This is a genomic window from Streptomyces fradiae (genome assembly GCF_041270065.1).
Classification (GTDB): Bacteria; Actinomycetota; Actinomycetes; order Streptomycetales; family Streptomycetaceae; genus Streptomyces.
In genome coordinates this window covers 4,826,282-4,883,952 of sequence record NZ_CP065958.1, presented here as the reverse complement: position 1 = coordinate 4,883,952, position 57,671 = coordinate 4,826,282, and the positions used below count along the sequence as shown (strand labels likewise).

Genomic DNA, 57,671 nt, shown 5'->3' with positions numbered 1-57,671 from the left:
CCGGGATCTCGGTGCCGTCGAAGTCGACCTTGGTGCCCGCCTTGCGCGGGTTCACGCCGCCGACGATGTTGGTGCCGTCACCCAGCATGAGCTTGGTGTGCTTCATGCCCGTGGCACCGGTCATGCCCTGGACGATGACCTTGCTGTCCTTGTTGAGGAAGATAGCCATGGCTGTGTGTCCTCGTCCCTTACTTCGCAGCCGCGAGCTCGGCGGCCTTGTCGGCCGCGCCGTCCATGGTGTCCACGCGCTGCACGAGCGGGTGGTTGGCGTCCGACAGGATCTTGCGACCCAGCTCCGCGTTGTTGCCGTCAAGGCGCACGACCAGCGGCTTGGTGACTTCCTCGCCCTTCGAGGCGAGCAGCTCCAGGGCCTGCACGATGCCGTTGGCGACCTCGTCACAGGCGGTGATGCCGCCGAAGACGTTGACGAACACGGACTTGACGTCCGGGTCGCCGAGGATGATCTCCAGGCCGTTCGCCATGACCTCGGCGGAGGCGCCGCCGCCGATGTCGAGGAAGTTGGCCGGCTTCACGCCGCCGTGGTTCTCACCGGCGTACGCGACGACGTCCAGGGTCGACATGACCAGGCCGGCGCCGTTGCCGATGATGCCGACCTCGCCGTCGAGCTTGACGTAGTTGAGGCCCTTGGCCTTGGCAGCAGCCTCGAGCGGGTTGGCTGCGGCCTTGTCCTCGAGCGCCTCGTGCTCGGGCTGACGGAAGTCGGCGTTCTCGTCGAGGGACACCTTGCCGTCGAGGGCCAGGATGTCGCCGGAGGCGACCTTGGCCAGCGGGTTGACCTCGACGAGGAGCGCGTCCTCGGCGACGAAGGTCTTCCACAGGGTCACGAGGACCTCGGCGACCTTCTCGGCGACCTCGGCCGGGAACTGCGCCTGGGCGACGATCTCGCGGGCCTTGACGATGTCGACGCCCTTGTTGGAGTCGACCGGCACCTTCGCGAGCTTCTCGGGGGTCGTCGCGGCGACCTCCTCGATGTCCATGCCACCGGCCACGGAGGCCATGGCGAGGAAGGTGCGGTTGGTGCGGTCGAGGAGGTACGAGACGTAGTACTCCTCGACGATCTCCGGAGCGGTCTCCGCGATCATCACCTTGTGGACCGTGTGGCCCTTGATGTCCATGCCCAGGATGTCCGTCGCGCGGGCGACGGCCTCGTCCGGGGTGGCGGCGAGCTTGACGCCGCCGGCCTTGCCGCGGCCGCCGACCTTCACCTGCGCCTTGACGACCGACTTGCCGCCAAGCCGCTCGGTGGCCTCGCGCGCCGCCTCAGGCGTGTCGATGACTTCACCGGCCAGCACCGGTACACCGTGCTTGGCGAAGAGGTCCCTCGCCTGGTACTCGAACAGGTCCACGCGCGTCCCTTTTCTAGATGATCGCGGTTCGTTGTCTGCGTGGGCGTGCCGCGGAGGGCAACGTGACTGCGCTGTCACTAGGGAGGCGTACACGGTGTCCGTGGACGCGGCATGTCCGTCTCGCAGGTTATCCCCGTGGGCCGTGGGTCCCTAAATCGCAGATCACAGGAGAGCGGTGATACGGGTCACAGAACGTAGGCGCGACGGGGCGGACCGGAGCGGTGGGGCCCCGGGCCCGGTGGGCCCTTGTGGCAGGCGGGGGGCGGGGATTGACCCGCTCACGGCTCGCCGGTGCGCGGAGTGAGGGCGGGTGGGGTGCGACTGTGATATGGACCTCAGTCGCGCCGGCGGCGCCCGTCCGGGTGGCCGGCGGCGACGGATTCCGCACCCGGGCCGGTCCTCGCCGGCCGGGCCCCGTCAGTCGTCGGGCCTCACGCCTCGGGTATCGGGAGCGGGCGCTTCTCCAGGGCGGCGGCCATGATCTCGGGGAAGAGGTCGGGGGTGCAGGCGAAGGCGGGGGCGCCGAGCGCGGCGAGCGCCGCGGCATGGTCCCGGTCGTAGGCGGGCGCGCCCTCGTCGGAGAGCGCGAGCAGGGTCACGAACTGCACCCCGGAGGCCTTCATCGCCGCGACCCGCTTCAGCATCTCGTCGCGGATGCCGCCCTCGTACAGATCGCTGATGAGGACGACGACGGTGTCGGCGGGGCGGGTGATCCTGGACTGGCAGTAGGCGAGCGCCCGGTTGATGTCGGTGCCGCCGCCGAGCTGGGTGCCGAAGAGCACGTCGACCGGGTCGTCGAGCTGCTCGGTGAGGTCGACGACAGCGGTGTCGAAGACGACGAGCCGGGTGGCGAGGGAGCGCATGGAGGCGAGGACGGCACCGAAGACGGAGGCGTAGACGACGGAGGCGGCCATGGAGCCGGACTGGTCGATGCAGAGCACCACCTCCTTCTTGACCGCCTGGGACGCCCGCCCGTGTCCGACGAGCCGCTCGGGGACGACCGTGCCGTGCTCGGGCAGGTAGTTCTTGAGGTTGGCGCGGATGGTGCGGTCCCAGTCGATGTCCCGGTGCCGCGGCCGGCTGATCCGGGCCGAGCGGTCCAGCGCGCCGGTGAGGGTGGCCCGGGTGCGGGCGGCGAGCCGCTTCTCCAGGTCCTCGACGACCTTGCGGACCACGGCGCGGGCGGTCTCCTTGGTGGTCTCGGGCATCGCCTTGTTGAGCGAGAGCAGTGTCCCGACGAGGTGCACGTCCGGCTCGACGGCCGCCAGCATCTCCGGTTCCAGGAGCAGCGTGGCCAGCCCGAGCCGCTCGATGGCGTCGCGCTGCATGACCTGCACGACGGAGCTGGGGAAGTACGTGCGGATGTCCCCGAGCCAGCGCGCCACGGAGGGCGCGGACCCGCCGAGCCCGCCGCCGCGCGCCCCCTTGTCGCTCTTGCCACCCTTGCCGCCGTTGCCGCCGTTGCCGTAGAGCGCGGTCAGCGCCCCGTCCATGGCGGCGTCGGTTCCGGTGAGCGCCCGCCCGGTGCCGTCGGCCTCGCCCCCGCCGAGGACGAGGCGCCAGCGGCGCAGCCGCTCGTCGTCCGTGGGCGTAGTCGTCAGGCGCGTGGTCGTCATGCGGGGACCTCCGTACCGAGGATGAGGTGGAGCAGGGGCAGTACGGCGTCGGCCCGGCGCTCGTCGGGTTCGGGCGCGAAGCCGGGGGTGGCGGCCGCGGCCGCGGCGGGGCCGCCGGGGCCGGCCGGGCCGCGGGCGACGAGCTCGCCGAGGGTGCGCCGGACCCCCGGCTCGTACGCGGCGAAGGTGCGCCGCAGCAGCGGCAGTACGTCGGTGAACGCGTCGGCGCTCACGCCGCCGAGCCAGTCGTCGACCAGGCCGAGCAGCCGCTCGTCGTGCACGAGCAGCAGCCCGCCCCCGGAGGCCCCGCCGACGAACCCCTCGACCCAGCCCGCGGCATCGGCGGGCGGAGCCCCGGGTGACAGGGCGAGCCCCATCAGCCGGGCCGCCTCGTCCACCGCGAACCGCCCCTCGTCGAGCAGCAGCCGCACGGCTCTCCCCCGCAGCACCCCGGGCACCCGCTCCCGCCCGGCCAGCCGCCGCAGCACCCCGGCCCAGCGGTCGGCGAGATCGCCCCGGTCGGTGAGGAGCGCGATCGCCGTGTGGACGCCGTCGAGGCGTTCGCGCATCTCCGCGGCGGCGTCCGCGTCGAGGGCCGCGCAGGCGGGCGGCAGGCCGACGCAGATGCGTTCGGCGAGGCCGGCGGCGACCTCGCGGAGGGCGGTGGTGTCGGTGGCACGGACGTCGCCGTAGCGCAGGGCGCGGGCCAGGGCCGGGAGGGCCTGGGCGAGGTGGGCGACGTCGGTGTCGAGGGCGGCGCGGTCGGCGAGCGCGTGGAGGACGGCGGGCAGGGCGTCGGTGAGGCCGGCGAGCAGACAGCGCTCGGCGAGCGAGGTGATGGCGGCGAGGTCGTCGGCGGCGGCCGCCTGGGACTCGGCCCAGGCGGTGGCGGCGGCCTCGACGGTGGTGCCCCAGACGCCCGCCTCGGCGATCTGGACGTGGAGTTCGGGCTCCCAGCGCAGCCGCCAGCTCTCCCGGAAGGTGCCGGTGGAGCCGCGGCCGGCGACGGGGTCGCCCCAGGTGACGCCGAGCAGCCGGAGCCGGTGCAGCAGCCGGCTGCGGGCCGCGTCGTTGTCCTTGCGCAGGTCGAGGTCGAGTTCGCGCTCCTGGGCCTCCGGCTTGAGGCGCAGCGAGCGCTGGAGCCGTTCGAGGTCGCGCTGGAGCGGGACGGCGGGCGCGGCGGCCGGGACGGTGCCGAGGACGTCGCCGACGACGAGCCGGTCGCGGACCAGGTCGAGGGCGGCGTCGGAGCCGTCGCCCATGACGGCGCGGATCGCGTCGGTGGTCTCGCCGAGCCCGGCGAGCGGCCGGCCGCGCAGCGCGGCGAGGGTGTCGGCGAGCCGTACGGCCTCGATGACATGGGCGGAGGAGACGGGCAGGTCCTCGGCCCTGAGCAGGCCCGCGACCTTGGTCATCCAGCGCTCGACGGGCCGGTCGGGGGCGGTGAACAGATGCGCGTACCAGCCGGGGGCCTCGATGCCCGCGCCGTATCCGGAGCGGCGGGCGAGCCGGCGGTGGGTCCAGGGCACCCAGGTCAGTTCGGCCTTCACCTTGGGCAGGCCCTTGAGCAGGGCGCGGTCTGCGGTGACGGTGCCGCGGCGGCGCAGTGCGGGCACGTGCCAGGCGCCGCAGACGACGGCGACGTCGTCGCCGAACTCCTTCTGCGCGGCGCGCAGCCGGATCCGCATGTGCGCCTCGCGCACCAGGTCGCGCGGGTGGCCGCCGTGCCCGTACGCCTCGCGCAGGGCGCCCATCGCCTCGGCGAGAGCCTCGAAGGGCGCGAACGGGTCGGTGGCGCCGCGCAGTTCGACGACGTCCTCCCACCAGCGCTCCGCGTCGTCGTGCCCGGCGGTGCGGGCGAGCTCGGCGACGGGGTCGACGCGCAGCCCGGCCCCCGCGTCCTCGGACGCGTACTCCTCACTGTCGTCCCAGGTGGGATCGGAGGCGGCCAGGGTGTGCACGGCGGGCAGGTCGATGAACCGGACCTCCGCGCCGTGCGCCAGGGCCCAGCGGATCGCGGCCCACTCGGGCGAGAACTCGGCCATCGGCCAGAACGCGGCCCGCCCCGGGTCGTCGACGGCATGCGCCAGCAGCGCGACCGGAGGCCGCATCCCCTCCTCGGCGGCAAGCCCGACCAGCCCGTCGGCCTCGGGCGGCCCCTCGATGAGAACGGCCTTGGGCCGTCCGGCATCGAGCGCGGCCAGCACGGCCCGCGCGGACCCGGGCCCGTGGTGTCGAACGCCGAGCACGAGGGGGCCGGCGGCGGGCGCAGGGCCGGCGGCGGGTCCGGGGCGGCCCGCCGCTCCCGGCCCGGCGGCCGGGGCGGGCACGGCGCCGCCCGTCAGGCGGGTCATGCGCTCACCTCGCGGCAGGCGCGGTAGAAGTCCTTCCATCCGTCTCTTTCCCGGACCACCGTCTCCAGGTACTCCTGCCAGACGACCCGGTCGGCCGCCGGGTCACGGACCACCGCGCCGAGCAGCCCCGCGGCGACGTCGGCCGAGCGCAGCACGCCGTCGCCGAAGTGGGCGGCGAGGGCGAGGCCGCCGGTGACGACGGAGATCGCCTCGGCCGTGGACAGCGTCCCGGAGGGCGACTTGACCTTGGTGCGCCCGTCGGTGGTGACGCCGTCGCGCAGCTCGCGGAAGACGGTGACGACCCGGCGGATCTCGTCCACGCCGTCCGGCACGGCGGGCAGGTCGAGCGAGCGCCCGATCTGGTCGACCCGACGGGACACGATGTCCACCTCGGCGTCCGGGGTGGCCGGCAGCGGCAGCACGACGGTGTTGAAGCGGCGCCGCAGCGCGCTGGACAGCTCGTTGACACCGCGGTCGCGGTCGTTGGCGGTGGCGATGAGGTTGAACCCGCCGACCGCCTGGACCTCTTCGCCCAGTTCGGGGATCGGCAGGGTCTTCTCGGACAGGATGGTGATGAGGGTGTCCTGCACGTCGGCGGGGATGCGGGTGAGCTCCTCGACGCGGGCGGTCATGCCCCGGTCCATGGCGCGCATGACCGGGCTGGGCACGAGGGCGTCGCGGCTGGGGCCGTGGGCGAGCAGCTGCGCGTAGTTCCAGCCGTAGCGGACGGCCTCCTCGGGCGTGCCCGCGGTGCCCTGGACGAGCAGGGTGGAGTCGCCGCTGACGGCGGCGGCCAGGTGCTCGGACACCCAGGTCTTGGCGGTGCCGGGGACGCCGAGGAGGAGCAGGGCGCGGTCGGTGGCGAGCGTGGTGACGGCGACCTCGACGATGCGGCGCGGGCCGACGTACTTCGGTGTGATCACCGTGCCGTCGGGCAGCGTGCCGCCGAGGAGATAGGTGGCGACGGCCCAGGGCGAGAGCTTCCAGCGGGCGGGCCGGGTCCGGTCGTCCTGGGCGGCGAGCGCGGCGAGTTCGTGGGCGAAGGCGTCCTCGGCGTGCGGCCGCAGCACGCGGTCCTTCGCGCTGCCGATCCCGCTGTCGTTCCCGCAGTCGTTCCCGCAGTCGTTCCCGCTGTCCGCCGGAGTGGACGCGGCGGTGGTCGTGGTGGTTTCGGGCAGGGTCATGGGTCCCCCTCCAGATCGTTCGACCTGCTGTGAAATCCACGGTGCACCATGCCACTGACAATCGGCCCCGACCGGGGGAAACCGCAGGTGGGAGCCGTGCGCGAGGCGGTTGTCAGTGGTGGCCCGTACGGTCGTTCGCATGACTGAGCAGGGGGTGCGCTGGACGGCGGACCAGGTGCTGGCACTGGCTCCTGACGACGCGTCGCGCAGAGCGGGAAGCAAGCTGGGCACGCCCGGGCCGTGGTCCGGCGCGGGCTTCGACGGCCGGGCCGTCTGGGGCCTGTGCAGGGGCAGCGGAAGCACGCCGTACCGGACGGTGGTGGACACCACGGGCCCGGCGTACTCGTGCAGTTGCCCGAGCCGGAAGTTCCCGTGCAAGCACGGGCTCGGGCTGCTGTTGCTGTGGGCGGGGGACCCGGACGGGGCGGCGGTGCCGGCGGCCGGCGAGGCGCCCGACTGGGCGGAGACCTGGCTCGCGGGCCGGCGCGCGCGGGCGGAGGCGGCACGGACCGCTCCGGACGCGGGCCCCGCCGACCCGGAGGCCGCGCGCCGCCGGGCGGAGCGCCGGGCGGCCCGGATCACCGCGGGCGCCCAGGAGTTGGAGCAGCGGCTCGCCGACCTGCTGAGCGGCGGGCTCGCCTCGGCGGAGCAGGCGGGGTACGGGCTGTGGGAGGAGACGGCGGCCCGCATGGTCGACGCGCAGGCGCCCGGACTCGCGGGTCGGGTCCGGGAGTTGGGTGCAATACCGGGCTCCGTGCCGGGCTGGCCGGTGCGGCTCCTGGAGGAGTGCGCGCTGACCCATCTCCTCGACCGGGCCTGGCTGTCCGCGGACCGGCTGCCCGGCCCGCTGGCCGCGACCGTCCGCAGCCGGGTCGGCCTGTCGGCCCCGCCGGAGGGCCCGCCGCTGCGGGACCGCTGGCTGGTGCTCGCCCAGTACGACACGGCAAACAGCCGACTGACGACCCGTCGCATCTGGCTGCACGGCCGCGGCAGCGGACGTACGGCCCTGCTGCTCTCCTTCGGCGCGGCCGGCCGCGCGCCCCAACTGGCCCTGCCCGTCGGCGCCGTCCTGGACGCGGAGCTGCGCCCCCACACGTCCGGCGGCGGACTCCGCGCCGAACTGGTGGAGCAGTTCGCCCCGCCCGCCCCCGCCGGCCCACCCCCGGAGGGCACCCCCGTGGGCGCCGCCCTCGACACCTACGGACGCGCGCTGCGCGAGGACCCGTGGCTGGACGCCTGGCCGGTCACCCTCACCGACGTGGTCCCGGCCCGCGCGGAGTACGGCTGGCAGCTCGCCGACTCGGAGCCGTACGGGACCGCCCCGGGCGCAACCCCGGAGCGCGAGGCGATACCGCTGACCCGGTCAGCCCAGCAACAGCCCGGCCTCTGGCGCCTGGTCGCCCTCTCGGGCGGCACCCCGCTCCGCGTGTTCGGCGAGATAGGCCACCAGGGCTTCACCCCGCTCGCCGCCTGGTCCCCGGACGCGCCCGGGGAGACGGTGCCGCTGGTGTAGGCCGTGCCTCATGCAGCCCCGCGCCGGGGCGGACAGCGCCGCGCTCGCGGAGCCGGCCGGGAGGTTCCGTATCCCGCCCGGGTACGAAGTCGTGGCTCAGCGGGGACAGCACCGCTTCTCCTGTCCCGGCCGGAGCGGAGGCCGAATCCGCCGGGTCGCGCTCCTGCGGCGCCCTTCGGGCGCGGCCGGGAGAAGGCCGTCGGCACCGGCACCGCCAGACGGGGTCCGTCCGCTTCGGCGTCCCCGGGCGCACGGCCGAGAGGTGTCCCGAGCCGAGGGGTGTCCTGTCCGACCGGTCGCGAGCGCCACATGGTCGGCGAGACACCCCCTGGGCATCACGGCCGGCACCGCCCTTGTCCCAAGGCCGCCCGCACCGGCCGCCGTTCCCGGCTTCGCTCCGACCCGGTCCGACCCGCTCCGACCCGATCCGCCTCCCGTCCGGCCGGCCCTCGGCCCGGCCCGGGCGACCTGCTCGAAGGCCACAGCCCACCCCACCCCGCCCCCGTCAGCCACCCAACCACCTCTGGAGGAGTCCATGAACGCCTGGGAAGACCTCGTCACGTCCGCGCTCCTTGGCACCGACCGGAAGCCGCTCGCGCCGGGCGGCGGGGACGGCGGGGCGGTCGCGCTGCTCGATGCCGCGGCCGTGCACACCGTGCGTCGCAGGGCGGGGCTGCGGCCCGGGGCGGCCGCGGCGCCGTTGGAGGTGGCGCCGGAGGACGCGCGGCCCGTGCTGCCGGCGGCGGCGCGGCGGCGGTTGGGGCAGTTGCTCGCGGGCCGGGCCGCGCCCGCGCCGGCCGGGGGGCGGCGCGGGGCGGCGCCGGATCTGGCGGAGCTGTTGCCGCAGTGGCTGGCGGCCGCCAACGAGCGGGGCTGTCGCGCGCCGGCCGCCGCACTGCCCGCACTGCTCGACGCGGCGCGCGCCCGGACGGATCTGCGGCCCCAGGCGCTGGCCTTCGCCGGGCCCCGGGGCCTGTGGCTGGCCCGGCTGAACCCGGAGTGGAAGTTCGCCCTGCGCGGCACGGGCGGGGGCGGCGGCGCGGGAGCGCTGCCCGATCCGGCCGATGCGGAGGGGGTGCGCGCGCTGTGGGAGGAGGGCCTGTTCGCGGAGCGGGTCGCGTTGCTGGCCGCCGTGCGGGCCGAGGATCCGGCGCGGGGCCGGGAGTTGCTCGCCTCGACCTGGGGCGCGGAGCGGGCCGAGGACCGGCTGATGTTCCTGGACTCGCTGCGGGCGGGGCTCGGTCCGTCGGACGAGGAGTTCCTGGAGGCGGCCCTGTCCGACCGCAGCCGTAACGTACGGGCGACGGCCGCCGAACTGCTCTCGGCGCTGCCCGCGTCCGCGCTGGCCGGTCGGATGGCGGGGCGCGCCGCGTCGTGCGTGTCCCTGGACCGTACGCGGGGCGCGGAGACGATCGTGGTCGAGGCGCCGCACGAGTGCGACGCGGGGATGCGACACGACGGGGTGGTGCCGACCCCGCCGACCGGGCGGGGCGAGCGGTCCTGGTGGCTGGGCCAGCTGGTGGAGGCGGCGCCGCTGGGCTGCTGGCCGGCCCGGTTCGGCGGGCGGTCGCCGGAGGAGATCGTGGCGCTGCCGGTCGCGGACGACTGGCAGGCCGAGCTCCACGCGGCCTGGTGCCGGGCGGCGGTACGGCAGCGGGACGCGGCCTGGTCGCGGGCGCTGCTCGGTTCCCCGGCCGCCCCGCAGGCCACGGGCCCGGGCACGTCCTCGCTCGCGGAGCGGGCACAGCTGCTCGCGACGCTCGGCGCGGAGGAGCGGGCCGGCTGGGTCGCCTCGTTCATAGCGGCGCACGGCCTGTCGGAGGCGTTCCAGCTGCTCGGGGTGTGCGCGGTGCCGTGGGCGGAGCCGCTGGGCCGGGCGGTCGTGGACGCCCTGGACATCGCGCGGGACGCCGGCAGCTATCCGTGGAGCTTCAGCGGCGTGATGGGGCTTGCCGAGCGCTGTCTGGCTCCGGACGCGGCGCCGCAGCTCGCGGCGCTCACCACCGTGTCCGCCGAACCGGAGGACGCGTCGCCGGGCGCCGCGGGCTACTGGTCGGAGGCCTTCCAGCGGCTGGTGTCCACCCTGGAGCTGCGGGCGGCGATGCACGCGGAGCTGAGCGGCGCAAGCTGAGCGACCCGAGGGACCAGCGCACACCCCAGGGTCCGGGGACCCCGGGGTACGGTGTCAGGCCGTTCAGGCCGCCACGCGCACGTTCGCGTTGACCCACTCCACGATCGCGGCGGTGGTGGCGCCGGGGGTGAAGATCTCGGCGACGCCCTTCTCCTTGAGGGGAGCGATGTCGGCGTCCGGGATGATGCCGCCGCCGAAGACCTTGATGTCCTCCGCGTCGCGCTCCTTCAGCAGCTCCAGGACCTTCACGAAGAGCGTGTTGTGCGCGCCGGAGAGGATGGACAGGCCGATCGCGTCGGCGTCCTCCTGGATGGCGGTGTCGACGATCTGCTCGGGCGTCTGGTGGAGGCCCGTGTAGATGACCTCCATACCGGCGTCGCGCAGCGCCCGCGCGATCACCTTGGCCCCGCGATCGTGGCCGTCGAGACCCGGCTTGGCGACCACCACGCGGATCGGACCGGTCACACCCATCACTGCCTCCACATGCGACCCCCGCGCGTCTTTGCCGGGGAGGTGAACGAACGTTATCGCCAGCATCCCGCACGCGCCCGTTTCGCGGTGGACAGGGAGGGGGAAATCACACGTGGGACATGGATCGCTCCCCGGAGGAGCCGCATCGGGGTCGCCGTACACCCGCGCCGCCAGCCGCACGGCACGGAGGTGCGGCGCACCGCCGTTCGGGACGGAGGTCGGCGATGGAGCTCTTCCCCACCGCGCTCGCCGACCGGATGAAGGCCGCCGCCCTGGAGCTGGCGGTCCTCGCGGGACATCTGGCCCTGTATCCCTCGGGACTCGTCGGTGAACGCCGCACCACCGCCGGTTCCCCGGCCGCCTCCGGCGCCACCGCCGGTGCCCGCGGCCCGGCCGCCCGCCCGGTGGTGCTGCTGCACGGCTTCGTCGACAACCGCTCGGTCTTCGTCCTGCTGCGCCGCGCCCTGGCCCGGCACGGCCGCGACTGTGTCGAGTCGCTCAACTACTCCCCGCTCACCTGCGACCTGCGCACCGCCGCGGAGCTGCTCGACCGCCGGGTGACCGACCTCCTCGACCGCACCGGACACACAGAGGTCGATCTGGTGGGCCACAGCCTGGGCGGGCTCATCGCCCGTTATTACGTACAGCGCCTGGGCGGTGACGCCCGGGTGCGCACCCTGGCCATGCTGGGCACCCCGCACTCCGGCACGGCCTTCGCGCCGCTGGCCGTGGCGGACGCGCATCCGCTGGTGCGCCAGATGCGGCCGGGTTCGGAGGTGCTGCGGGAGCTGGCGGGCCCGGCGCCGGGCTGTCGTACCCGTTTCGTGAGTTTCTGGAGCGATCTGGACCAGGTGATGGTCCCGGTGGAGACGGCGCGCCTCGAGCACCCGGACCTCATCGTGCAGAACGTGCGGGTCAGCGGTATCGGGCATCTGGCGCTGCCGGTGCACCCGACGGTCGCGGCCGGCATCCTGCGCGCCCTCGACGAGGGCGGTCCGGCGGCCGGCGCGCGGGACGATGCGGCGGGGGCGTCCTCGGTGGCCTGACGCGTCTGACACGTCTGGCCCTTCTGGCCGACTTTGCGGACCCGACGGACCTGACGAGCCGTCAGAATGTGCCCGTTCTTCGAACGTTCTTCGAACACAGAGCCAAACCTGTCCCCGGTACCCACCGAAAGACGGCCGATTGCCCGGTTCCGGGCGGCTCGAAACACCTTGAAGATTGTCCGCCGCGCGTACCGCCGGGTACAGTCACGCCACTGCTTGACCCCCTGCTGCCGAGGCGAGAGAGAAGTTGGTGAACGACCAGCACCCCCACGCCGGGTACGTCACGGACGCCACCCAGACCACAGGCAGCTTCGCCGTAGACCCCCTGTTCGGCACCGGCGCCACCGGCACCGAGTACGCCTCCGCTTACGGATACGACACGGGTCAGAGCGCATACGGCGACTACACCGGTTACGCCGACCAGAGCGGCCAGAGTGGCCAGTGGGACACCGGCTCCTACGGCTCCTACACCGCCACCGGCCAGTGGGACGCCACCGCGTGGACCGAGGCCCAGCAGACCGGCCAGTACGAGGCCGCCGCCTTCGCCTCGTACGACACCACCGCCCAGTGGACGACCCCGGGCTACGAGACCGGCGCCTACGACGCCACCGCCTGGAACCAGGGCACGGCCGAGCCGATCGTCCCCCAGCAGTACACACCTGATCACAGCGCGGAGTTCTCCGCCACCGAATTTCCCGCCGCCGAATACTCGGCACCCGAATACGTGGCCCCCGAATATTCGGCGTCCGAGTACTCCACGCCCGAGTACTCCGCCGAGTACGGCACGACGTACGACTCCGGCTACGCCTACGCCGAGTACCCCACGTACTCCGAGCACACCGAACAGCCCGAGCAGGTCGAGCTCTCCGAGCACGCCGCGTATGCGGACTACACGGACGCGGACTACGCGGACGCGGCCCACGAGACCTACGCGGACGCGGACGCCGGGGCCGAGCGGGAGCACGGCGAGCCGGACTCCGGCCCCGACACCTTCCACGACGCCGAGACCATGGTCGCCCTGGAGCTCGACGGCGCCGCGCTCGCCGGCGCCGAGCTGCCGGCCCGCCCGGTGCGCCGCGCCGGCGGCGGCAGCCGCGGCCGGCGCCGTACGCCCGCCAAGCGCTCCGCGCTCCTCACCGTCGCCGTCCCCTCCGCCTGCGTGATGGGCGTCGCCGGCATCGCCGCCGCCTCGGTGAGCGGACTCACCGACTCCGGCGCGGACCAGAAGGACGACACGACCTCCCTCGCCGCCGCCGACCCGGCCTCGGTGCAGCAGGTCGCCGCCAACAGCAAGCTGGACACGCAGCTCGCCGCGCTCAGCGCCGACGCCCGCGACTTCGGCGACCGCGCCAGCCGCACCCAGGAGCGCATCGACCTGAAGCTCCGCCAGGAGGCGGAGAAGAAGAAGCGCGAGGAGGAGGCCGCCCGCAAGGAGGCCCTCCGCCCCAAGTTCCTGCTCCCGGTGAAGCTGCACCAGCTCAGCGCCCGCTACGGCCAGGCCGGCGTCAATTGGATGTCGCTGCACACCGGCATCGACTTCCCGGTGCAGTACGGCACGCCCGTGATGGCCGCGACCGACGGCACCGTCCGCACCCAGTGGAACAGCGCCTACGGCAACATGGCGATCGTGACCTCCCCGGACGGCACCGAGACCTGGTACTGCCACCTCAGCAGCACCAAGATCCGCTCCGGCAAGGTCAAGGCCGGCGACGTCATCGCGTACTCCGGCAACTCCGGCAACTCCACCGGCCCGCACCTCCACTTCGAGGTCCGGCCGGGCGGCGGCTCGGCGATCGACCCGCTGCCCTGGCTGCTCAAGCACGGTCTCGACCCGACCAGCTGAGCCCGCACCCGTACGCGAAGGGGCCCCGACCGATCACCGGCCGGGGCCCCTTCGCCGTAACGCCCGCAACAAGACAGCCGCTACGGCTACCGCTACAGCTTCTCCACCGGCGCGTACCGCAGCAGCAGTCGCTTCGGCTTCTCGCCGCCGAAGTCGATCGTCGCCTGCGCGTCGGCGCCCGCGCCCTGCACGGCCATGACCGTGCCGAGGCCGAACTGGTCGTGGGTGACCCGGTCGCCGATCTGCAGCGAGATCACCGGCTTGTCGCTGGTGCGGCGGGTGGCGAAACCGGACGGGCCGGAGCGGGAGCGCGAGGAGGACAGCGAGGACGTGATCCCGGAGGTCGGGCCGGCGGGCTTGGCCATCGGGCCGGTCCGCTTCCACTCCAGATACGTCGCCGGGATCTCCTCCAGGAAGCGCGAGGCCGGGTTGTACGAGGGCTGGCCCCAGGCGCTGCGCATCGCGGAGCGCGTCAGATAGAGCCGCTCGCGGGCGCGGGTGATGCCCACGTACGCCAGGCGGCGCTCCTCCTCCAGCTCCTTGGTCTGGCCGAGGGCGCGCATGTGCGGGAAGACGCCGTCCTCCATGCCGGTGAGGAAGACCACCGGGAACTCGAGGCCCTTGGCGGTGTGCAGGGTCATCAGGGTGATGACGCCGGCGCCCTCCTCGTCCTCGTCGGGGATCTGGTCGGAGTCGGCGACGAGCGCGACCTGCTCCAGGAACTCCGGGAGCGTGCCGCCCTCCTCGCCCCGCTCCTGCTCGAACTCGAGGGCCACGGCGGCGAGTTCCTGGAGGTTCTCGATCCGGGTCTCGTCCTGCGGGTCGGTGGAGGCCTGCAGCTCGGCGAGATAGCCGGTCCGTTCGAGCACGGCCTCCAGGACCACGGCGGGTCCGGCGCCCGAGGCGACGATGGTGCGCAGCTCCTCCATGAGGGTGTTGAAGCGCTTGACGGCGTTGGCGGAGCGGGCCGCCATGCCGTACGCCTCGTCGACCCGCTTGAGGGCCTGCGGGAAGGTGATCTTCTCGCGCAGGGAGAGGGCGTCGATCATCGCCTCGGCGCGCTCGCCGATGCCGCGCTTGGGCACGTTGAGGATGCGGCGCAGCGGCACGTTGTCCTCGGGGTTGGCGAGGACGCGCAGATAGGCGAGGACGTCCCGGACCTCCTTGCGCTCGTAGAAGCGCACGCCGCCGACGACCTTGTAGGGCAGGCCGACGCGGATGAAGATCTCTTCGAAGACGCGGGACTGGGCGTTGGTGCGGTAGAAGACGGCGACGTCGCCGGCCTTGGCGTCGCCGGCGTCCGTCAGCCGGTCGATCTCGTCGGCGACGAACTGCGCCTCGTCGTGCTCGGTGTCGGCGACGTAGCCGGTGATCTGCGCGCCGGCGCCCGCGTTGGTCCAGAGGTTCTTGGGGCGGCGGGACTCGTTGCGCTCGATGACGGCGTTGGCGGCGGACAGGATCGTCTGCGTGGAGCGGTAGTTCTGCTCCAGGAGGATCGTGGTCGCGTCCGGGTAGTCCTCCTCGAACTGGAGGATGTTGCGGATGGTCGCGCCGCGGAAGGCGTAGATCGACTGGTCGGCGTCGCCGACGACGCACAGCTCGGCCGGGCCGAGGTCCTCGTACCCGGTGCCGACGAGCTCCCGTACCAGCGTGTACTGGGCGTGGTTGGTGTCCTGGTACTCGTCGACGAGGACGTGCCGGAAGCGGCGGCGGTAGTGCTCGGCGACGTCCGGGAAGGCCTGGAGCAGGTGGACCGTCGTCATGATGATGTCGTCGAAGTCCAGCGCGTTGGCCTCGCGCAGCCGGGCCTGGTACATCCGGTAGGCCTCGGCGAGGGTCTTCTCGAAACCGTCGGCGGCCTGGTCGGCGAAGGTCTCCTCGTCGATCAGCTCGTTCTTCAGGTTGGAGATCTTGGCGCTGAAGGACTTCGGCGGGAACTTCTTCGGGTCGAGGTCCAGGTCGCGGCAGACCAGCGCCATCAGGCGCTTGGAGTCGGCGGCGTCGTAGATCGAGAAGGAGGACGTGAAGCCGAGCTTCTTCGACTCGCGGCGCAGGATGCGCACGCACGCGCTGTGGAAGGTGGACACCCACATGGCGTTGGCGCGCGGGCCGACGAGCTGCTCGACGCGCTCCTTCATCTCGCCGGCGGCCTTGTTGGTGAAGGTGATGGCGAGTATCTGGCCGGGGTGGACGTGCCGGGTGCCCAGGAGATACGCGATGCGGTGGGTGAGCACCCGGGTCTTGCCGGAGCCCGCGCCCGCGACGATGAGCAGCGGCGAGCCGGTGTGGACGACGGCGGCCGCCTGCTGCTCGTTGAGCCCGTCCAGGAGCGCGGCGGGGTCCGCGACGGGGCGGTGGGCACCGTCGCGGTAGTAGGCGTCGCGGCCGGCCGGGGGCGCGTCGAAGTGCTCCCCGAAGAGGTCGTGCGGGACCTCCTCCGCGGCGGGGGCGCCGTGCTCGTCGTCCTCGGGCAGGGGCGGGGGCTCCTCCGCGTGGTGCTGGAGGCTCGCCAGGAAGCTGTCGTCAAAGAGGCTGTTGCTCATCGCCTAACGAGTCTAGGGCGCCGGACTGACAGCCGGTCCCGGTCCCGCGAACGCGACCGCCTACGTGACCGCGATCTCACGGAGGGCGACGATCCGCTTCAGGTCACGAAAATGTATCGGACATAAGGCGCACCGGGCTTCCCACCCGTCCCAGGGGTCGCTAGCGTGCACGCCCAAGCAGCCCGTCCCCTACCGCACTCCACCGTCGGCGAACCACGCCGAGCGGGCGGCCCACGCCGACCCACGTCGTACCCGGCCCACCCCCACGCCACTCGGGCCGTCGCGTGCCGGCGTCCACGGAAGGAGATGCCGGCCTTGGCGACCCATCGCAAGCCGCGCACCACCCGTCCCCAGTCCTCCGCCGTCGGTGTCACGACGGCCGCGCTCGCCTCGGTGACCCTGCTGTCCGGGCAGAGCGCGCAGGCCGCCCCGGCGGCGCCCGCGCCCGCGGCCAAGCCCACGGTCGAGGAGATCAAGGAGAAGGTCGACCAGCTGTACCGGGAGGCCGGCGTGGCCACCCAGGAGTACGACCGGGCCAAGGAGGCCACCGACCGGCAGCGGCGCGAGCTTGCCAAGGTCCTCGACGACGTGGCCCGCCGCACCGACGAGATCAACACCTCGCGGCGCGCGCTCGGCGCGTACGCGGCGGCCCAGTACCGGGGCGGGGCGGTCGGCCCGACCGCCACCCTGATCTTCGCGGACAGCCCGCAGGACTACTTCGACCAGACCCACCTGATGGACCGGCTGTCGCAGCAGCAGCGCGAGGCGGTCCGGACGTACGAGTCCCAGCGCGCCGCCGCCGCGAAGCAGCGGCAGGAGGCCACCCGGAGCCTGGCCGCCCTCACCGCCTCGCAGAACAAGCTGCGGCGCACCAAGCAGACCGTGCAGGGCAAGCTCGCCGAGGCGCGCACGCTGCTCGCGAAGCTGACGGCCGAGGAGAAGGCGCGGCTCGCGGAGCTGGAGCGCAAGCGGGAGGCCGAGGCGCGCCGCAAGGCGGAGGAGAAGGCCAAGGCGGAGGCGGCCGCGAAGGCGGCGGCCGAGGAGGCGGCCCGCAAGGAGGCCACCCCCACGCCCACCACGCCCACGCCGGACCCGACGCCCACGACGCCGCCGCCGACCGGCGACTCCTCGTACGCGACGAAGGCCGCCGAGGCGCTGGCCTTCGCCCGTGCCCAGATCGGCAAGCCGTACGTGTGGGGCGCGACCGGCCCCGAGTCGTACGACTGCTCCGGCCTCACCCAGGCCGCCTGGCGCGCCGCCGGCGTCGACCTCCCCCGGACCACCTGGGACCAGGTGAAGGTCGGCACCCGGGTCGCCACCGCCGACCTGCTCCCCGGCGATCTCGTCTTCTTCTACGACGACATCAGCCACGTCGGCATCTACATCGGCGGCGGCAAGATGATCCACGCCCCGAAGCCGGGCGCCTACGTCCGCGAGGAGTCGATCTACTACATGCCGATCTACGGCAGCGTGCGCCCGGCCTGAGCGTCAGGCGGGGCGCACGGGGGCGATGCTTGCGGGGCGGCTCAGACCCAGAGGGTGGCGATGAAGATGTTCGCCAGGGTCAGGCCGCCGACCGCGCCGAAGAGGGCCTTGTCGACCTGCTCCTCGTCGCGCTTCACGTAGACCAGGCCGAGGATGACGACCAGGATCGCGAGCTTCACGCCGATCTTGATGTTGTTGACGGTGTGGCCCTCGGCCTGGTGTATGCCGACGAGCGCGACGCCGGTGACCAGCATGGTCAGGGCACCGTGCAGCATCGCCGGGGTGAAGCGGGCCGTACCGGCGCCCATCGCCTTCATCTGGGTGAGGAATCCGCCGAGCAGCGCGCCGATTCCGATGATGTGCAGGGCGACGAAGACATGAATGAGTACGTCCATGGGGCGGAGCCTAACCGGGGCCATAGCAGGGGCTTCGGGGCGGGTCCACCTTGTCCCGCGCATCGGCGCGCATCGGTCAGGGGGCTGCCCGAAGGGCCGTCCGAGCAACGCCCCGGACGAACGGGAACGGTCCCGAAACGCCATCCCGCGCCAATTGCGGTCAACGCCGGGCCGCCGGGCGGGGGCCAGGTTTAGCGTCCTCCCCCAGGTGGCCGGCTCCCCACCACCGCCGTACTCCGGCGGTTGTCGGCCGCCCCCGCCGAGAAAACCGGCGGCGGCGCGTTCCCCTGTGCGGGCCGCCGCCGGCCCCGGCGGGCAGCGTCCCCCACAGGGAAAGGATGTGACCCGCCCTCGTGGCAGCACACCGCAGGCCCAAGCAGTCCCCCCTCGGCGGCCAGGCCGTCCGCACCGCCGCCACCCTGGCCCTCGCCTCGGCGGCCACCGCGACCGTCTTCGAAGGCTCCGGGCACGCAGCGCCCAACCCCACTCCGGCGCAGGTCAAGGCCCAGGTCGACCGGCTGTACGAGGAGGCCGAGGTCGCGACCGAGAAGTACAACGGGGCGAAGGAGCAGGCCGACGCGGCACGGGCCGGCTTCGACCGGCTGCGCGACGAGGCCGCCCGGCGGACCGAGCGGCTCAACCGCTCCCGCGACGCGCTCGGCGCGGTCGCCGCCGCGCAGTACCGCTCCGGCGGGCTCGACCCGGCCATCCAGCTCGCGCTGACCTCGGACCCGGACCAGTACCTGGAGCGGGCCGCGCTCGCCGAGAAGGCCGGGGACCGGCAGGCCGCCGCCCTCACCGCGGTACGGCGTGAGCTCACCGCCGTCCGACAGCTGCGGGCCCAGTCCGAGGGCCGGCTGACGGAGCTGCGGGCGCACGAGGCCGAGCTGCGCCGGCAGAAGACCACCGTGCAGACCAAGCTGGACGCCGCGCGGACCCTGCTCGCCCGGCTCACCGCCGAGGAACGGGCCCGCTACGAGGCCGCCGTCGCCGCCGGCAGCCACGACGCGGCGGGCGCCTCCTCCGCCGGCCCGGCCGCCGCGGACCGGGCCGACCGGGCGGGCACCTTGCGCGGGCCGATCTCCGCCCCGACCAGCCGCGCCGCGGCGGCCATCTCCTTCGCCCGGGCGCAGCTCGGCAAGCCGTACGTGTGGGGCGCGACCGGGCCGTCCGCCTACGACTGCTCGGGGCTCACCCAGGCCGCCTGGCGGGCGGCCGGGGTGTCGCTGCCGCGCACCACCTACACCCAGATCAACGCCGGCCGCCGGGTCTCCCGCTCCGAACTGGCCCCCGGCGACCTGGTGTTCTTCTACTCCGGCATCAGCCACGTCGGCCTCTACATCGGCGGCGGCCAGATGATCCACGCCCCGCGCCCGGGCGCCCCGGTGCGGGTCGCCCCGATCGACGAGATGCCCTTCGCGGGCGCGACCCGGGTGGGGTGACCCGGATCCCGCCCCTGAGGCCGCCCCGGGAGGTCAGACGAGGCGGCGGGCGGCGGCCCAGCGGGTCAGCTCGTGCCGGTTGGACAGCTGGAGCTTGCGCAGCACCGCCGAGACATGGGACTCGACCGTCTTCACCGAGATGAAGAGCTGCTTGGCGATCTCCTTGTACGCGTAGCCGCGGGCGATCAGCCGCAGCACCTCGCGCTCCCGCTGGGTGAGCCGGTCGAGGTCCTCGTCCACCGGCGGGGCGTCGGTCGACGCGAAGGCGTCCAGGACGAAGCCCGCGAGGCGCGGCGAGAACACCGCGTCGCCCTCCTGGACCCGGAAGATCGAGTCGACCAGGTCGGTGCCGGTGATCGTCTTGGTGACATAGCCGCGGGCGCCGCCCCGGATCACCCCGATGACGTCCTCGGCCGCGTCGGACACGGAGAGGGCCAGGAAGCGGACCGGGTTCTCGGCCGCCGCCATCAGGCCGGCGCAGCGGCGCAGCACCTCGACGCCGCCGCCGCCCGGCAGGTGCACGTCGAGGAGGACGACCTCGGGTCGGGTGGCGGTGATCACGGTGACCGCCTGGTCGACGTCGGCGGCCTCGCCGACCACCTCGACGCCCGTCACATCGGTGCGGCCGATCTCGGCCTGCACCCCGGTGCGGAACATGCGGTGGTCGTCGACGAGCACGACCCGCACCCGGCGCCCCGCGTCCGCCGCCGCCCCGTCTTCGGTCACGGCCTCGGTCCCGTCGCTCATCCGTCCGCCCTCTCCATCTCCAGCTCCACTTCGGTGCCCCCGCCCGGCACGGATCTCAGCCGTGCCGATCCGCCGTTGCGCTGCATCCGGCCGATGATCGATTCTCTTACGCCCATCCGGTCGTCCGGCACCGCGTCCAGGTCGAAGCCGGGGCCGCGGTCCCGCACGGAGACGAAGACCATCCGGCCCTCCACCTCCGCGTACACCTGCACCGGCCCGCCCTCGCCACCGTACTTGGCGGCGTTGACCATCGCCTCGCGCGCGGCCTGCATCTGCGCGCCCAGTTTCTCGTCGAGCGGGCAGTCGCCGACGACCACGACCTCCAGCGGCACGCCGTGCTTGTCCTCGACCTCGGCCGCCGCGCGCTTGACGGCCTCGGCGAGGGTCGAGGGCTCCTCGTCCTCGTCCTTGCCGGTGCCCTCCGGCTTGTACAGCCAGTTCCGCAGCTCCCGCTCCTGGGCGCGGGCGAGCCGGCGCACCTCGCCCGGGTCCTCGGCGTTGCGCTGGATCAGGGTGAGGGTGTGCAGCACCGAGTCGTGGACGTGGGCGGCGACCTCGGCACGCTCCTGGGCGCGGATGCGCAGCGTCCGCTCCTCGCCGAGGTCCTGCGACATGCGCACCAGCCAGGGCCCGGCGAGCAGGGCTATGCCGGTGAGCACGGCGACGGCGGCGGTCAGCGCGGTGCCGAGCTGGGCGGCGGAGCCGCGGACCACCATGAAGACGGCGAGTCCGGTGCCGACCAGGCCGACGCCGACGAGGCCGCGCGCGAGCTGGAAGACCCGGCGACGCCGGCCTGGGTCGGTCCAGCTGGCCCGCCGCGCGTTGTCGGCCTGCCGCCAGACGAGGACGACGCCGACGCCGATCAGCAGCGAGGGCCAGATGTAGCGGCCGGCCTGCTTGTCCACGTTGAGGTTGCCGACGAAGGCGGAGATGCCGACGGCCAGCGCGATCAGCGCGAAGACCTGGCCGCGGTCGGGCTTGCGGAGCCGTTTGCGGCCGTCGGGGGTGGTCTCGAACATCGGGCGGGGCGCGGAGCGGCCGCCGACGCCGAGCGGGACGACGATCCAGAACACCGCGTACAGCAGCGCTCCGAGGCCGTCGGCGAGCATGAGGGCCACGAAGAACGCGCGGACCCAGATCACCGGCAGGCCGAGGTGTCCGGCGAGACCGCGCGCGACACCGCCGAGCCACCGGCCGTCGGCGCTGCGGTAGAGCTTGCGCACGGGCGGTTCGTCGAGGTCGGTGACACGAGCGGATGCGGACATGCACCGATCGTCACACGTCCGGCGGCCCTCGGGCATCAGGGTCCGCCCGGATATCGGCCCCGGAACCGTCTCGGGGTACGGGGCCCCGGGAAGATCAGGGTCAAGGCAGGGTCGGTCCCGGTGCCGCGGGGCGTCACGGGCGGTCACCATGGACGCATGACGAGTTCCATGCCTTCGCCCCACGAGGCCCCGCCGCCGGCGGACGCCCCGCCCGCCCCGCCGTTGCGGCGGTCGCGCGGGCAGAAGGTCGTGGCCGGCGTGTGCGGCGGCCTCGGCCGGCACTTCGACCTGGACCCGGTGATCTTCCGCGTCGCGCTGGGCGTGCTCGCGGTGACGGGCGGCGTCGGACTGATCTTCTACGGCTTCGCGTGGCTGGTGATACCGCTCGCGGGCGAGGAGGACAACGAGGGCCGCAGGCTGCTCACCGGCCGGGTGTCGGGCTCGTCGCTGTCCGCGGTGCTGATGGCGCTCGTGGGCTGCGGGATCTTCCTGTCGATGCTGCGGAACGGGGGGACGCTGGCGTTCGCGCTGATCCTCTCGGTCGCGGTGAGCGGGGCGGCGGTGTGGTCGCAGCGGCGGCCGTCGGTCGCCGCGACGGCCGAGGAGGGCGGCCGGATAGACGCGGCCGCGGCGCTCGCGGTCGCCGAGGCGCCGCCGGAGACCAAGGCTCCGCCGCTGGTGGAGTGGCCGTCCTGGTGGCGGGACCCGCTCGTCAAGGACGGGTCGACCGGCAAGGTCGCCATCGGTTATCTCTGGGGCCCGCACGGGATCGTCGACAAGGACGGCAGGGTCGACGGGGAGGTGCCGACGCCCGGCGGGCAGTGGGGCACCCCGCTGCCGGGGCGTCCGACGCCCTCGGCCCGGGTGGGCGGCGAGCCGCTGTCGATCGGCGGCCTGGTGTTCCTGCTGGCGCTGATGGCCGGCGGTCTGGGCACGGGTCTGTCGTGGGACGGGCATCCGCTGGGCACCAGTCTGCAGATCGGTCTCGCGGCGGCGCTCGGGGTGATCGGGGTCGGGCTGCTCGTCAGCAGCTTCCTCGGCCGCACCGGGTTCGGCACGCTGTGTCTGATGGTCCTCACGGCGGGTCTCCTCGCGGTCGCCTCGGCGCTCCCGAAGGAGATCTCGACCGTCTGGGCCCGGGAGACCTGGCGGCCGGCGGCGGTCGCCGGGGTGCAGCCGCAGTACGAGCTGGGCACCGGAGTGGGCACGCTCGACCTGTCGCGGCTCGCCGTCCCGGCGGGGACGAAGGTGTCGACGCGGGTGGAGGTCGGCGCGGGCAAGCTGGAGGTGATCGTGCCGCGGAACGCGACGGTGACGCTGCGCGCCCAGGTGGGCCTGGGCGATCTGCAGCTGCCGCCGGACCAGCCGAGCCGCCCGGTGCCGCCGGTCGCCCCGACGGCCCCGACGGATCCCGGGCGGTCGTCGGTGTCGCCGAGCGCGATACCGGCGCCGGTGCCGCCAGTGGTGCCGACCGCGCCGACGGGCCCCTCGGGTGACGACATCGACATCGCGCCGGACCTGGACGAGACCCGGACGCTCGTCCCGCCGCCGGGGGTCGCCCCGGGCGGCACGATCGACCTCTTCCTGGAGGTCGCCCTCGGACAGGTGGAGGTCACCCGTGCTGCTTCATGAGTTCCGGCCCGGGCGGCTGGTCCTGGGCCTGGCGGCGCTCGCCCTTGCGGCGCTGTTCCTGGGCGACGCGAGCGGTGCCTGGTCCGTCGCCTGGTACCTGGTGATACCGGTGCTGTGCGGGGGCCTCGGCCTCGCGGCCGTGACGTCCTGGACGGCCTATCGCATACGCCGGCGGTCGGCGAGGAGCGCGTCGAGCGAGAGCACGGGGGCGCCGGCGAGCAGCAGCGGCAGCCAGGACATGAGGTAGGCGAGGTCGTTGCCGAGGTAGTACGGGTTCACCTGCCAGCTGACGGTCAGCCACAGGCTCAGCGAGATCAGCGCCCCGCCGAGCGCGGCCACCCGGGCGAAGAGCCCGAAGAGGGTGCCGATGCCGACGGCGAGCTCGCCGAGGGCGATGGCGTAGCCGAAGCCGACGGGGCTCTTGAGGGCCAGGTCGACGAGGGCGGGCAGGGCCGAGGTGTCCCGGACGCCCCGCATGACCTCACCGATGGACTCGGGGCCGGTGTCGGCGAGGAAGGAGGAGTCGGTGAGCTTGTCGAGTCCGGCGTAGATGAAGGTGATGCCGAGGAAGATCCGCAGGGGCACGAGGGCGTAGCGGGTGGCGAGCGCCTTCCAGCCGCCGGGGACGCCCGGGCCGGTGAGGAGAGCCGAGCCGCCGGACCGGCCGCCGGAGTCCGGGCCCTCGGTCGTTCCGTCCGTCCGTCCCGCCATCTTCCGGCCACCTCTCCGAGCCCCGTACCTGCGTTCAGGGCACGATTCTCCCCGCATTCGCCGCGCGGGGACATTCCCGGGGCCGGGAAAGGAGCGGGAAATGGGGCGGGAAGGGGGCTGGAAAGGGACGGAGACCCGTCCGGGGGCCTGGCGGCGGTCAGTCGAGGACGTCGATGGTGACCCGGTTGGTCTCGACGCCCGCGGCGGTCACCACCGACACCTCGACCCGGCCCGGTTCCACGTCGGCGGGGAGCGGGACGGTGAGGACGGTGTCGGTGGGGTTGGCGAAGCCGCCGGGGACGGGGACCAGCGGGACATGGGCGTGGACCGGGCCGACCCGGACGACCAGGCGGGTCAGCGGCTCGGGGGCGGCGGCGCCGGCCGGGACGAAGCCGGTGCCGCGGATCTCGATGTCGTCGCCGGTGCGGATCGGGGCGTCGAGGTCGCCCGCCTCGCGGGAGCGGACCACCGAGAAGATCTTGGGCCGGCCGCCCTGGGCGCACTTGGCGGCGAGGTGGCAGGTCACCGAGACGGCGAGGAGGAGCACCAGGGCCCAGGGAAGTTCGGGCAGCCGGTCGGGGGCGCGGCAGAGCCGGACGGCGGTGACGGCGAGGACGGAGGTGGAGACGAGGACGTACTGAACGTCGGCGAGGTCGGCCCGGCCGTCGTCGTCGCACAGCAGGTCGGCGGGCCGGGGCCGGTCGGCGCGGACCTTCTGCAGCCGGCGGGCGGCCACCCGCAGCGACACCACGAGCCGGGAGGTCACCACGGTCCAGCCGGTGAGGGCGAGGACGGCGAGCAGTCCGGCGCCGCGCCGCAGTCCGAGGTCCACGGAGGGGGCGCCGAGGGCGAGGAGGAGGGCGAGCTGGAGCAGGGCGAGGACGGAGAGGAGGAGCCAGCAGGCGGCGACGGTGCGGGAGGTGGACAGCCGGTTGTCCTCGCCGAGCAGCGGGGCGAGGACGCCGCCCCGGTCGCGGTGCAGCCGGGCCGCGCCGGTGAGGGCGGCGGCGAGCAGTGCGGCGGCGCCGAGGGCGGCGGTGCGCGGCGTGGTCCAACCGGTGCCGAGGGCGGTAAGGGCCTGCCCGAGGAGCAGGGCCAGGACGGCGCCCCACACGGCGGCCAGGGTGCCGCGGTGGACCCGGCCGGAGCGGGCGTGGCCGGCCGCCGGGCCGTGCGCCGCCACCGTACGGGCGGACTGGGCCAGCTCGTCGGAGACCCACTGGCGGGAGGCGACCGGCGAGTGGGCAAGAGCGGCGGGCACTCCGTGGCCGGCGGCGAGCTCGTCGCGCCGGGCGAGGAAGGCGGCCACGGCCCGCCGGTGGCCGGAGCGTTCGCAGTGTGGGCAGCCGCCGCCCTCCGCGAGGCACGCCCCGTCCTGTCTCGCCTCTTGCACCGCCATGGCGCGCCCCCTTCCCGATCGGTCAACTGCCTGTTGATTCCTGGGAATTGTGCCGCACGCGATGCCCCTTCGCGGGGTCCGGCACCCCTCGCGCGGGAGTGATTGAAGAGTCATCACATTGACGGAAAGGAGTGTTCTACGACAGGAGTTCGGGCTCCGCCCGGCTGATCCGCCGCCACAGCGGCTGGTAGTTGATCCAGGCCACCAGGTCGCTGCCCAGCTGCTCGCGGGTGGCGACGGCGTCGCGGTGGTCGATCAGGACCGGTTTGCCGGCGGCCCGGGCGGTCAGCTGTACCTGGGCGCAGCGTTCCATGGCGATGAACCACCAGGCCGCCGCGTCGACCGAGGAGCCGACCGTGAGCAGTCCGTGGTTGCGCAGCACGATGGCCTTGAAGGTGCCGAGCGCGACGGCGATCCGGCGCCCTTCCTCGGGGTCGACGACGACCCCGGTGTAGGCGTCGTAGAGGGCGTGGTCCTGGTAGAAGGCGCAGGACTCCTGGGTGATCGGGTCGAGCAGTTCGCCGAGCGCGGCGAGCGCCCGGCCGTGCGGGGAGTGGGTGTGGGCGACCGCGACCACGTCGGGCCTGGCCCGGTGCACGGCCGCGTGCACGGTGAAGGCGGCCTGGTTGACGTGGTGGTCGCCGTACACGACCTGTCCGGCGCCGTTGACCAGGATGAGATCGCTCGCGGTGAGGTCGGCGAAGGGGGCGCCGAAGGGGTTCACCCAGTAGCAGTCGGGGTGCTCGGGGTCGCGGGCGGTGATGTGCCCGGAGACGCCCTCCTCGTAACCGAGCCGCCCGAAGGTCCGCAGCGCGGCGGCGAGCCGCTGCTTGCGGTGGGCGCGCTCCTCGCCGGCCGTCGCGTGGACGGGCGGCATGGCGAAGTGGAGCCGGTCGACGGGGACGGGGGCCGGGGCGGGGGCGGGCGCCGGGATCTCGGTCATGCGCCGGAAGGTAACGCCCGGCAGGTCAACTCACCAGAGTCCGTACGGACAAACGGCGAAGCCGCCGCCCCCGGTGCGAAACGGGGGCCGACGGCTTCAATCCCGCACGGCTGCGCGTACGGCAGCGCGTACGGGAGGGACTACTCCCACTCGATGGTGCCCGGCGGCTTGCTGGTCACGTCGAGGACGACGCGGTTGACGTCGGCGACCTCGTTGGTGATGCGGGTCGAGATGCGGGCGAGCACCTCGTACGGCAGGCGCGACCAGTCGGCGGTCATGGCGTCCTCGGAGGACACCGGGCGCAGCACGATCGGGTGGCCGTAGGTGCGGCCGTCACCCTGGACGCCGACGGAGCGGACGTCGGCGAGCAGCACGACCGGGCACTGCCAGATCTCGCGGTCGAGACCGGCGGCGGTCAGCTCCTCGCGGGCGATGGCGTCGGCCTCGCGCAGCAGGTCCAGGCGCTCCTTGGTGACCTCGCCGACGATGCGGATGCCGAGGCCGGGGCCGGGGAACGGCTGGCGCTGGACGATCTCGTCCGGCAGGCCGAGCTCCTGGCCGACCATGCGGACCTCGTCCTTGAAGAGCTGCCGCAGCGGCTCGACGAGCTCGAACTCGATGTCGTCGGGGAGTCCGCCCACGTTGTGGTGGGACTTGATGTTGGCGGTGCCGGTGCCGCCGCCGGACTCGACGATGTCCGGGTACAGGGTGCCCTGGACCAGGAAGGCGACCTCGGGGCCCTCCTCCTGGAGGATCTCCAGCTGCGCCTGCTCGAAGACGCGGATGAACTCGCGGCCGATGATCTTCCGCTTGGTCTCCGGGTCGGAGACGCCGGCGAGGGCGTCGAGGAAGCGCTTCTCCGCGTCGACGACCACCAGGCGGGCGCCGGTCGCGGCGACGAAGTCCTTCTCGACCTGCTGGGTCTCGCCCTTGCGCATCAGACCGTGGTCGACGTAGACGCAGGTGAGCTGGTCGCCGATGGCCTTCTGGACGAGCGCGGCGGCCACGGCGGAGTCGACGCCGCCGGACAGACCGCAGATGGCGCGCTTGTCGCCGACCTGGGCGCGGATGGCCGCGACCTGCTCCTCGATGACGTTGCCGGTCGTCCAGGTGGGCTCGATGCCGGCGCCGCGGTAGAGGAAGTGCTCCAGGATCTGCTGGCCGTGCGTGGAGTGCAGCACCTCGGGGTGGTACTGGACGCCGTACAGCTTCTTCTCGTCGTTCTCGAAGGCGGCGACCGGCACGACGTCGGTGGACGCGGTGACGGCGAAGCCCTCGGGCGCGGCGGAGCAGGCGTCGCCGTGCGACATCCACACCGACTGCTCGGCCGGGGTGCCCTCGAAGAGGGTGGAGCCGGACTTGGAGACGTGCAGCGGGGTGCGGCCGTACTCACGGGCACCGGTGTTGTCGACGGTGCCGCCGAGCGTGGTGGCCATCAGCTGGAAGCCGTAGCACATGCCGAAGACGGGGACGCCGGCCTCGAAGATCTCGCGGTCGAGGCGCGGGGCGCCCTCGGCGTAGACCGACGACGGGCCGCCGGACAGGATGATCGCCTTCGGGTTCTTGGCCAGCATCTCGGCCACCGGCATGGTGGACGGGACGATCTCGCTGTAGACCCGCGCCTCACGGACGCGTCGGGCGATGAGCTGGGCGTACTGGGCCCCGAAGTCGACAACGAGGACTACGTCCGGGTTGGTGACGTCGGGCGCGGCAGCGGGGGGCGCTGATGACACTACGGCGGCCTTCCGGCGGTAGGAGGGGTTCCCCGGGGGGTTCCCCCGAAGGGGGCTATTTGTCGATTCTACCGGCGCGCCGCGGCCGGCTTTCGTCTCACCATCCGAACCCGGGTTGCCCCCGGCTTCCGCGCGGGGTCCATACTGGGGCCATGCGCAAGCTCACGACCTTCGTCTTTACCTATGGCAACCGGCCCACCGGCTGCCATGGTCGTGCTGCTTGAGCAACTGACAAGCGACTTCCCAGGCGCCCCGGGCCGACAAGGCCCGGGGCGTTCTGCTTGTCCCGGGCCACCGGCCCCGGGGCTCCCGGACCCGACACCCCGAGGAGCCCACCATGAGCACGCAGACCACCACGGTCCCCCAGCAGACCGCCACCGCCCGGACCGTCACCGAGCAGACCGGCGCCCGGACCGCCGAGGCCGCGGCCCTGATCGGCGACGCCCGCGAGCGCATCGACGCGCTCGACGACCGGATCATCGGTCTGATCCAGGAACGGATGGCCGTCTCGGCCGTCATCCAGGAGGCCCGGATCTCCTCCGGCGGCCGGCGGGTGAACCTCGCCCGCGAGATGGAGGTGCTCGGCCACTACCGCGACGCCCTGGGCAAGCCGGGCACGGCGCTCGCGATGACGATGCTGGAGCTGTGCCGCGGCCGCGTCTGAGCCGAGGTCCGTGGACCACGAGGGTGCGCCCCCGCACCCGAGTTCGGTGCCGTTCTCACCCGTACGGCGCGTGACCGCGCCCGGCACCCCTTCGTTGGGCGTGTTGTCCGTGCCAGCCAGGGGCGGGCCCAAAAAAGACCACGCGTGGCTTCGCTGGGGCGTGTGACGTACCTCTGGTGCGTCGTGGGACCTCGCCCCAGCGCATGTGACCGGACGGCAGGGGACAGCAGCCCGGTCACCCATCAAGGGCGGTCGGTCCCGGGGACGCCCGGGGCCGGCCGCAACCGGCCGATCGATCCAGGACCCCCGATCCGAGACCCCCGTCCCGCTCCCCCACGAGCCTCACACCCCACGAACCCCCGACACCACCACGGCGCTCCACCCCCCGGCGCCGTTCCCCAGGCACCGCCGCAGCCCTGACGCCGGTGCCGCTTCCAGGGGCCCCGCGCCCGCGACCGGAATCGCGACGCGGGGCCCCTGTGTTGTACGCCCCCGCCCCACGTGACGCGCGTCACATAAAGATCTCGTGAGCGGGCTACAACCAATCCCCCAGGTCACCGGTCATCTATGCAGCACCACCCGAAAGCTGGAGGGGCGCTGCACTCGGAGGGGGGTGCAGCGCCCTTTCCATTTTCCGGAGTCCGGCCGGGGTCTCCCGTGATCCGTTCAGGCCTTCTTCGGCGGGACCGCCGGGATGCCCAGGAACGGCAGCTTCAGCGCGCCGAAGGCCTCCGCCGGGACGGCCGGGGAGGCCGGCTGGACGGCCGCGACCCGTACGTACGCCTCGCCCTGGCCCGGCCGCGGGTCCTGCTCGCCCTTGTTCGGCCAGAAGGACATCGCCCGCTCGGCCTGCGCCGTGATCGTCAGCGAGGGATTGACGCCGAGGTTGGCGGAGACGGCCGCGCCGTCGACCACCGAGATGCCCGGGTGGCCGTAGAGCCGGTGGTACGGGTCGATGACGCCGGACTCGGCGTCGGCGCCGATCGGGCAGCCGCCCAGGAAGTGGGCGGTCAGCGGGGTGCCCATCAGCTCGCCGACGTTGGAGCCGGCGAAGCCGTTGATCTCCTCGGCCATCAGGGAGGCGGCGCGGGTCGCGGCCTCGATCTGGGTCGGGTTGGGCGCGCCGTGCCCCTGGCGGGCGGTGAGCAGGCCCTTGCCGAGGCCGCCGGGCTTGCGGAAGGTGGTCAGGGAGTTGTCCAGGGACTGCATGACCAGGCCGATGATGGTGCGCTCCGACCAGCGGCGGTTGGACAGCGACCGCAGCGCGAGGGTCGGGTGCTTGACGATCTCCAGGAGCCACTTGCGGACCCGGTGCGCGCCGTAGGGCACCTGGAGGACGGTGAGGCCGCCCATGGAGTTGGAGCCCTTGCCGTAACGGACCGGCTCGATGTGGGTGTTCTCGTCAGGGTGGATGGACGAGGTGATCGCGACGCCCTTGGTGAAGTCGGCGCGCTCCTTGCCGTGCCGCTTGCGGTAGCGGCGGTCGGTGGTCTGCGAGCCGACCAGGGCCTCGGAGTTGGTGCGGGTCAGCTCGCCGAGGCGGCCGGAGATGTGGGGAAGGAGTCCGGTGTCCTTCATCCGGTGCAGCAGGGTCTGGGTGCCGTACGTACCGGCCGCGACGACCACCCGGCGGGCGGTGAAGGTGCGTCCGGCGCCCTTCTTGCGGTTGTCGGTGGGCAGCGTCTTCACGGCGTAGCCGCCGCGCGAGTCCTCGGTGAGGGCGACCACGGTGGTCATCGGGTGGACGACCGCGCCGGCCTTCTCGGCGAGGTAGAGGTAGTTCTCGTTGAGGGTGTTCTTGGCGCCGTGCCGGCAGCCGGTCATGCACTCGCCGCACTCGGTGCAGGCCTTGCGGGCCGGGCCCGCGCCGCCGAAGTACGGGTCGGCGACCTCGCCGCCCGGCCGCGCCTTCGCCGTACCGTCCGCGTCGGAGCCGTCGCCGAAGAAGACGCCGACCGGGGCCATGTGGAAGGTGTCGCCGATGCCCATGGCCTGGGCGGTGGCCTTCAGGTGCACGTCGGACGGGGTCATCGTCGGGTTGAGCCGGACGCCCAGCATCCGCTTGGCCTGGTCGTAGTACGGGGCGAGCTCGTCGCGCCAGTCGGTGATGTCCTTCCACTGCGGGTCGTCGAAGAACGGGGCGAGCGGCTCGTAGAGGGTGTTGGCGTAGTTGAGCGAGCCGCCGCCGACGCCGGCGCCCGCGAGCACCATGACGTTGCCGAGCAGATGGATGCGCTGGATGCCGTAGAGACCGAGGGTCGGGGCCCAGAGGAAGTTCTTCAGGTCCCAGGAGTTCTTCGGCAGGCTCTCGCGGGTGTAGCGGCGGCCGGCCTCCAGGACGCCGACCCGGTAGCCCTTCTCGGTGAGCCGGAGGGCCGTGACCGAGCCGCCGAAGCCGGAGCCGACGACCACGACGTCGTAGTCGTACGAACCGTCCTCGGCCTGATTCTGGGCAGGGGGTACCGCGGTCATGGCTCTCCTCGTACGAGAAAGGGGTGATCGGGGAAGGACGTCAGGGCGTCAGCGGAGGCGCAGGGCCTTCATGACCTTCAGGGAGGTGCTCATGAAGGCGGCGTACTTCTCGTCGTCCATCCCGAAGGAGGGCGCGAGCGGGAGCAGCCGCTGCTGGGCCACGGTCTGGGCCTCGGTGTACTTGAGGATGCCCTCGGAGCCGTGGCGCCGGCCGAGGCCGGAGTCCTTCATGCCGCCCATCGGGGACTGCACGCTGCCGTACGCGGGCGCGTACCCCTCGTTGATGTTGACGGTGCCGGTGCGCAGCCGGGCGGCCACCGCGTGGCCCCGGCGGGAGTCGGTGGTCCAGACGGAGGAGTTCAGGCCGTACGGGGTGGCGTTGGCGAGCGCGACGACCTCGTCCTCGTCCCGGAAGCGGTAGATCGAGACGACCGGGCCGAAGGTCTCCTCGGTGCAGACGGCCATCGGGGCGTCGACGCCGTCGAGGATGGTCGGCTCGAAGAAGTACGGGCCGATGTCGGGCCGGGCGACGCCGCCGGCGACCAGCTTGGCGCCCTTGGCGACGGCCTCCTCGACGTGCCGGGTGACGGTCTCCAGCTGGCGCTCGCCGACCAGGGAGCCCATCTCGGCGCCGTACGCGAGGGAGTTGCCGAGCCGCATGGCCTTGGTGCGGGCGGCGAACCGGGCGACGAAGTCGTCGGCGATCGACTCGTGGACGTACAGCCGCTCGATGGAGATGCACAGCTGGCCGGCGGAGGAGAAGCAGGCGCGGACGGCGCCGGCGGCGGCCTTCTCGACGTCGGCGTCCTTGAGGACCAGCATGGCGTTCTTGCCGCCGAGCTCCAGGCTGACGCCGACCAGACGGGCGGCGGCGCCCTGGGCGACCTCGCGGCCGGTGCGGGTGGAGCCGGTGAAGGAGACGTAGTCGGCGTGCTTGACGACCTCGGGGCCGACGACCGGGCCCTCGCCGAGCACGACCTGGAAGACCTCGGCGGGGAGACCGGCCTCGATCAGCAGGTCGCGGGCCCACAGGGCGGTCAGCGCGGTCTCGGTGTCCGGCTTCATGACCACGGCGTTGCCGGAGACGAAGGCGGGCAGGGCGTCGCCGACCGACAGCTCCAGGGGGTAGTTCCAGGGCGCGATCTGGCCGACGACCCCGCGCGGCTGGCGCAGCTCGGTGACCTTGGTGAGGGTCGGGACGACGCCGGTGTGGTGCTTGGGACGCAGGTACGAGGGGGCCTTGCGGCCGTAGTGGCGGGCGGCGACGGCGACGGCCTGCACCTCCTCGTGGGCGTGCAGCCGGGCCTTGCCGGTCTCCAGCTGGATGAGGTCGAGGACCTCGGACTGGCGCCGGAGGACCAGGTCGTGGAAGCGCAGCAGCACGCCGGCGCGGGTCTTGACGGGGGTCGCGGCCCAGGCGGCCTGGGCGGCGCGGGCGCGGCGGTAGGCCTCGGCGACGTCCTCGGGGGTGGCCTCGGGCAGGTCCGCCAGCTTCTCCCCGGTGAAGGGGGTGTGGTTGGCGGTACGGCCGGAGCCGGCGACCCCGCGGGTGAGCCGGGCGACCAGCTCGGGCGTGACCACGCCGGCGGCGGTGCGCGCACCGGCGGGGGCGGCGGCGACGGGGTTGGTGCCGGGGGTCGCCGGGGCCGGGGTGGCGGTGGCCGTTGCCGTGACCGTGGTGGAGGGTGCCTGCGAGTCCGTCATGAGGGCGAGGGTAGGCGGCATTCCCGGCTTTGGGTACCCGTCGGTAACGCGTTTTCACCGGGTGCGCACATCGTGCCAGTGTTCGCTGGCACATAAGCCCTGATCAGGGGCTTGTGTCCGGTCGGGCGTGCGATTCGCCTCTACTCAGGCTGCTCGCTCCGTCCGCCCCGTCCGCTCAGTCCGACTGGCCGCCCGGGGCCTGCCAGTGCTGCGTCACGACGTCGAACTGCTCCCGGGTGGTCTCCCAGCTCTCCTCCGGCGAGGCCATGTACAGGGCGTACTCGGTGCCGTCGTCCGCGTAGTAGATCTGGTCGATCGCGTGCCGGGGACCCGGGAACTCCTGCTTCTCGGTCCAGCTGAACTCCCACCGCGCGGACTTGACCTGGTCCCGGTAGGTGTTCTGGTTCAGCAGGATCCGCTGGTAGTCGAGCCGCTTCTTGAGCGTCTTCTCCAGGTCGAGGACGTGCATGTAGGGGTTCTCGAAGTCGGGCGAGGGGTCGATGCTGATCCGGATGCGGTGCTTGCCGTTGTCCGGGGTGTAGTCGATCTGGTCGCCGTCCTTCTGCCGCTTCCAGCCGTCGGGGACGACCAGGCTGAAGCCCTTCGGGTCCTGGACCCGGTGCCAGCCGGCCGGGACGTCGCCCTTGGCCGGATCGTCGGCGGGGTCCTTCGAGGAGCCCTGGGACGGGTCCTTCGTGCCGTGCTGACCGGTCGGGTCGCCCTTGTCGCCGAACTGCGTCATCGCGACGAAGACCGCGCCGCCCGCGAGCAGGCCCGCGAGGACGGCGGCGAGCAGGGCGGGGCGCCAGCGCCCGCGGCCCCCGCCGGAGGACTGGCCCCCGCCGGAGGGCCGGCCGGCGCCCGGCGGCAGACCACCGGGGACGGTCGCGCCGGGCGGCGCGCCGACCGGGGCGTGAACGGGGTGCGGAACGGGCTGACGGGGCTCGGGGGCGTGGGCGGTGCCGGGGGCCTGGGCGGGGCCGGCGAGCTGCTCCTCGTACGGTACGGGCAGCGGGGTCGTCGTCCCGGGCGCGGCGGCGGCCAGCTCCTCGGCCTCGATCCGCTGGGTCGGCACGTACGCCTGCGCGGACTGCGGCGCTCGCCCCTCCATGGCGTCGAGCAGCATCCGCTCGGCCTCGTCGGCCTGCGGGCGCTGGTCGGGGTCCTTGCGCAGCAGCGCCACGATCACGGGCGCGAGCGCGCCGGCCCGCTCCGGGTACGGCGCCTCCTCCGTCACCACGGCCTGCATGGTGCTGATCGGCGAGCTGCGGCGGAACGGCGAGTTGCCCTCCACCGCCGCGTACAGCGTGGCGCCGAGCGACCACAGGTCGGAGGCCGGGCCGGGGTCGCCGCCGCGCACCCGCTCGGGCGCCAGATAGTCGATGGAGCCGACGAGTTCGCCGGTGCGGGTGATCGAGGAGTCGCCCTCGATGGCGGCGATCCCGAAGTCGGTGATGAGCACCCGGCCGTCGCGCGCGAGCAGCACGTTGCCCGGCTTCACGTCGCGGTGCAGCACCCCGGCGGCGTGCGCGGCGCGCAGCGCGCCGAGGACGTGCAGACCGATCCTGGCCGCCTCGCGCGGCACGATCGGCCCGGCCTCCTTGGTCGCGTCCGCGAGCGAGGGCCCGTCCACGTACTGCATGACGATCCACGGGCGGTCGTCGTGCTCCAGGACGTCGTGCACGGTGACGACGCCCGGGTGGGTGATCCGGGCGGCCGCCCGGGCCTCCTTCTGGGTCCGGGCGTGCAGAACCAGTCGATCGGCCTCGGCCACGAACCGGCCCGCCGTCAACTCCTTGACGGCCACGACCCGGTGCAGCACCTCGTCGTGGGCGCGCCAGACCTTGCCCATGCCGCCGCGTCCGATGGACTCGGCCAGCCGGTAGCGCCCGGCCAGCAACAGCCCGGTCCCGGCGCTCTCAGAGTGTTCCACGTGCCCCCGCTTGGTCGCTTCGGAGACAAGATTACGGAGGGGAGGACGGCGTGCGGAACCTCGGGGCGGGCTTTGGGAACAACCTGTAACCATAGGCGGTTTCAAGCCACCCTGTGTGAGCGCCCGTCAGCGGGTTGCGGTGGGGCCGGCGGGAGGCGGCGTCGGGTGGGGTCAGCGGGTGGCGCGGTAGGCCTTCACCGCCTGGTCGTAGATTTCGGACACCTTGTCGCGCTCGTTCTCCGGGCCGATGACCTGCACGATGTGATAGCTCCCGCCCTGGATCAGGGCGAGGTTGCGCACGAACACCTCGCGCCCGGTGCTGTCCTGCCAGGTGAACTGACCGACCGCCATGGCCTGGGTGCCGATGTCGATCCGGCGCAGACCGGAGGCGCCGGACCAGGACGAGTCCCGCCAGGGCTGGAGCTCGCGCTCCTTGGTCCGCTGGTACGCCAGCGGGTCCGCGCCGTTGGCCGCCACGGTGTCCCGGCCGGGCACCACGATCAGGGTGAAGTCCCCGCCGGTGAAGCGCACTTGCCCGGCGTCGTTGATCGGACTGCGGCGCCAGCCGCGCACCACGCCGACCTGGAAGCCCTCGGGGTCCTTGCGCAGCTCGTAACCGGCGCGCAGGGAGGGCGCGGAGGGGTCGACGGCCGGCGGGGTGGCGGTGGCCGGTTTCGTCGGGGTGGGCGCGGTCGTGGTGCCGGCCGTCGGGCGGCCGCCGCCGTCGGCGGGCGGCGCCGAGGGACTGGCCGGGGCGCCGGACTTCGCCGGGGGCGCGCCGGAACCGTCCGCCCTCTCACCCGACTTGGGCAGGAACCATACGGCGTACGCGACGGCTCCCGCGAGCAGCAGCAGAATCAGAAGCAGCAGCGTCCGGCCGAGGGAGCGCGGGGAGCCCGAGGGGCGCCCGGGGCCGCGGGGGGCTCGGGAGGCGCGCTGCGGTATCTCCTCGTGCGCCGCCTCGTCGGGGTACGCGGCGTACGCCGTCGAGGCGTGCGCCGTCGAGGCGTGCGCCGTCGCCTGATGGGCGGTGTGCGCCGAGTACGGCATGTCGCGCCCGGTGCGGCCCTTGGCCTGGCGGTGGCGGTGCCGTCCGCCGCCCGCTCCCCCGCGTCTGCGGCGCACCAGTTCGCCGCGGCGGCGGACGATGGGCAGCCGGGTGGCGTCTGGCGAGGGCAGCGGGACGACACCGAGGCCGGCCTCGGGCTCGGGCGCCGAACGGACCAGGGAGCGCAGCCAGCCGCTCAGCTCCTCGACGTCGGGGCGCTCGGTGGGGTCCTGGCGCAGCAGCGACTCCACGACCGGCCGCAGCGGGCCGCACTCCTCGGCGAAGGCGGGCGGCTCGGCGCAGACCAGCTGGACCAGCTCGGCGGCGCTGTCCTCGGGGTACGGGGCGTGGCCCTGGACGGCCCGGTAGAGCAGCGCGCCGAGCGCCCACAGGTCGGTGGCGGGGCCGATGGGCGGGGCCAGCCGCCAGTGCTCGTGGACCGGGCCCGCCTGCTCCGGCGCCCACCGCTCGGTGACGGCGCCGACCACGGCCATCCTGGTCTGCCGGGCCCGCTCGGCGGCGAGCCGGGTGGCCGGGCCGCGGTACGCGTCGGCGACACGGCTGCCGGCGCCGGGCTCCGACGGCCCGGCGGGCGCGGCGGCCGGCTCGGGCATGGCCGCCCGGTACCCGGCGGGGAGCGCGGGCAGCGCGGAACCGCCGCCGGCCGGGAGGGAACGGCCGCCGTCGCGGGAGGCGTGCGGGCCGTCGGTCCAGTTCCCCTTCAGATACGCGCGGGGCGGCGGCGTGCGCCCGTACGTGCCGCCCGTCTCGTCGTCGTCCCCGTCATCGTCGTCGTCCTCGCCGACCCGGGTCCACCACTGGGGCTCGGGCGGGGCGGGCGGCCCGGCGGGCGGCCCCGCGGGTTCGTTGGACTGCTCCGGCTGCTCCGGCTGCTCGGGTCCGGCGGGCTCGGCGGGGCGCTGGGCCGGGAGGGCGCCGGTCTCGCCGATCCGGGCGGCGGCGCGGGCGCCCGCGCGGTACGCGGCGATGGCCCCCGCGCGCGCCTGGCGCAGATCACCGGCGGGCGGCACGGCGGGCGCGGGCACGACCGACGCCGCGGGCAGCTCGGGCCGAGCGGCGCGCCCGGGGCCGTACGGGGTACCGCCGTGCGGTCCGTATCCGGTGGCACCGGGCGCCTCGGGACCGTCATCGGGGTCCTCGTCGTCGCCCTCGTGAGCGTCCGGGGCGCGGCCGGGCCCGTCGAGGTAGGCCTCGTCGGGTGCCGTTCCGGCCAGATAGGCCTCGTCGGGATAGGCCTCGTCCGGGTCACCCTCCTCGGGCTCCCGGGCCGGGGGCAGCACGGTGCCGCCGCCGAACTCCGCGTACGCCTCGGTCTCGTACGGGTCGTAGGCCTCGGTCTCGTACGCCTCGGCCTCGTACGGCTCCGGGTCGGCCTCGTGGGCCTCGGCCTCGTGCTCGTACGGCTCCGGCGTCTCCGGGTACACCGGGAAGTCGTCCGGCTCGTCCTCGTCCGGCACCGGGGCGTAGCCGCAGAGGGCCTCCTCGGCGGCGCCGGCGGCGAGGCCGGTGAGGACGACCCGGCCGTCGTCGCAGACGAGGACGGTGCGGGCGGTGACGTTGCGGTGGGTCCAGCCGTGGGCGTGCAGGGCGCGCAGGGCGGTGAGCAGGTCGGCGCCCATCTCGGCGGCGCGGTAGGGGCTGAGCGGGCCCTCGGCGAGAAGTTCGGAGAGCGGGACGGCGGCGACGAACTCGCTCACTATCCACAGCGAACCGGCCTCGGCGAACACGTCGAAGACCTGGTCGAGGCGCGGGTGGTCGGGGATCCGGGCGGCGGCCTGGGCCGCCTCGACGGCGCGCCGGACGGTCGGGTCGGCGGGGCGGCGGGTGGCCCGGCCGGGCTCCGTGTAGGGCCGGTCGTCGAGGAGTTCGGCGTCGACGATCTCGGGCAGCGGCACCTGACGGATGCGCACTTCCTGGCCGCTGTAGGTGTCGAAGGCGCGGGTCTCCGCGGATTCGGCCTCGTACGCGTCCGGCGGTGGCAGGGGCAGGCGGTAGCGGTCCGCGAGCACCCTTCCGGCGTAGTCGTCCACGACGCCTCCCCACGCGCCTGCTGTCCCCCGTGCCCCGCCCTCACGGTGTCGGGCGGGGCCTCTCACGATACGTGCGCCGTTCAGTCCTTGGGGCTGAACGTGACGAACGCGGTCTCCCGCAGGGTCTTGCACTCCGCCTCGTTCCAGGCGTCGGCCTGGCAGCTGATCATGATCGAGTAGCCGTGGTCGGCGTCGACCTTGAAGCCGCGGTTGAGGACGTGGATCCGCTGCCCGGCCTGGGTGCGCTCGAACTCCCAGTCCGCGACGGTCGGATAGCCCTTGTAGGAGACCGGCCCTATGCCGATGTGCTTGTACCCGTTGCTGCTGGCGGCGACGCCGGCCATGGCGGCGCGCCAGGCGGCGGCCGCGTCGTCCTTCGGGCTGGCGTTGAAGTCGACCTGGACGCGCGGGAACGAGCCCTTGGAGGCGTTGAATATCCCGCCCGAGTTCTCGCCCGCTATGGCGGTCATCCTGAACGAGGAGGGCATCGCCATGGAGAAGTGGAAGCGGTCGTTGCTCACCATGACATAGCCGGCGGGCAGCTTGGCTCCCGTGCCGCCGCCGGTGTCGTCGCCCTGGTCGCCGTCCTGGTCGCCGCCGCCGGGCTGTCCGGAGGGCGTGGTGCCGCTCTGGCCGCCGCCGGTGTCGGCCGGCTGGCCTCCGCTGCCCTGCTGGCTCGGGTCGCCGGAGGTCTTGTCCTTGTTCTGCCCGTCGGTGCCGGCGGAGGCGGTGGTGCCGCCGTCGGTGCCGCCCTTGCCCTGGTCGGCGGCGTCCCCGCCGCCGAGGGCGACGTACAGGATCGTGCCGAGCAGTGCGGCGACGACGACCGCGGCGATGATCACCAGGGTGCGGCGCGGGACGACGTCGGTGAGCGAGGCCCGGGTGGGCGCGGGCCGGCCCGGGGTACCGGGGCCGGTGGCCGGGCGCTGCGGCTCCGGGCGGGCCGCGGAGGCGTTGCGCACCGACTTCAGGGCGCCGCGCATCCGCTCGGCGACCGCCTCGGCGGGCTTCGCCTCGGGGGCGGCCGGCGGGTTCTCGGGGAGCGGGGGCAGCGGCACGATCCGGGTCGCCTCGGGCGAGGGCTCCGGCGGTGCCTCGGGCGCGTCGAGGACGGCGCGCAGCAGGGCGCGGGCGCCGCTGTCGTCGAGCCGCTGGTCGGGGTCCTTGGCGAGCAGGCCGTAGATGACCTTCTCCAGGTGCGGCCCGGCGTTCTTCGGCGGGTCGACCGGTTCGGTCATCACCGCGGTGAGGGTGGCGATGGCGGAGCCCTTGTCGTAGGGCGGGCTGCCCTCGACGGAGGCGTAGAGAAGTCCGCCGAGCGACCACAGGTCGGCGGCGGGGCCGGGCTTGTGGCCGCGGGCGCGCTCGGGCGAGATGTACGAGGGCGCGCCGACGAGCATGCCGGTGGAGGTGATCGAGGGGTCGCCCTCGACCTGGGCGATGCCGAAGTCGGTGAGGACGACCCGGCCGTCCTCGGCGATGAGCACGTTGGACGGCTTCACGTCGCGGTGCAGGATGCCCTCGCGGTGCGCGGAGCGCAGCACGTCGAGGATGGCGAGGCCGACCTCGGCGGCGCGGCGCGGGGTGAGCGTGCCGTCCTCGCGCACGGCGTCGGCGAGGGACTTGCCCTCGATGAGCTCCATGACGATCCACGGGCGGTCGTCCTCGTCGACCACGTCGTAGACGGTCACGGCGCCGTTGTTGCGGATCCGGGCGATGGCCTTGGCCTCGCGCAGGGTGCGGGTGATGAGCCGACGCTTCTCGTCGTCGTCGATGCTGTTGGGGAAGCGGAGCTCCTTCACGGCGACGGTCCGGCCGAGGGTCTCGTCGACCGCCCGCCACACCGTGCCCATGCCGCCGCGGCCGAGGACCACCCCGAGCCGGTACCGCCCGGCGAGCAGCCGCCCCTCGGCGGACGCGGCGTCAGCGCGCCCGGTGCGCCCGCCGGTTCCGGTCGCGTCGGCCCCGAACCCGGCCACGGGAGCGACCCCGTCGGTGGACCCGCTGCGCGCGGCGCTCGTGGCCTTGCCGAGCCCGACCGGCTGCCGCGCCGCGGGCGCGGCGGCCCGGTCGGCCGCCGTAGCCGAGGCCCGCCCGGCAGCCGATCCGGCTTCGCCATCGGCGGGTCCGACCTGCGGCGCCGGTGCCCCGGACCGGGCGGCAGCCCTGGTCTCGGCCGCAGCCTCGTTCCCGGTCCCGGACTTGGGCGCGGCCTTGGTCAGCCCGACCGGCGCGGCGTCGGCGACGGCGTCCTTCGGCGCGTCCCCGCGCCCACCGTCCCCAGCCGGCTCGTCGGCCTTGGCGCCGGCAGGCCCGTCCCCGGACGTGTCCGCAGAACCGCCCGCCGCCCCGGCCGCCGGCGCGGCACCCGCGCCGGCATCCGCCGAAGCCCGCCCGGCGGGCGGTTCGGCTCCGTCGGCCGGTCCGTCCGCCCGCGCGGCACCCGCGCCTGACGCACCGCCCGCCGCGGCACCCGCGTCCACGACGGTCGCCGCCTCGTCCCGCTCCGCCTTGCGCGCGGCCGGGACCGCGCCCCGGTCGCCGTCGGTGGCGGCGCCCGCGGCGGAGTCCCGCCGGGGGTCCTGCCCCGTGTCCCGCGACTGCTCCGCCTCCGACATGCGTCCCCTCTGCGATCCCTGTTTCTCGCCCGCGTCCGGCGCTCCCGCGCGATGCGGCAACCAGCCCTGGAAGAGAGCTCATTGTCCCTCACTCCGGGACCGGTGACTCCCCCGGGTCCGCACTCCGAGAACGCCGGCCACCCCCGGGAAGTGCCCCTATCGGGTCAGATGGGCACGATGTCCGGTGCTCCGAGGCGGGCCGCGTCCGCCGTCAGGTCGTCGGGCTGGCGCTGGGATTCGCGCTCGGCCTCGACCCTTTTCTCGTAGTGCTCGACCTCCTTGTCGATCTGCCGGGCGTCCCAGCCGAGCACCGGGGCCATGAGTTCGGCGCATTCGCGGGCGCTGCGGGTGCCCCGGTCGAAGGTCTCGATGGAGATGCGGGTGCGCCGGGTGAGGACGTCGTCGAGGTGGCGGGCGCCCTCGTGCGAGGCGGCGTAGACGATCTCGGCCTTCAGATAGTCCTCGGCGGCGGGGAGCGGGGCGCCGAGGGCCGGGTCGGCGGCGATCAGGTCGAGGATCTCCTCCGTCAGGGAGCCGTAGCGGCCCAGCAGATGCTCGACCCGGGCCACGTGGAGGCCGGCCCGGGCGGCGATGCCCGCCCGCGCGTTCCACAGCGCCCGGTAGCCCTCGGCGCCGAGCAGCGGGGTGTCCTCGGTGACGCAGGCGGCGACCCGCTTGTCGAGGGCGTGGACGGCCTCGTCGACGGCGTCCTGGGCCATCACCCGGTAGGTCGTGTACTTGCCGCCGGCCACCACGACCAGGCCGGGCACCGGGTGGGCCACGGTGTGTTCGCGGGAGAGCTTGCTGGTGGCGTCGGACTCGCCGGCCAGCAGGGGCCGCAGGCCCGCGTAGACCCCTTGGACGTCGTCGCGGGTGAGCGGGGTGGCGAGCACGCTGTTGACGTGTTCCAGGAGGTAGTCGATGTCGGCGCTGGAGGCGGCCGGGTGGGCCTTGTCGAGGTCCCAGTCGGTGTCGGTGGTGCCGATGATCCAGTGCCGGCCCCAGGGGATGACGAAGAGCACGGACTTCTCGGTGCGCAGGATGAGTCCGGTGGTGGAGTGGATGCGGTCCTTGGGCACGACGAGGTGGATGCCCTTGGAGGCGCGGACGTGGAACTGGCCGCGCTCGCCGATGAGGGCCTGGGTGTCGTCGGTCCACACCCCGGTGGCGTTGACGATCTGACGGGCCCTGACCTCGTACTCCCCGCCGGCCTCGACGTCCTGGACGCGGGCGCCGACCACCCGCTCGCCCTCGCGCAGGAAGCCGACGACCCGGGCCCGGCTGGCCACCCGCGCCCCGTAGCTCGCGGCGGTGCGGACCAGGGTGGTGACGAAGCGGGCGTCGTCCATCTGTGCGTCGTAGTACTGCAGGGCGCCGACCAGGGCGTCCTTGCGCAGGCAGGGGGCGACCCGCAGGGCGCCGCGGCGGCTGAGGTGCCGGTGCACCGGGAGGCCGCGGCCGTGTCCGGAGGAGACCGACATCGCGTCGTACAGCGCGACGCCCGAGCCCGCGTACAGCCGCTCCCAGCCCTTGTGCTGCAACGGGTAGAGGAACGGGACGGGTTTCACGAGATGGGGTGCGAGCCGTTCGAGCAGCAGGCCGCGCTCCTTCAGGGCCTCGCGGACCAGCGCGAAGTCGAGCATCTCCAGATAGCGCAGGCCGCCGTGGATCAGCTTGCTCGACCGGCTGGACGTGCCGGAGGCCCAGTCGCGGGCCTCGACGAGACCGGTGGCGAGGCCTCTGGTGGCGGCGTCCAGGGCGGTGCCGGCGCCGACCACTCCGGCGCCCACGACCAGGACGTCCAGTTCGCGCTCGGCCATCGCCGCGAGCGCCTCGGTGCGCTCGGCGGGTCCCAGTGTCGCTGTCCTCACGGTGGCTGCCTCCCGTCGTCCCCCGACTTGCCGGACCTGCCGGACTTCCCGACGTCCCGGCTTCCAGCACGCGAACCGGGTCGCTGTGGCCCGGCTCACACCCTCGATTCTGTCCCGGCCCCCCGACTTCAGCCACCGCCCCCGCCCCACCCTGTGGATAACACTCGGCAACCTTCGACCGCACAATCCCGCAAATCGGTCATATTTACTCTTAGTCTGACATTGCGTTCGCCCCCTTCGGTCCACAGGGCTTGCGCACCGCGTCCCCTCCGGCTACCCGGCTTCTGGGAAGGACGGCCCATCCCCCATGCCCGCTGATCTCGCCGTCATCGGCCTCGGCCACCACGGACTCCCGCTCGCCAGGGCGGCCACCTCGGCCGGCATCGACACCGTCGGCTACGACACCGACCCACGCGCCGTCGCCGAACTCGCCGCCGGACGTTCCCCCGTGGACGGCTCCCTCACCGCCGCCGAGATCCGCCGGATGCTGTCCGCCGGCTTCCGGCCCGCCACCGACCCCGCCGAACTCGGCCGGGTCCGCACCGCCGTCATCTGCGCCCCCACCCCGCCCGGCCCGGACGGCGCCCTCGACCTCGGCGCCGTCACCGACGCCGCCCGCGCGCTCGCCGCGCGCCTTCGCCCGCACACCACCGTGCTCCTGGAGTCCCCGGTGCCGCCCGGCACCACCGAGGGCCCGCTGCGCGCACTCCTGGAGTCCGGCTCCGGGCTGCGCGCGGGCCGCGACTTCCACCTCGCGTACTCCCCCGGCCGCCTCGACCCCGGCAGCCGGGTGCACGGCGGCGCCCACGGCTTCGCCGTCACCCCCAAGGTGATCGGCGGGCTCACCCCCGCCTGCACCGAGGCCGCCGCCGCCTTCTACGGGCGCCTCACCGACAAGGTGGTGCGCGCCCGCGGGCCGCGCGAGGCGGAGACCGTCAAACTCCTGGAGACCAACTTCCGGCACGTCAACATCGCCCTCGTCAACGAGATGGCGGTGCTCTGCCACGAACTCGGCGTCGACCTCTGGGACGTCATCCGCTGCGCCGAGACCAAGCCCTACGGCTTCCAGGCCTTCCGCCCCGGCCCCGGTGTCGGCGGCCACGGAGTCCCCGTCGACACCGTCGCCGGTCACCGCCCGCTGCGGCTCGTCGAACTGGCCGGCCAGGTCAACGAGCGGATGCCGCAGTACGTCGTCCAGCGCTGCGCCACGCTCCTCAACGAGCACGGCAAGTCCGCGCGGGGCGCCCGGGTCCTGCTGCTCGGGGTCACGTACAAGCCCGATCTCGCCGACCGCCAGGCCTCGCCCGCCGACGAGATCGCCCGCCGGCTCATGGACCTCGGCGCGGCGGTCAGCTACCACGACCCGTACGTCCCCGACTGGCGCGTCCGCGACCTCCCGGTCCCGCGCGCCGACTCCCTCTACGAGGCCGCCGCCCACGCCGACCTGACGATCCTCCTGCAGCACCACCGCACCTACGACCTCCAGGGCCTCGCGGTGAAGGCCCAGCTCCTCCTCGACACCCGGGGGGCGACCCCGGCGGGCGCGGCGCACCGGCTCTGACCCGGGCAGTCCCGATCCGGGCAGTGGTGACAAGGGGCGCCGATATCCGGTGCGCCCTGTCAGCGCGGGCTGCTAGCCTCCGGGCGCTCGATCGCACAGCCGTGCGTCGCCGTATCCCAGGGGGGATTCCCAGATGAGCCAGTCCGTTCCGCCGCCCGGCAACCCGTTCGCGCAGGGCGCCGAGCCCCAGCCGTACCCGGTCGCGCCGCCGACCCCGCCGGCCCGCTCCAACATGGGGCTCGGCCTGGTCGCGGCCGTGGTCGCCGCGCTCGTCGCGGCCGGCGTGTACGGCGCGATCGCCGGCGCCATCGAGCGGGAGATCGGCTGGGCGGCCGTCGGCGTGGGCTTCCTCGTCGGCTTCGCCGCCGGCAAGGCGGGCGGCCGCAACCCGGCCCTGCCGGTGATCAGCGCGGTGCTCTCGCTCGGCGCCGTCTACCTCGGCCAGCTGATCACCCTGGCGATCATCGGCGGCAAGGAGCTGAACGTCTCGGCGTCCACGCTCTTCTTCGACCACTTCGACGTGCTCACCCAGGCCTGGAAGGAAGAGCTGGACCCGCTGACCTTCCTGTTCTTCGCCCTCGCCGCCTTCGCCGCGTTCAGCGGCTCGAAGAAGGCCTCGGACTGAGCCGTACGGGTACGGACAGCCGTACGGGTACGACGAGGGCCCCGCACCACTCGGTGCGGGGCCCTCTCGCGTACGTACGACAGCGGGTCAGCGCTTGTGCTCGGACTCCGCGACCGTGACCTCGACGCGCTGGAACTCCTTGAGCTCGCTGTAGCCCGTGGTGGCCATCGCGCGGCGCAGGGCGCCGAAGAAGTTCATCGAGCCGTCGGGGGTGTGGGACGGGCCCGCGAGGATCTCCTCGGTGGTGCCGACCATGCCGAGGTCGACCAGCTTGCCGCGCGGCACGTCCTCGTGGACGGCCTCCATGCCCCAGTGGTGGCCCTTGCCGGGCGCGTCCGTGGCGCGGGCCAGCGGGGAGCCCATCATGACCGCGTCGGCGCCGCAGGCGATCGCCTTCGGGAGGTCGCCGGACCAGCCCACGCCGCCGTCGGCGATGACGTGCACGTAACGGCCGCCGGACTCGTCCATGTAGTCGCGGCGGGCCGCGGCCACGTCCGCGACGGCGGTGGCCATCGGGACCTGGATGCCGAGCACGTTGCGCGTGGTGTGCGCGGCGCCGCCGCCGAAGCCGACCAGGACGCCCGCGGCGCCGGTGCGCATCAGGTGCAGGGCGGCGGTGTAGGTGGCGCAGCCGCCGACGATCACGGGGACGTCGAGCTCGTAGATGAACTGCTTGAGGTTGAGCGGCTCGGCGGCGCCGGAGACGTGCTCGGCGGAGACGGTGGTGCCGCGGATGACGAAGATGTCCACGCCGGCGTCGACCACGGCCTTGGAGAACTGCGCGGTGCGCTGCGGGGAGAGCGCGGCGGCGGTGACCACGCCCGAGTCGCGCACCTCCTTGATGCGCTGCCCGATCAGCTCCTCCTTGATCGGCGCCGCGTAGATCTCCTGCAGACGGCGGGTCGCGGTGGCCTCGTCGAGCTCGGCGATCTCGTCGAGCAGCGGCTGCGGGTCCTCGTAGCGGGTCCACAGGCCCTCGAGGTTCAGCACGCCGAGGCCGCCGAGCTCGCCGATGTGGATGGCGGTCTGCGGCGAGACGACCGAGTCCATGGGGGCGGCCAGGAAGGGCAGCTCGAAGCGGTAGGCGTCGATCTGCCAGGCGATCGAGACCTCCTTCGGGTCCCGGGTGCGCCGGCTCGGTACGACGGCGATGTCGTCGAACGCGTACGCCCTGCGGCCGCGCTTGCCGCGCCCGATCTCGATCTCAGTCACGTTGTGTGGCCTTTCCCTCTTGGTCTGCGCCTACCAGTATCCCCGAACCACGCCGAAGGGGCGGCTCCGGTCACATGCCGGAACCGCCCCTTCCAGACGTATGCCGTCGCTCGGTGTTACTTCCGGTGTTACTTCCGGCTGTAGTTCGGCGCCTCGACCGTCATCTGGATGTCGTGCGGGTGGCTCTCCTTGAGGCCCGCCGCGGTGATCCGGACGAACCGGCCCTTGGACTCCATCTCGGCGACGGTGGCCGCGCCCACGTAGCCCATGGTCTGGCGCAGGCCGCCGACGAGCTGGTGCAGCACGTTGGCCAGCGGGCCGCGGTAGGGCACCTGGCCCTCGATGCCCTCGGGCACGAGCTTGTCGTCGGAGGCGACGTCGGCCTGGAAGTAGCGGTCCTTGGAGTAGGACCGGCCCTGGCCGCGGGACTGCATGGCGCCGAGCGAGCCCATGCCGCGGTACGACTTGAACTGCTTGCCGTTGATGAAGAGCAGCTCGCCGGGCGACTCCTCGCAGCCCGCGAGCAGGCTGCCGAGCATCACGGTGTCGGCGCCGGCGGCCAGCGCCTTGCCGATGTCGCCGGAGTACTGCAGGCCGCCGTCGCCGATCAGCGGGATGCCCGCCGAACGGGCCGCGAGGGAGGCCTCGTAGATGGCGGTGATCTGCGGGACGCCGATGCCGGCGACCACGCGGGTGGTGCAGATGGAGCCCGGGCCGACGCCGACCTTGATGCCGTCGACACCGGCGTCGATCATCGCCTGCGCGCCGTCGCGGGTGGCGACGTTGCCGCCGATCACGTCGACGTTCACGCTGGACTTGATCTTCGCCATCCAGCTCAGCGCGTTGCTGTTGTGGCCGTGCGAGGTGTCGACGACCAGGAAGTCCACACCGGCGGCGGCGAGCGCCTGGGCGCGCTCCAGGGACTCCGGGCTGGCGCCGACGGCGGCGCCGACGAGCAGCCGGCCCTCGGCGTCCTTCGCCGCGTTCGGGTACTTCTCCGCCTTGACGAAGTCCTTGACCGTGATGAGGCCCTTGAGGACGCCCTTGTCGTCGACCAGCGGCAGCTTCTCGATCTTGTGGCGGCGCAGCAGCTCCATGGCGTCGACGCCGGAGATGCCGACCGTGCCGGTGACCAGCGGCATCGGGGTCATGACCTCGCGGACCTGGCGGCTGCGGTCGCTCTCGAAGGCCATGTCGCGGTTGGTGACGATGCCGAGCAGCTTGCCGGCCGGGTCGGTGACCGGGACGCCGCTGATGCGGAACTTGGCGCAGAGCGCGTCCGCCTCGGCGAGGGTGGCCTCCGGGTGCACGGTGATCGGGTCGGTGACCATGCCGGACTCGGAGCGCTTCACCAGGTCGACCTGGTTGACCTGGTCCTCGACGGACAGGTTGCGGTGCAGCACGCCGACGCCGCCGAGGCGGGCCATGGCGATGGCCATGCGGGACTCGGTCACCTTGTCCATCGCCGCGGAGAGCAGCGGGATGTTCACCCGGACATTGCGGGAGATGCGGGACGAGGTGTCGACCGCGTTGGGGAGCACCTCGGATGCACCCGGCAGCAACAGCACATCGTCGTAGGTCAGCCCGAGTGTCGCGAATTTCTCGGGCACTCCGTCGACGTTGGTCATGACACCTTCCCCAATGGCCTTGATCGGTGCGGATGTCCATGCTAACGGGCCCGGACCGTGTCTCATTCCACGATCAAGATCAGCGAGGATCTTTGGACATTCCTACGTGTACGTGAGGGACACCCGCGAACGGAGACCCTTACTGCCCGGCAGGCACCCGCAGCCACTGTTCGGCGAGAACCTGCGGCTACTGCTCGGCGAGCGCCCGCAGCCGGCTCAGCGCGCGGTGCTGGGCGACCCGGACCGCGCCCGGGGACATCCCGAGCATCTGCCCGGTCTCCTCGGCGGTCAGCCCCACGGCCACCCGCAGCACGAGGAGTTCGCGCTGGTTCTCCGGGAGGTTGGCGAGCAGCTTCTTGGCCCATTCGGCGTCGTCGCTGAGGAGCGCGCGCTCCTCGGGGCCGAGGGAGTCGTCGGGCCGCTCGGGCATCTCGTCGGAGGGCACGGCCGTCGATCCGGGGTGCCGCATGGCGGCCCGCTGGAGGTCGGCGACCTTGTGGCCGGCGATGGCGAAGACGAAGGCCTCGAAGGGCCTGCCGGTGTCCTTGTAGCGCGGCAGCGCCATGAGGACGGCGACGCAGACCTCCTGCGCGAGGTCCTCGACGAAGTGACGGGCATCACCGGGCAGCCGGTTCAGCCGGGTGCGGCAGTAGCGCAGGGCGAGCGGATGTACGCGCGCGAGGAGGTCGTGGGTGGCCTGCTCGTCGCCCTCGACCGCACGGTGCACCAGTGCACCGATCTCACCCTGCCCGGCAGGCACGGGTGATCCCGCGGTCTCGTCGTCGCGCATCGCTCCATGGTGCCCCGACGCCCGCTGGTTCGCGGCACCGCGTCCGTAGTTGTGCACCGAAGCGTTATGAGCAGGTGCGCCGGGACTCATCTCCTGCGCCCTCCCCTTCCGCTCGATCTCCGCCGGCTCGTTCGTCTCGTCCCCGAGGAACTCCACGTCTTCAAGGATGCGGCATTCCGCGGGGAAGTGACACAAGCCCACCCCGTCCGCCCCTCGACAGACGGGGATGCGGACGGGGACACGGCCGATGGCCGCAGGTCAGCGGACCAGGCCCCAGCGGAATCCGAGCGCGACCGCGTGCGCCCGGTCGGAGGCACCCAGCTTCTTGAAGAGGCGCCGGGCGTGGGTCTTGACCGTGTCCTCGGAGAGGAAGAGCTCGCGCCCGATCTCCGCGTTGGACCGGCCGTGGCTCATGCCCTCCAGGACCTGGATCTCGCGCGCGGTGAGGGTGGGCGCGGCGCCCATCTCGGCCGAGCGCAGCCGGCGCGGGGCGAGCCGCCAGGTCGGGTCGGCGAGGGCCTGGGTGACGGTGGCCCGCAGCTCGGCGCGCGAGGCGTCCTTGTGCAGATAGCCACGGGCACCGGCGGCGACGGCGAGCGCGACGCCGTCCAGGTCCTCGGCGACGGTCAGCATGATGATGCGGGCGCCGGGGTCCGCGGACAGCAGCCGGCGGACGGTCTCCACGCCGCCCAGGCCGGGCATGCGCACGTCCATCAGAATCAGGTCCGAGCGGTCCGCGCCCCAGCGGCGGAGGACTTCCTCGCCGTTGGCCGCGGTGGTCACGCGCTCGACGCCGGGCACGGTCGCGACCGCGCGGCGAAGCGCCTCTCGGGCAAGCGGGGAGTCGTCGCAGACGAGGACGGATGTCATGACTGACCTCCGCGGCTCTCGCAGCTGATGCGCGTCACCTTGAGCCTCCAGGGCTGGTACGTCGGGTCACCTGTGCGGTTGACGCCCTCGGACACCTGCCCGAGCGCTTGTTCCTTCAACCGCCTCCGCACTCTCAACGATGGTCACTCGAAAGAGTTACGGGTCGGACGGCCGCCTTCGGCACTCTACGTGAGGGACCGTACGCGGAGGAGAGCGTCGCAGGTCATCCGTCCTTCACCCGAAGCTATGCCCCATTTAGCGGGTTTTCTTCCCTTTTTGCGGTGTCTGTGGCTAGATTCGCAATGAGTCATATTTACATCTACTCAGTCAGTAGTTGTACGGTCGGACTCGAACCCGCGAGAGCGGGAACCCGAGACCCAGCGGGGGGCGAAGGGCCCCCGTTCGATCAGCCATCCACCCGCCCACCTATCCGTTCGAAACGGTTTCAACGGTTTCAAGGGGACAAGCGCAATGGCAGATTTCTCCCGCCTTCCCGGACCCAACGCCGATCTGTGGGACTGGCAGCTCCTCGCGGCCTGCCGCGGGGTCGACAGCTCCCTGTTCTTCCACCCCGAGGGAGAGCGCGGCGCGGCACGGAGTGCGCGCGAGAACTCGGCGAAAGAGGTCTGCATGCGGTGCCCGGTGCGCGCGGAGTGCGCGGCACACGCGCTCGCCGTACGCGAGCCCTACGGCGTCTGGGGCGGCCTCACCGAGGACGAACGCGAGGAACTCATGGGCCGGGCGCGCAATCGCCTGGTCACCACGGCGGCCGCGTCGGCGACGGCGGCGGCAGCAGCCCGGGCGTCCGCGGCCGGTCCCGCCGGCCTGACGACGCACGTCTGACGACACACGCCTGAAGGAACGTTTCTGCGCAGGAATTTCGACGTGACGTGACGTGACGTGCCCCGCTCCGCACGCGGCCCGGGGGCGTGCGGCGCGGGGACGTGCGGCGCGGGCGGCTCCCGGACGGGCCTTGAGCCCGGGGCCGTCACCCGGACGGCCCGACCCGGCCGTCCCGTACGGCGGCGGCCCGGTGCGGGGTCGTGCCCCGCACGGCCCACCGGCCCTCACCCGGACGGCCGCCCGCCGCTCACTCCGACGGCCCGCACCGCCTCACCCGTACGGCCCGGGGGCGCACGCCCGTACGACCCTTCACGCTCGGCCGGTGCAGCGGGGGAGCTCACCCGTACGGCCGAGGGCGGGACCACCCGTACGGACGCGGCCGCGCGTCACCCGAACGGCCCCTGCCCGGTCAGGCTCCGGCGGGCTCCGGGGTGCGGCCGACGCGGGCCGCGGCGCGGGTGAGTTCGTCGAGCGTGGCGGCGACCGCCGGGACCTGCGCCAGGTCCGGAAGGGTGAGCGCCACGATCTCCCGCTCCACGGCGGGCTCCACGGTGACGGTGACGGCGCCCCTCGGGCGTACGGAGTCGATGGCGAGCTCCGGAAGCACCGCCACGCCCAGGCCCGCGCCGACCAGGCCCACCACGGCCGGGTAGTCGTCGGTGGCGAAGTCGATCCGCGGGGTGAAGCCGGCCGTCTCGCAGACGTCGACCAGTTGGCGGCGGCAGCGCGGGCAGCCCGCGATCCAGGGGTCCTCGGCGAGTTCGCCGATCGCGACCGAGCCGGTGCCGGCCAGCCGGTGCGCCTCGGGGACCAGGCCGACGAGCCGGTCGGCGAGCAGCGGGCGGACCACCAGGTCGTCCCAGGCGTCGGCGCCGTTGGCCGGCCCCGCCCCGTACCGGAAGGCGAGCGCCACGTCGCAGTCGCCCTCGCGCAGCATCTCCACCGAGCGCGGCGGCTCGGCCTCCACCAGGGAGACCCGGGTGCCGGGGTGGGCGGCGCGGAGCGCGGCGAGGGCGGTGGGGACCAGGGCTGAGCTGCCGCTGGGGAAGGAGACCAGGCGCACCCGGCCGGCCCGCAGGCCCGCGATGGCGGCGACCTCCTCCTCGGCGGCGGTGAGCCCGGCGAGGATGCCGGAGGCGTGCCGCACCAGGGCCTCGCCCGCCTGGGTCAGCCGCATCTCGCGGCCGGTGCGCACGAGGAGCGGGGTGCCCGCGGAGGATTCGAGCGCTTTCATCTGCTGGCTCACCGCGGGCTGGGTGCAGCCGAGTTCGCGCGCGGCGGCGGAGAACGAGCCGGTGGCGGCGACGGCGCGCAGGACGCGGAGGTGGCGGGCCTCGATCATGTAGCGAGCATAAGGGAATCTTGGATCCGGCCGCGAATCCAAAGAAATACCTTTGAGGTCTGGACCACTCGCTGGCTACCCTTCCCCCATGGAGCTGCTGAGCGTGAACGTGGGCCGGGCCAAGACCGTGGAGTACACCAACGCCCCTTCCGGGACGTCGGCGATCGACAAGCGTCCGGTGGAGGGACCCGTAAGGGTCGAGGCGCCGCTGCCCGGCGGGGCGAGCGGGGTCGAGGGGGACGACGTGTGCGACCTGCGCTTCCACGGCGGCCCCGACCGGGCCCTCTACGCCTTCGCCCGCGAGGACCTGGACGCCTGGGAGCGGGAGCTCGGCCGGAGCTTCACCCCCGGACAGTTCGGCGAGAACCTCACCACCCGGGGCCTGGACGTCAACAACGCCCTGATCGGGGAGCGCTGGCGGATCGGCGACACCGTGGTCGTGGAGGTGACCGGCGGCCGCATCCCGTGCCGTACGTTCGCGGGCTTCGTCGAGGAGTCCGGCTGGGTGCGCCGCTTCAACGAGTCGGCGGCCGGGCCCGGGGCGCTGCTCCGGGTCGTGGTCCCGGGCGAGATCCGGGCCGGCGACCCGATGGAGATCGTGCACCGCCCGGCGCACGGCGTCACCGTCGCCCGGCTGCACCACGCGGCCGTCCGCGACCGCTCGCTGCTGCCGGAGACCCTGGTGGCGGCCGAGTGGATGGAGTCGGGGCTGCTCGACCTCGCCCGTACGTACACGGAGAAGTACGCGGGCGGCGACACCGAGTGATCCCGGGTCCGCGCCCGCCGCGGACCCGACGATCTCCCGCACACGGCGTTCACCCGGCGCGAGTTAACGTGCCGCCTATGACGACTGCACTCATCACGGGGGCCACCGCCGGTATCGGCGCCGCCTTCGCACGGCGGCTCGCCGCGGACGGACATGACGTGGTGCTCGTGGCGCGCGATGTGAAGCGGCTGCGCGAGCAGGCGACCGAACTGCACGACCGGCACGGGATCGAGGCCGAGGTGCTCGCCGCGGACCTGTCCACGGAGGACGGGATCGCCGCGGTCGAGGCCCGGCTCTCGGACGCCAAGCGGCCGGTCGATCTCCTCGTGAACAACGCGGGGTTCGGCAACAAGGGCCGGTTCCTCGAAGTGTCCATGGCGGACGAGCTGACGATGCTGAAGGTGCACTGCGAGGCGGTGCTGCGGCTGACCTCCGCGGCGGCCGCCTCGATGCGCAAGCGGGGCCGCGGCGGGGTGGTGAACGTCGCCTCCGTCGCCGCGTTCGTGCCGCGCGGCACCTACGGGGCGTCGAAGTCGTGGGTCGTGCAGTTCACCCAGGGCGCGGCGCGCGACCTCGCGGGCAGCGGGGTGCGGATGATGGCGCTGTGCCCCGGGTTCGTGCGGACGGAGTTCCACGAGCGGGCGGGGATGGGGACGGACAACATCCCGGGCTGGATGTGGCTGGACGCCGACAAGCTGGTGGCCGCGGCCCTGGCCGACCTGGCCCGGGGACGGACGCTGTCCATCCCCGATCCCCGGTACAAGGCGCTGATGGGTGTGGTGAAGCTGGCCCCGCGCGGGCTGCTCGGCGGGGTGTCGTCGAAGGCGGGCCGCAAGTACGGGCCGAAGTAGGGCGGCCCCGAGTGACCTCAGGAACCTCAGGGGTCTTAAGGGCCTTAAGGGTCTTAAGGGCCCTAAGGGTCAGTTCACACCCGGCCCCTCGTACGCCCCGATGTTGGGGGCCGCCGTCGCCGACACGGCGTTCCCGAACCAGTCCCTGCCGCCGTTGTCCTCGATCGGGACACCGGCGGACAGGGCCGGGGATCCGGCGCCGAGGCGCAGGTCGGGGCGGAGCAGCGGGTCGGCGGTGAGACCGCCCGGATCGGGGCGGGTCATCGTGATCCCGTGGAAGAGGTTGTGGTCGAAGGAGAGCCCGGGCGTCGGGTTCTTGAAGGCGTAACCGCCCGGGGCGCCCTGGTTGACGAAGACGTTGTTCCTGAAGGCGAGTTCGTGGCGGGTGGTGGCGGGGCTGCCCGCGTCGTCCTGGACGAGATGGCCGGGGACGGCGGTCCGGTTCACGAAGGTGTTGTTGTAGATCTTCGTGTTGATGATGGGGCCCCAGCAGTTCTGGACGAGGCGCGCGCCGTCGTCGGTGCTGAGGTTGTAGCGGACGACGGTGTCGAGGGTCCGCGCCCCGCTGTAGGGGCAGATCAGCAGGAAGCCGCCCTTGTTGTCGTGGCTGAGGTTGTACTGGAAGACGGTGCCCTTGGAGGCGCCGTCGGCGTCGAAGGACATGCCGTCGCGGGTGTTGCCGCCGCCGGAGACCTCGTTGTACTCGATCACCGTGTCGTCGGTGTTGAAGGTCCAGATGCCGGCGTTGGCCGCCTTGGAGCGCAGTTGGAAGCCGTCGAGGCGGTTGTGGTCGACGCGGGCGCCGCGGGTGGTGTCGAGCTTGATGCCGTCGCCGGCGATCGAGGTCAGGGTGTTGTGGTGGACGCGGACGCCGAGGCTCGGGGTCCAGGCGCCGGGGTAGGCGTTCGGGTCCTGCTGGTTGCCGACCAGATCGCGCTTGGAGAACCGGGACTTGAAGTAGACGCCCTCGCGGTCGACGTCCCTGATGTCGTTGTGGTGGATGTCCAGGCCCTCGTACCAGCTGGGCACGCCGGTGCCCTCGACGGCGATGTGGATGGCGCTGGAGCCGGTGAGGGTCTTGAAGTCGCCGCCGCGCACGTCGTGGATGGCGAGGTGGTCGAGGGTGATGCCCCGCGCGGCGCCGAAGTCGGCGAGCCGGAGGCGCACGCCGTTGCGCTCGCTGCCGGGCGCGGCCGCGTTGGTGATCTCCAGACGGGTGAGGCGGGTGTACGGGGTGTTCGCGAGGAGTACGGCGTCGTGGGCGCCGCCGCCGTCGATGACCGCGCGGCCGGGCGCGGTGCCGTAGTCGGCGATGGTGAAGGGGTACGCGGCGGAGCCGGCGCCCCGCGGCTGGAGGGTGCCGGTGCAGGTGGTGCCGCGCTTGAACAGGAGCCTGTCGCCGGGCCCGTAGGGGTGGGCGTTGGCCTCGGCCAGGGTCGTCCAGGGGTGCTGGACGGTGCCGTCGCCGGGGCCGGCCGCCGTGCAGTCGACGTGGTGGCGGCCGCCGGGCGGGGTGGCGGCGTGGGCGGTCGGGGCGGTCGGGGCGATGGCCAGAAGGGGGAGTGCCAGGGCGGTGAGGGCGGCGTACGTACGGCGTCGGGTCACTGATCCTCCGCATCGGGGACTTCGGGGACTTCCGGGGCTTCGAGGGCGAGATCTGCGGTGGTGCCGTTCTGCCAGGTCACGGTGAGCGTGCGGGGGCCGGTGACCCGGACGTCTGCGAGGGCGGCCACGGGGCCCGGCTCGGGCTCTCCCGTGAGGGAGGCGAGGGCCACGAAGAGGCACTCGGGGCCGCTGGTGGTGCCGGTGAGGGCGGGGGTACGGGTCGGGCCGGGGCCCTGGAGGGTGGCGCCGGTGGGGAGTTCGGCGACCTCGGAGCCGTACCCGTGGACGGGGTGCAGCTGGGAGACGGGCGCTTCAGGCCCGTCGGCGTGGGTCGTCCAGCCGGTCTGCCGTACGGGGGTCCCCTCCGGGGCGCCGAGGACGAGGTGCGCGCGGAGTTCGGCGCGGCCGTGGGCGAGGGTGGCGGACAGGACCCGGACGCCGGGCAGCGGGGTGTGCAGGGAGGCGGCCCGGTCGGGGCCGGCGCCCAGCGGGACGGCGGGGCCCCGGGCGGTGGCGGTGCCGTCGGGGCGGAGCAGCGCGAAGTGGTTGTCGGCCGGGTCGGGGCCGGTGGTGGGTCCCGTACGGGTGGCGTACGCGAAACGGGCGTAGCCGGGCTCGTCGTCGGTGCCCCACGCGGTGCTGCCGACGTGGTTGCTGCCGTGGTTGTGGAGGCGGACCAGGCCGTCGGCGGCGGTGGTCTGGACGAGCAGGCCGGTGGGGCCGAAGGGCCGTACGGTGTCGGCGCGTTCGGCGGGCAGCGGTTCCTCGGTGGCGGTCCACAGGGGGTGGTCGGCGGGGGCGAGGAGTCCGAGGAAGCCCTTGGACGCCCAGTAGGGGGAGCCGGGTCCGGAGTAGCCCTGGACGACCGGCCCGTAGGGGCCGTACCAGCCGAGGGTGAGCAGTCCGCGCTCGTCGGTGGCGCCCCGGTCGAGGAAGTGCCGCAGGGCGCCGGAGGCGAGCCGGCGGGTGGCGCCGGGGCCGAGCGGGGTGTGGCCGGTGAGGGCGCCGAGCCAGGGGGCCGCGGCGGCGGCGAAGCGGTAGATCAGGGAGCGCCCGTACGGGACGGGGGCGCCGTTGCCGTCGAAGAGGTGGACGTGGTCGTCGAGCTGGGCGCGCAGCCGGGGGCCGTAGCGGTCCAGGAGGGCGCGGTCGCCGGCGAGGTGGGCGTGCAGCACGGGGTAGAAGTGCAGGGCCCAGGGGTTGTAGTGGTCGAAGGCGCGGTTGTCGCCGTCGCTGTACCAGCCGTCGCCGAGCCACCACTGCTCGATCCGGTCGAGGGAGCGGTCGATGGTGGCGGCGGCACGGTCGGTCTCGATGCCGGCGTCCTGGAGGAAGCCGGCGACGGTGAGGCCGAAGAGCCACCAGTTGTTGTCGACCGGGGAGGGGTCGAGGGCGGGCAGCAGCCAGTCGGCGATCCGCTCGCGGACGGGTTCGTCGAGCCGGTTCCAGAGCCGCGCGCGGGTGAGGCGGAGGGCGAGGGCGACGGAGGCGGACTCGACGATCGCCTGCCGGGTGCCGGCCATCAGGGGCCAGGACTCGGGGTCGTCGCCGCCGGGTTTCTCGGTGCCGGCGGCGAGTCCGGAGGCGTAGCGGTCGAGGTGGGCGGGGTCGCCGAGGAGGGCGGCGAGGAGGAAGGTGCGGGCGTAGCCCTCCAGTCCGTCGGAGCGTGGCCCCGACCAGCTGGGGCGGGGCCCGGGCAGGTCGATGAGTGCGCCGCGGGGCGAGGCGTGGGGGCGGACGGCGCGCAGCAGCCGGTCGGCGGTGTGCTCCCAGTGGGTCCGGGTCCACCCCGTACGGGGACTGAGCTCACGGTTCTCGGGCGGCGTGGGCATGATGCTCCCTGGAACTCGCTGGGGACGTCGGCGTCGCCCGGAATCCTGAGGACGCTTCGATCGAACGTCAAGGGGTGATGGAGCGAATGATCGAAATTCCTTCCGTTCGATCATTTCGCTTCGGCCTGGTCTAAGGTCGGGTGACCACCACCACCGCAAGGGGGAACCGCACCGTGCGCGAGAGTGCTGCCGAACGACACGACCGACTGCTGGCCCTGGTGCGCGAGCGCGGCACCGCCCGGGTCTCCGACCTGGCCGGGCTGCTCGGGGTCTCCCCGGTGACCGCGCGCCGGGACGTCGAGGCGCTGGCCGCGAAGGGCCTGCTCGACCGGGTGCACGGGCAGGTGTCCTGGCCCCGCGCGCAGGGCCCGGCCGGCCCCGCGGCGGGCGGCGGCCCGGTGCTCGGGCTGCTCGCGCCGTCCGCCGGCTACTACTTCGCCGAGGTCATCCGGGGCGCGCACGAGGCCGCCGCGCGGGCGGGCGCGCGGCTCGTGCTGCGGATCTCGGACTACCGGCCCGAGGAGGACCGGGCGCGCGCCGAGGGGCTGATCGCGGCGGGCGCCGAGGGCGTGCTCGTCGCACCCGGCTGGCGCGGCCCGGAGGACCGGCTCGCGTACGGGGACTGGCCGGCCGAACTGGCGGTGCCGACCGTGCTCCTGGAGCGCCGGGCCGTGCCGGGCAGCGCGCTCGACGACCTGGACCGGGTGTCGTCGGACCACGCCCACGGGGTGCTGCTCGCCCTGCGCCACCTGCTCGGTCTCGGCCACGCGACCCCGCTCCTGGTGGCCCGCGGGGACAGCCCGACGGCGCTCGCGGTGCGCGCCGGGTACGCCGAGGCGCTCGGCACCCTGGACCTGGCCGCGCCGCACCCGGTCATCGACTCCGTACCGGCCGAGACCGATCCGGCGGGGTTCGAGGCGGCGGTACGGGCGCTGCACACGGCGGTGACCTCGGGGACGGCCAGCGCGGCCCTCGTGCACAACGACGTGGACGCGATCCAGATCGTGCAGCGGCTCGCCGAACTCGAGGTGCGGGTGCCGGAGGACCTGGCCCTGATCGCGTACGACGACGAGGTCGCCGCGCTCGCCGACACCCCGCTCACGGCGGTCGCCCCGCCCAAGCGCGAGGTGGGCAGGGCCGCCGCGGAACTCCTGGTGGAGCGGCTGACGGGCACCGCCGCGGGCGACGGCGAGGAGCCCGTACGGCAGCATCTGAGCCTGCTGCCGCGGCTGCGGGTGCGGGCCTCGTGCGGGGCGCGGCCGGCCGAGAGGATCTGACCTCTCAACCGATCTCCCGTCTGATCTTTTTTCGATCAATCAATCTTTCGCTCTTGACTTCGCTCAGGAACGGTTTCAGGATCACGGCCACAACGTCCCAGCCGCCCCGTCCTCAGGAGCCGTGCCGTGAGCCGCAGTTGGAGCAGAACGTCCCGTGTCATAGCAGGCGCCGCCACCGCCCTGGCCGTCCTCACGGCCTGCGGCGGAGGCGGCGCCGGCGAGACCGACGCGGACGGGCCCGTCACCATCACCTTCTGGGGCTGGGCCAAGGGGTCCAAGGACGTGGTC

At 73.6% G+C, this 57,671-nt stretch carries 42 protein-coding genes (2 of these 42 running past the window's edge); 15 read left to right on the top strand and 27 right to left on the bottom strand.

The genetic code is table 11. The features are described from left to right. The 5 genes from sucD to JAO84_RS22490 form a co-directional block, all read right to left on the bottom strand. Positions 1-169: the 5' end (the start) of a succinate--CoA ligase subunit alpha gene (gene sucD, locus JAO84_RS22510; protein WP_265867565.1), read on the bottom strand. 716 nt of this gene lie to the left of the window's left edge; 169 of the gene's 885 nt are visible here — the first part of the coding sequence; the start codon lies at positions 167-169; the stop codon falls past the left edge of the window. A gap of 19 nt (positions 170-188) precedes the next feature. After that, the gene (sucC, locus tag JAO84_RS22505) at positions 189-1,367 is read right to left on the bottom strand and encodes an ADP-forming succinate--CoA ligase subunit beta (RefSeq protein ID WP_265867563.1); all 1,179 of its coding nucleotides are present in this window, start codon (positions 1,365-1,367) and stop codon (positions 189-191) included. A 431-nt stretch (positions 1,368-1,798) separates the two neighbouring features. Continuing rightward, a complete protein-coding gene (locus tag JAO84_RS22500; RefSeq protein ID WP_370414473.1) occupies positions 1,799-2,983 on the bottom strand; it encodes a VWA domain-containing protein in 1,185 nt (394 codons plus the stop codon). Further along, positions 2,980-5,337, bottom strand: a complete 2,358-nt coding sequence (locus JAO84_RS22495; RefSeq protein WP_370414472.1) for a DUF5682 family protein — start codon at positions 5,335-5,337, stop codon at positions 2,980-2,982. The genes JAO84_RS22500 and JAO84_RS22495 overlap by 4 nt, the downstream gene beginning before the upstream one ends. Then, the gene (locus JAO84_RS22490; protein WP_370414471.1) at positions 5,334-6,521 is read right to left on the bottom strand and encodes an AAA family ATPase; all 1,188 of its coding nucleotides are present in this window, start codon (positions 6,519-6,521) and stop codon (positions 5,334-5,336) included. The genes JAO84_RS22495 and JAO84_RS22490 overlap by 4 nt, the downstream gene beginning before the upstream one ends. Before the next feature lie 139 nt (positions 6,522-6,660). Here JAO84_RS22490 and JAO84_RS22485 point away from each other — a divergent pair, with 139 nt between their 5' ends. Both JAO84_RS22485 and JAO84_RS22480 read left to right on the top strand, forming a co-directional pair. Further along, positions 6,661-8,034, top strand: a complete 1,374-nt coding sequence (locus JAO84_RS22485) for an SWIM zinc finger family protein (protein ID WP_370414470.1) — start codon at positions 6,661-6,663, stop codon at positions 8,032-8,034. Positions 8,035-8,569: 535 nt separating this feature from the next. Beyond that, positions 8,570-10,165: a DUF5691 domain-containing protein gene (locus JAO84_RS22480; RefSeq protein ID WP_370414469.1), complete on the top strand. Its 1,596-nt coding sequence runs from the start codon at positions 8,570-8,572 to the stop codon at positions 10,163-10,165. Between the two features lie 63 nt (positions 10,166-10,228). Here the strand turns inward: JAO84_RS22480 and JAO84_RS22475 are convergent, their stop codons facing one another. Continuing rightward, positions 10,229-10,636 (bottom strand): cobalamin B12-binding domain-containing protein, encoded by a 408-nt coding sequence (locus JAO84_RS22475; RefSeq protein ID WP_265867557.1) that lies wholly within the window; start codon positions 10,634-10,636, stop codon positions 10,229-10,231. A gap of 224 nt (positions 10,637-10,860) precedes the next feature. On the opposite strand from JAO84_RS22475, the gene JAO84_RS22470 reads away from it, so the two are divergent. Together JAO84_RS22470 and JAO84_RS22465 are read left to right on the top strand one after the other, a co-directional pair. Next, positions 10,861-11,682: an esterase/lipase family protein gene (locus JAO84_RS22470; RefSeq protein ID WP_370414468.1), complete on the top strand. Its 822-nt coding sequence runs from the start codon at positions 10,861-10,863 to the stop codon at positions 11,680-11,682. Positions 11,683-11,932: 250 nt separating this feature from the next. Further along, on the top strand, positions 11,933-13,525 hold the full coding sequence (locus JAO84_RS22465; RefSeq protein WP_370414467.1) for a M23 family metallopeptidase: 1,593 nt from the start codon (positions 11,933-11,935) through the stop codon (positions 13,523-13,525). Positions 13,526-13,617: 92 nt separating this feature from the next. Here JAO84_RS22465 and pcrA read toward each other — a convergent pair whose 3' ends face one another. Next, positions 13,618-16,068, bottom strand: coding sequence for a DNA helicase PcrA (gene pcrA / locus JAO84_RS22460; protein WP_370414466.1), 2,451 nt, complete (start codon positions 16,066-16,068; stop codon positions 13,618-13,620). Positions 16,069-16,374: 306 nt separating this feature from the next. On the opposite strand from pcrA, the gene JAO84_RS22455 reads away from it, so the two are divergent. Next, complete coding sequence (locus tag JAO84_RS22455; protein WP_370414465.1) at positions 16,375-17,553, top strand: NlpC/P60 family protein; 1,179 nt, start codon at positions 16,375-16,377, stop codon at positions 17,551-17,553. A gap of 41 nt (positions 17,554-17,594) precedes the next feature. Here the strand turns inward: JAO84_RS22455 and JAO84_RS22450 are convergent, their stop codons facing one another. Then, complete coding sequence (locus JAO84_RS22450; RefSeq protein ID WP_370414464.1) at positions 17,595-17,948, bottom strand: hypothetical protein; 354 nt, start codon at positions 17,946-17,948, stop codon at positions 17,595-17,597. A gap of 353 nt (positions 17,949-18,301) precedes the next feature. Here JAO84_RS22450 and JAO84_RS22445 point away from each other — a divergent pair, with 353 nt between their 5' ends. Then, on the top strand, positions 18,302-19,390 hold the full coding sequence (locus tag JAO84_RS22445; RefSeq protein ID WP_370414463.1) for an NlpC/P60 family protein: 1,089 nt from the start codon (positions 18,302-18,304) through the stop codon (positions 19,388-19,390). 33 nt (positions 19,391-19,423) lie between these two features. Here the strand turns inward: JAO84_RS22445 and JAO84_RS22440 are convergent, their stop codons facing one another. Together JAO84_RS22440 and JAO84_RS22435 are read right to left on the bottom strand one after the other, a co-directional pair. Next, positions 19,424-20,137, bottom strand: coding sequence for a LuxR C-terminal-related transcriptional regulator (locus JAO84_RS22440; RefSeq protein ID WP_370414462.1), 714 nt, complete (start codon positions 20,135-20,137; stop codon positions 19,424-19,426). Beyond that, positions 20,134-21,402 (bottom strand): PspC domain-containing protein, encoded by a 1,269-nt coding sequence (locus JAO84_RS22435; protein WP_370414461.1) that lies wholly within the window; start codon positions 21,400-21,402, stop codon positions 20,134-20,136. Before JAO84_RS22435 ends, JAO84_RS22440 begins: the two co-directional genes overlap by 4 nt. A 168-nt stretch (positions 21,403-21,570) precedes the next feature. On the opposite strand from JAO84_RS22435, the gene JAO84_RS22430 reads away from it, so the two are divergent. After that, positions 21,571-23,034 (top strand): PspC domain-containing protein, encoded by a 1,464-nt coding sequence (locus JAO84_RS22430; protein ID WP_370416837.1) that lies wholly within the window; start codon positions 21,571-21,573, stop codon positions 23,032-23,034. A 156-nt stretch (positions 23,035-23,190) separates the two neighbouring features. On the opposite strand, the gene JAO84_RS22425 is transcribed toward JAO84_RS22430, so the two are convergent. From JAO84_RS22425 to guaA, 4 genes are all read right to left on the bottom strand, one after another. After that, positions 23,191-23,745, bottom strand: a complete 555-nt coding sequence (locus tag JAO84_RS22425; protein WP_370414460.1) for a DoxX family protein — start codon at positions 23,743-23,745, stop codon at positions 23,191-23,193. Positions 23,746-23,902: 157 nt separating this feature from the next. Then, a complete protein-coding gene (locus JAO84_RS22420) occupies positions 23,903-25,144 on the bottom strand; it encodes a hypothetical protein (protein WP_370414459.1) in 1,242 nt (413 codons plus the stop codon). Between the two features lie 136 nt (positions 25,145-25,280). Continuing rightward, a complete protein-coding gene (locus JAO84_RS22415) occupies positions 25,281-26,087 on the bottom strand; it encodes a class II aldolase/adducin family protein (RefSeq protein ID WP_370414458.1) in 807 nt (268 codons plus the stop codon). Between the two features lie 140 nt (positions 26,088-26,227). Beyond that, a complete protein-coding gene (gene guaA, locus JAO84_RS22410) occupies positions 26,228-27,820 on the bottom strand; it encodes a glutamine-hydrolyzing GMP synthase (protein WP_370414457.1) in 1,593 nt (530 codons plus the stop codon). Between the two features lie 337 nt (positions 27,821-28,157). Between guaA and JAO84_RS22405 the strand changes: the two genes are divergently transcribed. After that, a complete protein-coding gene (locus JAO84_RS22405; protein ID WP_370414456.1) occupies positions 28,158-28,484 on the top strand; it encodes a chorismate mutase in 327 nt (108 codons plus the stop codon). A gap of 666 nt (positions 28,485-29,150) precedes the next feature. Here the strand turns inward: JAO84_RS22405 and JAO84_RS22400 are convergent. From JAO84_RS22400 to JAO84_RS22375, 6 genes are all read right to left on the bottom strand, one after another. Continuing rightward, positions 29,151-30,956 (bottom strand): GMC oxidoreductase, encoded by a 1,806-nt coding sequence (locus JAO84_RS22400; RefSeq protein WP_370414455.1) that lies wholly within the window; start codon positions 30,954-30,956, stop codon positions 29,151-29,153. A gap of 48 nt (positions 30,957-31,004) precedes the next feature. Continuing rightward, positions 31,005-32,660, bottom strand: a complete 1,656-nt coding sequence (locus JAO84_RS22395) for a succinic semialdehyde dehydrogenase (RefSeq protein ID WP_370414454.1) — start codon at positions 32,658-32,660, stop codon at positions 31,005-31,007. Between the two features lie 175 nt (positions 32,661-32,835). Then, on the bottom strand, positions 32,836-34,593 hold the full coding sequence (locus JAO84_RS22390) for a protein kinase (RefSeq protein ID WP_370414453.1): 1,758 nt from the start codon (positions 34,591-34,593) through the stop codon (positions 32,836-32,838). A gap of 171 nt (positions 34,594-34,764) precedes the next feature. Next, a complete protein-coding gene (locus tag JAO84_RS22385; RefSeq protein WP_370414452.1) occupies positions 34,765-37,692 on the bottom strand; it encodes a protein kinase in 2,928 nt (975 codons plus the stop codon). Positions 37,693-37,772: 80 nt separating this feature from the next. Then, entirely contained in the window at positions 37,773-39,545 is a 1,773-nt protein-coding gene (locus JAO84_RS22380) for a serine/threonine-protein kinase (protein ID WP_370416836.1), read from the bottom strand. Between the two features lie 929 nt (positions 39,546-40,474). Further along, on the bottom strand, positions 40,475-42,181 hold the full coding sequence (locus tag JAO84_RS22375) for a glycerol-3-phosphate dehydrogenase/oxidase (RefSeq protein ID WP_370414451.1): 1,707 nt from the start codon (positions 42,179-42,181) through the stop codon (positions 40,475-40,477). 307 nt (positions 42,182-42,488) lie between these two features. Here JAO84_RS22375 and JAO84_RS22370 point away from each other — a divergent pair, with 307 nt between their 5' ends. Together JAO84_RS22370 and JAO84_RS22365 are read left to right on the top strand one after the other, a co-directional pair. Further along, positions 42,489-43,742: a nucleotide sugar dehydrogenase gene (locus JAO84_RS22370; RefSeq protein ID WP_370414450.1), complete on the top strand. Its 1,254-nt coding sequence runs from the start codon at positions 42,489-42,491 to the stop codon at positions 43,740-43,742. Positions 43,743-43,875: 133 nt separating this feature from the next. After that, entirely contained in the window at positions 43,876-44,367 is a 492-nt protein-coding gene (locus tag JAO84_RS22365; protein WP_370414449.1) for a hypothetical protein, read from the top strand. 87 nt (positions 44,368-44,454) lie between these two features. Here the strand turns inward: JAO84_RS22365 and JAO84_RS22360 are convergent, their stop codons facing one another. The 4 genes from JAO84_RS22360 to JAO84_RS22345 form a co-directional block, all read right to left on the bottom strand. After that, positions 44,455-45,579 carry a GuaB3 family IMP dehydrogenase-related protein gene (locus JAO84_RS22360; protein ID WP_265867533.1) on the bottom strand — a complete coding sequence of 375 codons (1,125 nt, stop codon included), beginning with the start codon at positions 45,577-45,579 and terminating at the stop codon, positions 44,455-44,457. A 128-nt stretch (positions 45,580-45,707) separates the two neighbouring features. Next, a complete protein-coding gene (gene guaB / locus JAO84_RS22355) occupies positions 45,708-47,207 on the bottom strand; it encodes an IMP dehydrogenase (RefSeq protein WP_265867531.1) in 1,500 nt (499 codons plus the stop codon). Between the two features lie 187 nt (positions 47,208-47,394). Next, on the bottom strand, positions 47,395-47,997 hold the full coding sequence (locus tag JAO84_RS22350) for a sigma-70 family RNA polymerase sigma factor (protein WP_265867530.1): 603 nt from the start codon (positions 47,995-47,997) through the stop codon (positions 47,395-47,397). A gap of 258 nt (positions 47,998-48,255) precedes the next feature. Next, complete coding sequence (locus tag JAO84_RS22345) at positions 48,256-48,867, bottom strand: response regulator transcription factor (protein WP_003948568.1); 612 nt, start codon at positions 48,865-48,867, stop codon at positions 48,256-48,258. Positions 48,868-49,338: 471 nt separating this feature from the next. Between JAO84_RS22345 and JAO84_RS22340 the strand changes: the two genes are divergently transcribed. Further along, a complete protein-coding gene (locus tag JAO84_RS22340; RefSeq protein ID WP_370414448.1) occupies positions 49,339-49,710 on the top strand; it encodes a WhiB family transcriptional regulator in 372 nt (123 codons plus the stop codon). Positions 49,711-50,119: 409 nt separating this feature from the next. Here JAO84_RS22340 and JAO84_RS22335 read toward each other — a convergent pair whose 3' ends face one another. Then, the gene (locus JAO84_RS22335) at positions 50,120-51,052 is read right to left on the bottom strand and encodes a LysR family transcriptional regulator (protein ID WP_370414447.1); all 933 of its coding nucleotides are present in this window, start codon (positions 51,050-51,052) and stop codon (positions 50,120-50,122) included. 88 nt (positions 51,053-51,140) lie between these two features. Here JAO84_RS22335 and JAO84_RS22330 point away from each other — a divergent pair, with 88 nt between their 5' ends. After that, positions 51,141-51,818, top strand: coding sequence for an MOSC domain-containing protein (locus JAO84_RS22330; RefSeq protein ID WP_370414446.1), 678 nt, complete (start codon positions 51,141-51,143; stop codon positions 51,816-51,818). Between the two features lie 77 nt (positions 51,819-51,895). Beyond that, on the top strand, positions 51,896-52,669 hold the full coding sequence (locus JAO84_RS22325) for an SDR family NAD(P)-dependent oxidoreductase (protein ID WP_370414445.1): 774 nt from the start codon (positions 51,896-51,898) through the stop codon (positions 52,667-52,669). A 69-nt stretch (positions 52,670-52,738) separates the two neighbouring features. Here JAO84_RS22325 and JAO84_RS22320 read toward each other — a convergent pair whose 3' ends face one another. Both JAO84_RS22320 and JAO84_RS22315 read right to left on the bottom strand, forming a co-directional pair. Next, a complete protein-coding gene (locus JAO84_RS22320) occupies positions 52,739-54,274 on the bottom strand; it encodes a right-handed parallel beta-helix repeat-containing protein (protein ID WP_370414444.1) in 1,536 nt (511 codons plus the stop codon). Further along, positions 54,271-56,106, bottom strand: a complete 1,836-nt coding sequence (locus tag JAO84_RS22315; RefSeq protein ID WP_370414443.1) for a DUF2264 domain-containing protein — start codon at positions 56,104-56,106, stop codon at positions 54,271-54,273. The genes JAO84_RS22320 and JAO84_RS22315 overlap by 4 nt, the downstream gene beginning before the upstream one ends. 173 nt (positions 56,107-56,279) lie before the next feature. Here JAO84_RS22315 and JAO84_RS22310 point away from each other — a divergent pair, with 173 nt between their 5' ends. After that, complete coding sequence (locus tag JAO84_RS22310; protein ID WP_370414442.1) at positions 56,280-57,383, top strand: substrate-binding domain-containing protein; 1,104 nt, start codon at positions 56,280-56,282, stop codon at positions 57,381-57,383. Positions 57,384-57,509: 126 nt separating this feature from the next. Then, positions 57,510-57,671, top strand: partial view of an ABC transporter substrate-binding protein gene (locus JAO84_RS22305; protein ID WP_370414441.1) — the beginning only. The gene runs 1,149 nt beyond the window's last position; only the first 162 of its 1,311 coding nucleotides appear in the window; its start codon is at positions 57,510-57,512; its stop codon lies beyond the right edge, outside the window.

What these genes read in the sequence shown, in the direction of transcription:
- JAO84_RS22500 (WP_370414473.1), bottom strand. Translation starts at nt 2,983, where the DNA reads ATGACGACCACGCGCCTGACGACTACGCCCACGGACGACGAGCGGCTG.
- JAO84_RS22495 (WP_370414472.1), bottom strand. Translation starts at nt 5,337, where the DNA reads ATGACCCGCCTGACGGGCGGCGCCGTGCCCGCCCCGGCCGCCGGGCCG.
- JAO84_RS22490 (WP_370414471.1), bottom strand. Translation starts at nt 6,521, where the DNA reads ATGACCCTGCCCGAAACCACCACGACCACCGCCGCGTCCACTCCGGCG.
- JAO84_RS22485 (WP_370414470.1), top strand. Translation starts at nt 6,661, where the DNA reads ATGACTGAGCAGGGGGTGCGCTGGACGGCGGACCAGGTGCTGGCACTG.
- JAO84_RS22480 (WP_370414469.1), top strand. Translation starts at nt 8,570, where the DNA reads ATGAACGCCTGGGAAGACCTCGTCACGTCCGCGCTCCTTGGCACCGAC.
- JAO84_RS22475 (WP_265867557.1), bottom strand. Translation starts at nt 10,636, where the DNA reads ATGGGTGTGACCGGTCCGATCCGCGTGGTGGTCGCCAAGCCGGGTCTC.
- JAO84_RS22470 (WP_370414468.1), top strand. Translation starts at nt 10,861, where the DNA reads ATGGAGCTCTTCCCCACCGCGCTCGCCGACCGGATGAAGGCCGCCGCC.
- pcrA (WP_370414466.1), bottom strand. Translation starts at nt 16,068, where the DNA reads ATGAGCAACAGCCTCTTTGACGACAGCTTCCTGGCGAGCCTCCAGCAC.
- JAO84_RS22455 (WP_370414465.1), top strand. Translation starts at nt 16,375, where the DNA reads ATGCCGGCCTTGGCGACCCATCGCAAGCCGCGCACCACCCGTCCCCAG.
- JAO84_RS22450 (WP_370414464.1), bottom strand. Translation starts at nt 17,948, where the DNA reads ATGGACGTACTCATTCATGTCTTCGTCGCCCTGCACATCATCGGAATC.
- JAO84_RS22440 (WP_370414462.1), bottom strand. Translation starts at nt 20,137, where the DNA reads ATGAGCGACGGGACCGAGGCCGTGACCGAAGACGGGGCGGCGGCGGAC.
- JAO84_RS22435 (WP_370414461.1), bottom strand. Translation starts at nt 21,402, where the DNA reads ATGTCCGCATCCGCTCGTGTCACCGACCTCGACGAACCGCCCGTGCGC.
- JAO84_RS22430 (WP_370416837.1), top strand. Translation starts at nt 21,571, where the DNA reads ATGCCTTCGCCCCACGAGGCCCCGCCGCCGGCGGACGCCCCGCCCGCC.
- JAO84_RS22425 (WP_370414460.1), bottom strand. Translation starts at nt 23,745, where the DNA reads ATGGCGGGACGGACGGACGGAACGACCGAGGGCCCGGACTCCGGCGGC.
- JAO84_RS22420 (WP_370414459.1), bottom strand. Translation starts at nt 25,144, where the DNA reads ATGGCGGTGCAAGAGGCGAGACAGGACGGGGCGTGCCTCGCGGAGGGC.
- JAO84_RS22415 (WP_370414458.1), bottom strand. Translation starts at nt 26,087, where the DNA reads ATGACCGAGATCCCGGCGCCCGCCCCCGCCCCGGCCCCCGTCCCCGTC.
- JAO84_RS22405 (WP_370414456.1), top strand. Translation starts at nt 28,158, where the DNA reads ATGAGCACGCAGACCACCACGGTCCCCCAGCAGACCGCCACCGCCCGG.
- JAO84_RS22400 (WP_370414455.1), bottom strand. Translation starts at nt 30,956, where the DNA reads ATGACCGCGGTACCCCCTGCCCAGAATCAGGCCGAGGACGGTTCGTAC.
- JAO84_RS22395 (WP_370414454.1), bottom strand. Translation starts at nt 32,660, where the DNA reads ATGACGGACTCGCAGGCACCCTCCACCACGGTCACGGCAACGGCCACC.
- JAO84_RS22380 (WP_370416836.1), bottom strand. Translation starts at nt 39,545, where the DNA reads ATGGGCACGGTGTGGCGGGCGGTCGACGAGACCCTCGGCCGGACCGTC.
- JAO84_RS22370 (WP_370414450.1), top strand. Translation starts at nt 42,489, where the DNA reads ATGCCCGCTGATCTCGCCGTCATCGGCCTCGGCCACCACGGACTCCCG.
- JAO84_RS22365 (WP_370414449.1), top strand. Translation starts at nt 43,876, where the DNA reads ATGAGCCAGTCCGTTCCGCCGCCCGGCAACCCGTTCGCGCAGGGCGCC.
- guaB (WP_265867531.1), bottom strand. Translation starts at nt 47,207, where the DNA reads ATGACCAACGTCGACGGAGTGCCCGAGAAATTCGCGACACTCGGGCTG.
- JAO84_RS22350 (WP_265867530.1), bottom strand. Translation starts at nt 47,997, where the DNA reads ATGCGCGACGACGAGACCGCGGGATCACCCGTGCCTGCCGGGCAGGGT.
- JAO84_RS22345 (WP_003948568.1), bottom strand. Translation starts at nt 48,867, where the DNA reads ATGACATCCGTCCTCGTCTGCGACGACTCCCCGCTTGCCCGAGAGGCG.
- JAO84_RS22340 (WP_370414448.1), top strand. Translation starts at nt 49,339, where the DNA reads ATGGCAGATTTCTCCCGCCTTCCCGGACCCAACGCCGATCTGTGGGAC.
- JAO84_RS22335 (WP_370414447.1), bottom strand. Translation starts at nt 51,052, where the DNA reads ATGATCGAGGCCCGCCACCTCCGCGTCCTGCGCGCCGTCGCCGCCACC.
- JAO84_RS22330 (WP_370414446.1), top strand. Translation starts at nt 51,141, where the DNA reads ATGGAGCTGCTGAGCGTGAACGTGGGCCGGGCCAAGACCGTGGAGTAC.
- JAO84_RS22325 (WP_370414445.1), top strand. Translation starts at nt 51,896, where the DNA reads ATGACGACTGCACTCATCACGGGGGCCACCGCCGGTATCGGCGCCGCC.
- JAO84_RS22315 (WP_370414443.1), bottom strand. Translation starts at nt 56,106, where the DNA reads ATGCCCACGCCGCCCGAGAACCGTGAGCTCAGTCCCCGTACGGGGTGG.